At 71.0% G+C, this 48,529-nt stretch carries 41 protein-coding genes (1 of these 41 only partly in view); 16 read left to right on the forward strand and 25 right to left on the reverse strand.

The window, feature by feature from the left end; all coding sequences use genetic code 11:
- Positions 1-604: the 5' end (the start) of a glycosyltransferase gene (locus H9I49_RS21085; protein WP_188032365.1), read on the reverse strand. 1,496 nt of this gene lie to the left of the window's left edge; 604 of the gene's 2,100 nt are visible here — the first part of the coding sequence; its start codon is at positions 602-604; its stop codon lies off the left edge, out of view.
- Between the two features lie 100 nt (positions 605-704).
- Between H9I49_RS21085 and H9I49_RS24625 the strand changes: the two genes are divergently transcribed.
- Positions 705-2,273 (forward strand): class I SAM-dependent methyltransferase, encoded by a 1,569-nt coding sequence (locus tag H9I49_RS24625; RefSeq protein WP_188032366.1) that lies wholly within the window; start codon positions 705-707, stop codon positions 2,271-2,273.
- 59 nt (positions 2,274-2,332) lie between these two features.
- Positions 2,333-3,571, forward strand: a complete 1,239-nt coding sequence (locus H9I49_RS21095) for an AGE family epimerase/isomerase (protein ID WP_188032367.1) — start codon at positions 2,333-2,335, stop codon at positions 3,569-3,571.
- Positions 3,572-3,587: 16 nt separating this feature from the next.
- On the opposite strand, the gene H9I49_RS21100 is transcribed toward H9I49_RS21095, so the two are convergent.
- The 12 genes from H9I49_RS21100 to H9I49_RS21155 form a co-directional block, all read right to left on the reverse strand.
- Complete coding sequence (locus tag H9I49_RS21100) at positions 3,588-4,835, reverse strand: D-arabinono-1,4-lactone oxidase (RefSeq protein ID WP_188032368.1); 1,248 nt, start codon at positions 4,833-4,835, stop codon at positions 3,588-3,590.
- Positions 4,836-4,860: 25 nt separating this feature from the next.
- Positions 4,861-6,285, reverse strand: a complete 1,425-nt coding sequence (gene mmsB / locus H9I49_RS21105; protein WP_188032369.1) for a multiple monosaccharide ABC transporter permease — start codon at positions 6,283-6,285, stop codon at positions 4,861-4,863.
- A gap of 1 nt (position 6,286) precedes the next feature.
- Complete coding sequence (gene mmsA / locus H9I49_RS21110) at positions 6,287-7,822, reverse strand: multiple monosaccharide ABC transporter ATP-binding protein (protein WP_188032370.1); 1,536 nt, start codon at positions 7,820-7,822, stop codon at positions 6,287-6,289.
- 86 nt (positions 7,823-7,908) lie between these two features.
- Complete coding sequence (gene chvE, locus H9I49_RS21115; RefSeq protein ID WP_370587686.1) at positions 7,909-9,003, reverse strand: multiple monosaccharide ABC transporter substrate-binding protein; 1,095 nt, start codon at positions 9,001-9,003, stop codon at positions 7,909-7,911.
- Between the two features lie 265 nt (positions 9,004-9,268).
- Entirely contained in the window at positions 9,269-10,810 is a 1,542-nt protein-coding gene (gene araA, locus H9I49_RS21120; RefSeq protein WP_188032371.1) for an L-arabinose isomerase, read from the reverse strand.
- A 70-nt stretch (positions 10,811-10,880) separates the two neighbouring features.
- Entirely contained in the window at positions 10,881-11,558 is a 678-nt protein-coding gene (locus H9I49_RS21125) for an L-ribulose-5-phosphate 4-epimerase (RefSeq protein ID WP_188032372.1), read from the reverse strand.
- Positions 11,555-13,318 (reverse strand): ribulokinase, encoded by a 1,764-nt coding sequence (araB, locus tag H9I49_RS21130; RefSeq protein WP_188032373.1) that lies wholly within the window; start codon positions 13,316-13,318, stop codon positions 11,555-11,557. The genes H9I49_RS21125 and araB overlap by 4 nt, the downstream gene beginning before the upstream one ends.
- Positions 13,315-14,346 (reverse strand): LacI family DNA-binding transcriptional regulator, encoded by a 1,032-nt coding sequence (locus H9I49_RS21135; protein WP_223129056.1) that lies wholly within the window; start codon positions 14,344-14,346, stop codon positions 13,315-13,317. Before H9I49_RS21135 ends, araB begins: the two co-directional genes overlap by 4 nt.
- Positions 14,343-15,347 carry a galactofuranose ABC transporter, permease protein YjfF gene (gene yjfF / locus H9I49_RS21140; protein ID WP_188032374.1) on the reverse strand — a complete coding sequence of 335 codons (1,005 nt, stop codon included), beginning with the start codon at positions 15,345-15,347 and terminating at the stop codon, positions 14,343-14,345. The genes H9I49_RS21135 and yjfF overlap by 4 nt, the downstream gene beginning before the upstream one ends.
- The gene (locus H9I49_RS21145) at positions 15,344-16,507 is read right to left on the reverse strand and encodes an ABC transporter permease (RefSeq protein WP_188032375.1); all 1,164 of its coding nucleotides are present in this window, start codon (positions 16,505-16,507) and stop codon (positions 15,344-15,346) included. The genes yjfF and H9I49_RS21145 overlap by 4 nt, the downstream gene beginning before the upstream one ends.
- On the reverse strand, positions 16,504-18,078 hold the full coding sequence (locus H9I49_RS21150) for a sugar ABC transporter ATP-binding protein (RefSeq protein WP_188032376.1): 1,575 nt from the start codon (positions 18,076-18,078) through the stop codon (positions 16,504-16,506). Before H9I49_RS21150 ends, H9I49_RS21145 begins: the two co-directional genes overlap by 4 nt.
- Positions 18,079-18,207: 129 nt before the next feature.
- Entirely contained in the window at positions 18,208-19,203 is a 996-nt protein-coding gene (locus H9I49_RS21155) for an ABC transporter substrate-binding protein (RefSeq protein WP_370587687.1), read from the reverse strand.
- A gap of 277 nt (positions 19,204-19,480) precedes the next feature.
- Here H9I49_RS21155 and H9I49_RS21160 point away from each other — a divergent pair, with 277 nt between their 5' ends.
- The 3 genes from H9I49_RS21160 (at position 19,481) to H9I49_RS21170 (ending at position 24,655) form a co-directional block, all read left to right on the forward strand.
- Entirely contained in the window at positions 19,481-22,033 is a 2,553-nt protein-coding gene (locus H9I49_RS21160; protein ID WP_188032377.1) for an alpha-L-arabinofuranosidase C-terminal domain-containing protein, read from the forward strand.
- Positions 22,034-22,042: 9 nt separating this feature from the next.
- Entirely contained in the window at positions 22,043-23,515 is a 1,473-nt protein-coding gene (locus H9I49_RS21165; protein ID WP_188032378.1) for a family 43 glycosylhydrolase, read from the forward strand.
- Positions 23,516-23,653: 138 nt separating this feature from the next.
- A complete protein-coding gene (locus H9I49_RS21170; RefSeq protein WP_188032379.1) occupies positions 23,654-24,655 on the forward strand; it encodes an aldose epimerase family protein in 1,002 nt (333 codons plus the stop codon).
- Between the two features lie 20 nt (positions 24,656-24,675).
- Here the strand turns inward: H9I49_RS21170 and H9I49_RS21175 are convergent, their stop codons facing one another.
- Complete coding sequence (locus H9I49_RS21175) at positions 24,676-25,002, reverse strand: hypothetical protein (RefSeq protein ID WP_188032380.1); 327 nt, start codon at positions 25,000-25,002, stop codon at positions 24,676-24,678.
- Positions 25,003-25,109: 107 nt separating this feature from the next.
- Positions 25,110-25,307: a hypothetical protein gene (locus H9I49_RS21180; RefSeq protein WP_188032381.1), complete on the reverse strand. Its 198-nt coding sequence runs from the start codon at positions 25,305-25,307 to the stop codon at positions 25,110-25,112.
- Between the two features lie 72 nt (positions 25,308-25,379).
- Between H9I49_RS21180 and H9I49_RS21185 the strand changes: the two genes are divergently transcribed.
- Positions 25,380-25,853: a MarR family winged helix-turn-helix transcriptional regulator gene (locus H9I49_RS21185; protein ID WP_188032382.1), complete on the forward strand. Its 474-nt coding sequence runs from the start codon at positions 25,380-25,382 to the stop codon at positions 25,851-25,853.
- A gap of 111 nt (positions 25,854-25,964) precedes the next feature.
- On the opposite strand, the gene H9I49_RS21190 is transcribed toward H9I49_RS21185, so the two are convergent.
- Positions 25,965-26,525 carry an NADPH-dependent FMN reductase gene (locus H9I49_RS21190; RefSeq protein ID WP_188032383.1) on the reverse strand — a complete coding sequence of 187 codons (561 nt, stop codon included), beginning with the start codon at positions 26,523-26,525 and terminating at the stop codon, positions 25,965-25,967.
- A 72-nt stretch (positions 26,526-26,597) separates the two neighbouring features.
- Here H9I49_RS21190 and H9I49_RS21195 point away from each other — a divergent pair, with 72 nt between their 5' ends.
- The 6 genes from H9I49_RS21195 (at position 26,598) to H9I49_RS21220 (ending at position 35,430) form a co-directional block, all read left to right on the forward strand.
- Entirely contained in the window at positions 26,598-27,191 is a 594-nt protein-coding gene (locus H9I49_RS21195; protein WP_188032384.1) for a TetR/AcrR family transcriptional regulator, read from the forward strand.
- A gap of 101 nt (positions 27,192-27,292) precedes the next feature.
- The gene (gene lysX / locus H9I49_RS21200) at positions 27,293-30,643 is read left to right on the forward strand and encodes a bifunctional lysylphosphatidylglycerol synthetase/lysine--tRNA ligase LysX (protein WP_188032385.1); all 3,351 of its coding nucleotides are present in this window, start codon (positions 27,293-27,295) and stop codon (positions 30,641-30,643) included.
- Positions 30,634-31,749, forward strand: a complete 1,116-nt coding sequence (locus H9I49_RS21205; protein WP_188032386.1) for an esterase family protein — start codon at positions 30,634-30,636, stop codon at positions 31,747-31,749. Before lysX ends, H9I49_RS21205 begins: the two co-directional genes overlap by 10 nt.
- Positions 31,742-32,623, forward strand: coding sequence for an SGNH/GDSL hydrolase family protein (locus H9I49_RS21210; RefSeq protein ID WP_188032387.1), 882 nt, complete (start codon positions 31,742-31,744; stop codon positions 32,621-32,623). The genes H9I49_RS21205 and H9I49_RS21210 overlap by 8 nt, the downstream gene beginning before the upstream one ends.
- A 114-nt stretch (positions 32,624-32,737) precedes the next feature.
- On the forward strand, positions 32,738-33,751 hold the full coding sequence (locus H9I49_RS21215) for a TIGR03885 family FMN-dependent LLM class oxidoreductase (protein ID WP_188032418.1): 1,014 nt from the start codon (positions 32,738-32,740) through the stop codon (positions 33,749-33,751).
- Positions 33,748-35,430 (forward strand): alpha-amylase family protein, encoded by a 1,683-nt coding sequence (locus H9I49_RS21220; protein ID WP_188032388.1) that lies wholly within the window; start codon positions 33,748-33,750, stop codon positions 35,428-35,430. The genes H9I49_RS21215 and H9I49_RS21220 overlap by 4 nt, the downstream gene beginning before the upstream one ends.
- Here the strand turns inward: H9I49_RS21220 and H9I49_RS21225 are convergent.
- The 3 genes from H9I49_RS21225 to H9I49_RS21235 form a co-directional block, all read right to left on the reverse strand.
- On the reverse strand, positions 35,382-35,855 hold the full coding sequence (locus H9I49_RS21225; RefSeq protein WP_188032389.1) for a VOC family protein: 474 nt from the start codon (positions 35,853-35,855) through the stop codon (positions 35,382-35,384). The genes H9I49_RS21220 and H9I49_RS21225 overlap by 49 nt on opposite strands.
- Before the next feature lie 55 nt (positions 35,856-35,910).
- Positions 35,911-36,180 carry a Rho termination factor N-terminal domain-containing protein gene (locus H9I49_RS21230; RefSeq protein ID WP_188032390.1) on the reverse strand — a complete coding sequence of 90 codons (270 nt, stop codon included), beginning with the start codon at positions 36,178-36,180 and terminating at the stop codon, positions 35,911-35,913.
- 122 nt (positions 36,181-36,302) lie between these two features.
- Complete coding sequence (locus H9I49_RS21235) at positions 36,303-37,292, reverse strand: SDR family oxidoreductase (protein WP_188032391.1); 990 nt, start codon at positions 37,290-37,292, stop codon at positions 36,303-36,305.
- 70 nt (positions 37,293-37,362) lie between these two features.
- On the opposite strand from H9I49_RS21235, the gene H9I49_RS21240 reads away from it, so the two are divergent.
- Positions 37,363-38,544, forward strand: a complete 1,182-nt coding sequence (locus H9I49_RS21240) for a zinc-dependent alcohol dehydrogenase (RefSeq protein ID WP_188032392.1) — start codon at positions 37,363-37,365, stop codon at positions 38,542-38,544.
- Positions 38,545-38,554: 10 nt separating this feature from the next.
- On the opposite strand, the gene H9I49_RS21245 is transcribed toward H9I49_RS21240, so the two are convergent.
- The 4 genes from H9I49_RS21245 to H9I49_RS21260 all read right to left on the reverse strand — a co-directional run bounded on the left by H9I49_RS21245 (position 38,555) and on the right by H9I49_RS21260 (position 41,407).
- The gene (locus H9I49_RS21245; RefSeq protein WP_370587688.1) at positions 38,555-39,148 is read right to left on the reverse strand and encodes a UdgX family uracil-DNA binding protein; all 594 of its coding nucleotides are present in this window, start codon (positions 39,146-39,148) and stop codon (positions 38,555-38,557) included.
- Positions 39,149-39,213: 65 nt separating this feature from the next.
- On the reverse strand, positions 39,214-40,116 hold the full coding sequence (locus H9I49_RS21250) for an SDR family oxidoreductase (protein WP_188032394.1): 903 nt from the start codon (positions 40,114-40,116) through the stop codon (positions 39,214-39,216).
- Positions 40,117-40,240: 124 nt separating this feature from the next.
- Entirely contained in the window at positions 40,241-40,936 is a 696-nt protein-coding gene (locus H9I49_RS21255; RefSeq protein WP_188032395.1) for a DUF6766 family protein, read from the reverse strand.
- Positions 40,937-41,017: 81 nt separating this feature from the next.
- Complete coding sequence (locus H9I49_RS21260) at positions 41,018-41,407, reverse strand: hypothetical protein (protein ID WP_188032396.1); 390 nt, start codon at positions 41,405-41,407, stop codon at positions 41,018-41,020.
- A gap of 214 nt (positions 41,408-41,621) precedes the next feature.
- Here H9I49_RS21260 and H9I49_RS21265 point away from each other — a divergent pair, with 214 nt between their 5' ends.
- The 3 genes from H9I49_RS21265 to H9I49_RS21275 all read left to right on the forward strand — a co-directional run bounded on the left by H9I49_RS21265 (position 41,622) and on the right by H9I49_RS21275 (position 46,136).
- Positions 41,622-42,434, forward strand: coding sequence for a sigma-70 family RNA polymerase sigma factor (locus H9I49_RS21265; protein ID WP_188032397.1), 813 nt, complete (start codon positions 41,622-41,624; stop codon positions 42,432-42,434).
- A gap of 306 nt (positions 42,435-42,740) precedes the next feature.
- Positions 42,741-44,087: a cation:proton antiporter gene (locus tag H9I49_RS21270; RefSeq protein WP_188032398.1), complete on the forward strand. Its 1,347-nt coding sequence runs from the start codon at positions 42,741-42,743 to the stop codon at positions 44,085-44,087.
- A gap of 381 nt (positions 44,088-44,468) precedes the next feature.
- Complete coding sequence (locus H9I49_RS21275) at positions 44,469-46,136, forward strand: LCP family protein (protein ID WP_188032399.1); 1,668 nt, start codon at positions 44,469-44,471, stop codon at positions 46,134-46,136.
- 37 nt (positions 46,137-46,173) lie between these two features.
- Here the strand turns inward: H9I49_RS21275 and H9I49_RS21280 are convergent, their stop codons facing one another.
- The gene (locus H9I49_RS21280) at positions 46,174-47,013 is read right to left on the reverse strand and encodes an aldo/keto reductase (RefSeq protein ID WP_188032400.1); all 840 of its coding nucleotides are present in this window, start codon (positions 47,011-47,013) and stop codon (positions 46,174-46,176) included.
- Between the two features lie 418 nt (positions 47,014-47,431).
- The coding region (locus H9I49_RS21285; RefSeq protein ID WP_223129057.1) for an HNH endonuclease signature motif containing protein at positions 47,432-48,529 on the reverse strand (1,098 nt) is incomplete at its 5' end.

Below are 48,529 nucleotides of genomic sequence, written 5' to 3' on the forward strand. Positions count from 1 at the left end.
GCCCGGCGAGGAGGAGCCGACCGCAGAGGACGGCGTCCTCGCCGGTCGGCAGGTCGGCGTCGAAGCCCGTACGCCGGACCAGGTCGATCGGCAGCATGGTTGCGGCGAGGCTGCCGAGCGCGGAGGGTGCGCGACCGAGCGCGACCACCTGGCCCTGGCACGCGAGCTGCCGCTCGAGCCTGGGGGCGCTGAAGACTGCGGGCCGCCCGGCCGGCGGCGTGTCGACGTGGGCCGCGACGGCGACCCGTCCGTCACCGCACCGGTCCCGCAGCGCGCGCAGCAGGTTCGGCGAGACGCGGTCGTCGTCGTGGACGAACATCACCCAGTGCCCCAGTGCGGCCGCGAGGCCGACGTTCTTCGCCGCGGCGCGCGTGCAGGCGTCGAGGGCCACGTGCCGCAGCTGGAACCCCGGGTGGCCGGAGCGGACCCGCGCGACGGCAGCGACGGTGCCGTCGTCGGGACCGTGCTGCAGGAGGACGACCTCGTACCGCTCGTGGGCGAGGGTCTGCCGGGCCAGCGACCGGAGGCAGGCGCCGACCCATGCCGACCCGCGGTCGGTCGTGACGATGACGGACACATCGGGCCTGTCGAACGTGCGGTCCACGAGTCTCTCCACGGGTCTGCCGGCGACGGTCACCGGCGCGGGTCACGGGTGCGGGTCGTCCACCCGGACAGCACCGCCCGGATTACTCTAGGGTGCACGCGTGACGGATTCGGACTGGCCGGCCGGCCCGGTGATCGTGGTGTCGGACGACGAAGCACGCGCCGCCGTGCTCGCGGCGCACTTCCCCGACGCGTACCTCACCCGCCCGGGTGCGGACCGCGTCTCGCCACCGGGAGCACCGCGCGCCTCGCGGCTCGTCGTGCTCGCGGGTGCCGATGCCGGACGGGCGCTGACGGAGCTGGCACCCCGCCTCGCCGGCGACGCCACGCTCCTCGTCGAGTCGACCGGTGACTCGGAGCCGCCGATCGCCGGCTGGCACCCGCTGCGTCGCCTGGACGCTGACGGCTTCCGGCTCGTCGAGCTGGGTCGAGGTGACGCCCCGACCGCGGCGGACGCCACCTCCCCCGTGACGACGGACGGCGCCGATGCGTCCACGGCCACGGCCACGGGCCCGGCGGCATCCGGCGACGGAACGCCGCCCGTGACGGCGGCGGGGCAGGCCGCCCAGGCCACCACGTCGGTCCCCGCGCCTGCGGCGGAGGCACCGACGGTTCCCGCCCCGGGATCCACGTCACGACGCAGCCGGTTTCTCGCCCTCGGCGCCGTCGCCGCACTGGCCGCCATCGCAGCAGCGGTCGTCGTGGCACTCGTGACGACGACCGGCTACGTCGGCTTCGCCGTGACCATCCTGGCGCTCGCCGCTCTGGGCGGCGGCGCCGGCCTCGCGTGGCTGCAGAGCCGCAGCGCGCGGCAGGTCCAGCAGGCGCTGCGCCGCCAGCGCGAGAAGGACCGCGCAGCCCGGACCAAGGCCCAGAAGCAGCTCGCCGTGGCGACGTCGTCGATGCAGGAGCGGACGAGGGCCCTGGACGAGCGGCTCGCACTCCTGGAGCAGGAGCTCCACGTCGTGTCGGCCTCGACCCTCGAGACGGCACGCCGGCTCCCCGAAACGCGGACGCCCGAGATGTTCACCGACCCGCACGAGCTCACGGCCATGCACCAGACCCAGGCCGTCGCCAACCTCTTCGCGCTCGTGCCGGTCCGTGGGGTCATCCCCTTCATGGGCGGCTGGGCCGCCTCGCCCGACCTCGTCCTCACGCTCGTCGGCGAGGTCCTGACCCGCCGCCCGGCCCTCGTCGTCGAGTGCGGCAGCGGCGTCTCGACGTTGTGGCTGTCACTCGTCATCGACCACTTCGGTCTCGAGACCCGCGTCGTGTCGCTCGACCACGACCCCGTCTACGCCGAGCAGACCCGCCAGACCCTGCGCGACCACGGCGTCGCCCACGTCGCGGAGGTCCGCGACGCCCCCCTCGCGCCCACGGGTCTGCCCGGGCACGACACTCCGTGGTACGCCCTCGAGTCCATCGAGGACCTCCACGACATCGGCCTGCTCTTCGTCGACGGACCACCCGACGCCACCGGCCCGCTCGTGCGGCTGCCCGCCGTGCCCCTGCTCAAGGACCGGCTCGCTCCGCGCGCGAGCGTCGTGCTCGACGATGTCGTGCGCGCCGCCGAGCAGGAGGTGATGAGCAGGTGGGCCGCGATCCTGCCGGACTTCACGCTCACCCGGCTGTCGCTGCAGAAGGACGCGTCCCGGTTCCGCCGGGGCTGAGGACACCTCGTTTCAGGACACCCGAGACGGTCCCGCCGGACCCTCGACACACTGGGAGCATGCCCGACTTCCCGCTGCCGTCCGCCGACCACCTCACCTGGCTCGCGGAGCAGCGCCGGCGGCTCGCCGCGTTCGTGCGCGACGCCCAGCGTCCCGGTGGCGGCTTCGGCTGGCTGACCGACGACGGGAACCTCGACCCGTCGCGGGGCGTCGAGCTGTGGATCACGGCCCGGATGACGCACGTCGCGGCCCTGGCCGTGCTCGAGGGCGACACGGCGTACGGCGAGGTCGTCGACCACGGCGTGGCGACGTTCGCACCGGGCGGCCTGCTCCACGACCCCCAGCACGGGGGCTGGTACGCGTCGGTCCAGCCCGACGGGTCTCCCGACGTCGCCGACAAGCGCGCCTACGAGCACGCGTTCGTCGTCCTGGCCGCCTCGAGCGCGTCGGCGGCGCGGCGGGCCGGCGCCGACGACCTGCTCGATGCGGCGTTGCAGACCTTCGAGCAACGGTTCTGGAGCGAGTCGGAGGGTCTGGCCGTCGACGTCTGGGACCGCAGCTGGACCGTCCTCGAGGACTACCGCGGCGTCAACGCAAACATGCACTCGCTCGAGGCGCTCCTCGCGGCCTGGGACGTCACCCGAGACCCGCGGTGGCTCGGTCACGCGCTGCGGATCACCGAGCGCGTCGTGCACGGTTTCGCGCGACAGGAGAACTACCGGCTGCCCGAACACTTCGACGCCGGCTGGCGCCCGCGGCACGAGTACAACCGCGACCTGCCGGCCGACCCGTTCCGCCCCTACGGCGTGACCCCCGGGCACCTGCTCGAGTGGTCGCGTCTGGCCCTGCAGCTGCGGCGCGCCCTCGGCGCAGAGGCGCCCGCGTGGCTGCTCGACGACGCGCGGTCGCTCTTCGACGTCGCCGTGCACGAGGGCTGGGACGCCGACGCGCAGGAGGGCTTCGTCTACACCACCGACTTCGAGGGGCGACCCGTCGTGCGAGACCGCCTGCACTGGGTCGTCACCGAGGCCATCGCCGCGGCCCGCACGCTCCACCTCGCCACAGGCGACCCCACGTATGCCGCGTGGTACGACCGCTGGTGGCGGCACGCGCGCGACCACTTCGTCGACGCCGACAACGGCTCGTGGCGGCACGAGCTGACGCCCGACCTGACGCCGTCGAGGACGGTGTGGCGTGGACGCCCGGACGTCTACCACGCCTACCAGGCCTGCCTGTCGGGTGCGCTCGGCGAGATCACGTCGTTCGTCGGGGCGCTGCGGGAGGGCGCGCTGCGCTGACCCCTCGACGCCCCGGTCAGCCGAGGACGCGGTCGAGGAAGGCGTTGCCGAAGGTGCGGTCCGGGTCCACCCGGTCGCGCAGGGCCCGGAAGTCCGACATCCGCGGGTACATCGGCTCCAGGTCGGCGGCCTCCGCGACGAAGCACTTGCCCCAGTGGGGTCTCGCCCCGAGCGGCAGCAGCGCCGCCTCGATGGCCGGCAGGACGGCATACACCCGCTCGACGTCGCGCAGCCACGTGAAGTGCACCCCGAGAACGTCGTGGCCGTATGCGCTGCTCAGCCAGTGCTCGTCGGCCGCGACGGTGCGCAGCTCGCAGACCTGCAGCACCGGGGCCATCCGCTCACCGAGGGCGCGGAGCCGCTCGATGGCGGTCAGCGCGTGCTCGCGTGGCAGGAGGTACTCGCTCTGCAGCTCCTCGCCGCGGCTCGGCGTGAACTCCATCCGGAAGTGCGGCAGCCGATCGAGCCACGGGCCGGGCAGGCCTCCCTGCTGCGTCACCGACTCGGTCGCACCGCCCTCGAGCATGTGCATCGTCGTCGTCGCCGCGAGGGCACCGAACAGCTCGGTGGGCGCGTCGTCGGCGCGGCTCTTGAGCCACACCTGCTCGATCCCGGCGTCGGTCCAGCGGGTGAAGAGGCTCACGCTGTAGGCGCTCTTCGTGATCGTCTCGAGCTCGCCGACCAGCGCGTCCCACGCGAGGCCGGTGTAGACGTCCTGGCGGACCTCGAAGGTGGGCTCGATGTCGAGCGTCACGGCCGTGACGACACCGAGCGCGCCGAGCGCCACGACGCTGCCGTCGAAGTCGGCGTCGCCTCGGCTGGTTTTGCGGATCTCGCCGTCAGAGCCCACGATGTCCAACGACGCGACGGACGTTGCGAGAGAGCCGTTCTCGACACCGGACCCGTGCGTCCCCGTCGCGACGGCGCCGGCGACCGAGATGTGCGGCAGCGACGCGAGGTTGGCCAGCGCCCAGCCCGCAGCCTGCAGCTGGGTCGCCACCTCGCCGTATGCCGCCCGGCCCGTGACGCGCGCCCTGCGGGTGCTTTCGTCGACGTCCACGGCGGTCGGGATGTCGGCGAGGGAGACCAGCACGCCGGCGTCGCTGTCCGTGATGTCGGTGAGGTCGGTGAACGAGTGGCGGGAGCCGAGCGCCCGCACCCGTGCCTCGCGCGCGACGACGTCCTGGAGCTCGTCGACAGACCGAGGCCGCTCGATGCGGGCCCGGTACGTGTGGTTGCCGGCCCAGTTCGTCTCGATGCTCATGAGCAGCAGTCTGGCTCGTGTCGTGTCATCTCGCGTCGGCGTCTTCGGCGCGGTCCGGCGGTGGCAGCTTCTGGACGCCCTCGGGCAGGTCGTCTCGATGCGTCCGGGCGACGTGCACCACACCTGTCGGTGTGACGGTCTCGTCCGCTCGTACGGGGGTGGGGCTGGCGGGTCCGGGGGGTGTGCCGCGTCCGCGGGTGATCCCGTTGATGATCATCCCGATGAAGCTCGGGCGACCCTGGTACTTGGACAGGACGTCGAGGGCGACCGCTCCCAGGAGGACCAGCCCCTTGATGATCTGGACGTAGTTCGAGTCGACGCTGAGGTTGGCCAGCCCGAGGTTGAGCACGCCCATCACGAGCCCGCCGACCATCGAGCCGGTGACCGTGCCGACACCGCCCGCCACCGCGGCTCCGCCGACGAACACGGCGGCGATCGCGTCGAGCTCGAAGCCCACGCCGTCCTTGGGGTTCGCCGCGTTGAGGTAGGCGGTGAAGACCATGCCCGCGATCGCGGCCAGGAAGCCCATGTTGACCATCGCGAAGAGGTCGACGCGGCGGGTGTCGACCCCGGAGAGGCGGGCCGCGTTCGAGTTGCCGCCGACCGCGTAGATGTGGCGGCCGAGCACCGTGCGCTGCGTGATGTAGGTGTAGAGGACCACCAGCGCGCCGAGGATCAGGCCGACGACGGGCACACCCTTGTACGAGGCGAGGAGCAGCCCGAAGACGAGCATGAGGCCACAGATGACGACGAGCTTGAGCACGCTCAGCACCATCCGCGGCACGTCCATGCCGTACCTGCGAAGGTCCGCACGCTTGCGCAGCTCGAGGTAGACGATGACCGCGACGGCCAGGAGGGTCAGCACGAGCGTCGGGTTGTGGTACCCCGTGACGGGGCCCATCTCCGGGATGTACCCGTTGGCGATCTTCTGGAAGCTCTCCGGCACGGGGATCGACTCGGCGTTGAGGATGATGAGGTCCAGGCCACGGAAGAGGAGCATGCCCGCGAGCGTGACGATGAACGCGGGGATGCCGACGTAGGCGACCCAGAAGCCCTGCCAGATGCCGACGAGGATCCCGAGCGCCAGCCCGAGGAGGATCGCCGCAGGCCAGGGCAGGTCGAACTTCGCCATCGCCAGCGCGACCGTCGCCCCGACGAAGGCGCACACCGAGCCGACCGACAGGTCGATGTGACCGGCGATGATCACCATCACCATGCCGATCGCGAGGATGAGGATGTAACCGTTCTGGACGAGCAGCGACGTGACGTTGCGCGGCTGGAGGAAGAGCCCGTCGGTCAGGATCTGGAACATCGCCACGAGCAGCAGCAGGGCGATCATCATGCCGTACTGGCGGATGTTGCCACTGAGCGCGTTGCGGATGTCGCGGACGATGGACGTTCCTTCGCGGGCGCTCTGCCTGCCGGGTGCGGGGGCGGTCTCGATCGCCATCTCAGTCAGCCTTTCGCTGGGTCATGTATCGCATGAGTACTTCCTGGTTCGCCTGTTCCCGCGGGACATCCGCGGTGATGACCCCTGCACTGAGTGTGTAGATGCGGTCGCAGAGCCCGAGCAGCTCGGGCAGCTCGGAGGAGATCACGAGGACGCCGCGCCCGCTGTCGGCGAGGCGGTTGATGATCTCGTAGATCTCGTACTTTGCACCGACGTCGATCCCCCGGGTCGGTTCGTCGAGGATCAGGACGTCGGGCTCGGTGAACATCCACTTTCCGAGGACCACCTTCTGCTGGTTGCCCCCGGAGAGCTTGGCGACCCCGGTCTCGATGGACGGCGTCTTGATGTTCATGCTCTTGCGGTAGCGCTCCGCGGCGAGGACCTCCTGCCGCTCGTCCACCGCGCCCGCGCGGCCCCTGATCGACTTCAGGCCTGCGGCCGTGATCGAGACCCGGATGGAGTCGAGCAGGTTGAGGCCCAGGCTCTTGCGGTCCTCGGTGACGTAGGCCAGTCCGCCGTCGATCGCACGCCTGACCGTGTTCGCCTGCAGCGTCGCGCCCTCCTTGACGAGCTCGCCGCTGATCTTGTGGCCGTAGGACTCGCCGAAGACGCTGCGGGCCAGCTCGGTGCGGCCCGCGCCCATGAGGCCGGCGAGGCCGACGATCTCACCGCGGCGGACCGTGAGGTTGGCACCCTTGACGATGAGGCGTGCCACGTCCTGCGGGTGCGCCACGGTCCAGTCGCGGATCTCGAGCAGCACGTCGCCGACGGTCGACTCGTGTGGCGGGAAACGATGGTCGAGGTCGCGGCCGACCATGCCACGGATGATGCGGTCCTCGTTCACCTCGCCGCGGCGGACATCGAGGGTCTCGATGGTGCGTCCGTCGCGGATGATGGTGATCGAGTCCGACACCTCCTCGATCTCCGCCAGCTTGTGGCTGATCATGATCGACGTGATCCCCTTGGCCTTGAGGCCGAGGAGCAGGTCGAGCAGGTGCCGGGAGTCGGTGTCGTTGAGGGCCGACGTCGGCTCGTCGAGGATGAGCAGCTTGACGTCCTTGGCCAGTGCCTTGGCGATCTCGACGAGCTGCTGCTTGCCGATGCCGATGTTCTTGATCTGCGTGTCCGGGTCCTCGTCCAGCCCCACCCGGGCGAACAGCTCCAGCGCGCGCTGGCGTGCGGCCAGCCAGTCGATCCTGCCGGCGGAGGCCTGCTCGTTGCCGAGGAAGAGGTTCTCGAGGATCGACAGCTCGGGGACGAGTGCCAGCTCCTGGTGGATGATGACGATGCCCGCGGCCTCGCTCTCGCGGATGCCCTTGAACTCGCAGAGCCGCCCGTCGAAGTGGATCTCGCCGGTGTACGTCCCGTGCGGGTACACGCCGGAGAGCACTTTCATCAGGGTCGACTTGCCGGCACCGTTCTCACCGCAGATGGAGTGGATCTCGCCGCGCTGCACCTCGAGGTTGACGTCGGACAACGCCTTCACTCCGGGGAACTCCTTGGTGATGGAGCGCATCGACAGGATCGTCGTGTTCATGGTCACTCGCGTTTCTCTCTCGATCCGAGAAGGCCCGGGTGCGGCGGGTGTGTCACCGCCCGCCGCACCACGGGCCAGGGGCTCGGCTACTTCAGCTGGTCGGCCGTGTAGTACTTCGCCTTGACCAGCACGTCCGTGACGTTGGCCTTGTCGACGGCAACCGGCTCCAGCAGCATGGTCGGAACGTTCTTGATGCCGTTGTTGTACGAGGTCGTGTCGTTGACGGTGACCGTCTTCTTCGTGTCGATCTCCTGGATCATCTTCACCGTGGCCTGGGCGAGGTCGCGGGTGTTCTTGAAGACCGTCGAGTACTGCTCGCCGGCGAGGATCGACTTGACCGACTCGAGCTCCGCGTCCTGCCCCGTGACGACCGGGAGCGTCTTGCCGCCGCTGCCGTAGCCGCTGCCCTTGAGGGCCGCGATGATGCCGCGCGAGAGGCCGTCGTACGGCGAGAGCACGCCGTTGACGTCCTTCGTGGAGTACGCCTTCGTCAGGAGGTTCTCCATCCGCTTCTTCGCCACGGCGGCATCCCAGCGCAACGTCGCGACCGTCTTGAAGTCCGTCTCACCCGAGGCGATGACGAGGTCGCCGGAGTTGATCTTCGGCTTGAGCACCTCCATGGCGCCGTTGAAGAAGAAGGTCGCGTTGTTGTCGTCGGGCGACCCGGCGAAGAGCTCGACGTTCCACGGCTTCGGGGCGCCGCTCGCCTCGAGGCCCTTGAGGAGCGACTCGGCCTGCAGCTTCCCGACCTTCAGGTTGTCGAAGGTCGTGTAGTAGTCGACCGCGTTCGTGTCGCGCAGCAGCCGGTCGTAGGCGATGACCGGGATGCCGGCGTCCTTGGCCTCCTGGAGCGCACCCTTGAGGGCAGTGCCGTCGATCGAGGCCACGACCAGGATCTTGTTGTTCTTGGTCACCATGTCGTTGACCTGGCTGACCTGGGTCGGGATGTCGTCGTTGGCGTACTGGAGGTTGACCTTGTACCCCGCGGACTCGAGCTGCTGCTTGATGTAGTCGCCGTCCTTGATCCACCGCTCGGAGGTCTTCGTCGGCATCGCGACGCCGATCGTGCCCTTCTCGGTGGTACCGCCGGCCGCCACTGTCGGCTCGGTCTGGCGACCGCAGGCGCTCAGGCTGACAGCCAGTGCCCCCACGGCGATCGCCGCAACGGTTCTGCGAATCACGGGTGTGCTCCATTTCTTCGGTTGTCAACCTGCTCCGTTCGGCCGGTTGATCGGGTGGTGCCGGCGTCGTGACCGCCGGCGGTGGGTCGCCGCCCTCGCCCGGGTCATCGACCCTGCGAGGAACGTTCGGGTGCGGCGGCCGACCGTGTCGTCCCCCGGCGGCTGCACTCGTGCGCCCACTGGTCTTGAGTTGTCTGAGCTTGCTGCATGCTCCCGACGGCGCAGGCGGTACGCGGTTGGCGCCCGCGCCGCCGGGGGTCTTGGGTCAGAGGCGTGCGGCGAGGCGGTGGTAGGCCGCGCTCCAGCGCAGCTCCTGGCGCAGGCTCTCGGGTGTCGTGTCGGCGTCGATGACGACGAGCTCGGTCGAGATCATCTCCGCGAGGTCGCGGAACTCCTCGGTGCCGATCGCGGTCGACAGGACCGTGTGGTGTGGGCCGCCGGACAGCAGCCATGACTCGGCCGACGTCGAGAGGTTCGGGCGCGGCTCCCACACGGCGCAGGCGACGGGCAGCCGGGGCAGGTCCTCGTCGGGCTCGACGACGTCGATCTCGTTGAGGGTCAGGCGGAACCGGCCCCCGAGGTCGCTCATGCCGACGACCACGCCCGGCCCGGGGGCGGCCGTGAACTTCAGGCGCACCGGGTCCTCCCGGCCTCCGATGCCCAGCGGGTGGATCTCCAGGCTCGGTTGCCGGCTCGCGATCGTCGGGCACACCTCGAGCATGTGCGCGCCGAGGATCTTCTCCTCGCCCGGCACGAGGTGGTACGTGTAGTCCTCCATGAAGGATGTGCCGCCCGGCACTCCCTGGGCCATCGCCTTCGCGGTGCGCAGCAGCACCGAGGTCTTCCAGTCGCCCTCACCGCCGAAGCCGTAGCCGTCGGCCATCAGCCGCTGCACGGCCAGGCCGGGCAGCTGCCGCAGCCCGCCGAGGTCCTCGAAGTTCGTCGTGAACGCCCTGAAGCCGCCGTCGGTCAGGAACGCCCGCAGGCCTGCCTCGATCCGCGCGCCGTAGCGCAGCGACTCGTGCCGCTCGCCGCCGCGACGCAGCTCGGGCACGACGGCATACGTCTGCTCGTACTCGGCGACCAGCGTGTCGATCTCGGCGTCGGCCACCGCGTCGACGACCTCGACGAGGTCGTTGACGCCGTACGTGTTGACCGACACCCCGAACCGCAGCTGCGCCTCGACCTTGTCGCCCTCGGTGACCGCGACGTCGCGCATGTTGTCGCCGAACCGGGCCAGCCGCAGCGTGCGCAGCTCGGCCACGCCGGCGGCCGCGCGGCCCCAGGCGCCGATCCGCTCGACCACGGCCGGGTTGCTCACGTGCCCGGCGACGACCTTGCGAGCCACCCCGAGGCGTGCGCCGACGAACCCGAACTCCCGGTCACCGTGGGCGGCCTGGTTGAGGTTCATGAAGTCCATGTCGATCGTGGACCACGGCAGCTCGGCCCCGGCCTGCGTGTGCAGGTGCAGCATCGGCTTGCGCAGGGCGTCGAGCCCCGTGATCCACATCTTGGCCGGCGAGAACGTGTGCATCCACGTGATCACCCCGATGCAGCCCGCCGACGCGTTCGCCTCCAGGACCGCCGCGTGGATGGCGGCCGCGTCGGCGAGGATCGGCTTCCATACGACCCGCGCGGGCAGCACGCCACTCGCGTCGATCTCCTTCGCGATCGCCTGCGACTGGTCGGCCACCTGCCGCAACGTCTCCTCGCCGTAGAGGTGCTGGCTGCCGGTGAGGAACCAGACCTCTCGCGCGGCGCCGCCGGCGTGGCCGGCCGTCGTTGCGGTCGTGGTGGTCGCGGTCATGATGGGTCTCCTTCGTGGGATCCGTTGTGGCGCAGTGCAACTGGCTGTTCGGGCTGGGCCCGGATGCCGGTCAGCGCTGGCCGTAGGCGTTCTGGTAGCGGTCGAAGAGCGAGTCGACGTCGGCCTGGTCGATGGGGATGGGGTTGCCGAGCTGGCGCGCGATGTGGACGGTGCGCGCGACGTCCTCGCACATGACGGCCGCCTTGACGGCCGAGCGGGCGTCCTTGCCGATGGTGAAGACCCCGTGGTTGCGCATGAGAACCGCGGCCGACCGGCTCGTCGTCAGGGTGTCGACGATGCCGCGCCCGATCGAGTCGTCGCCGATCAGGGCGAACGGCCCGACGGGGATCTCGCCGCCGAACTCGTCGGCCATCATCGTCAGCGCGCACGGGATCGCCTCGCCACGTGACGCCCAGGCGGTGGCGTACGTCGAATGGGTGTGCACCACACCGCCGATGTGCGGCATGTGCCGGTAGACGTAGGCCTGCGCGTCGGTGTCGGACGACGGCGCGAGGTCGCCCTCGACGACGCGGCCCTGCAGGTCGCAGAGCACCATGTTCTCCGGCGTCAGGTCGTCGTACGAGACGCCGCTGGGCTTGATGACCATGAGGTCGTGGCCGGGCACCCGCGCGGACACGTTGCCGGCCGTCCAGATGACGAGCTGGTAGCGCGTCAGCTCGGCGTGCAGCGCGCACACCTCCTGCCGCAGCTTCGTGATGGTCGCGTTCACATCGATGGCGACGCTCATGCCGCCTCACCGCCTTCGCTGGACTCCTGCTCGGGAGTCGTCGTGTCCGTCGCGTCGACGGAGCCGGACTTGCCTGCAATCGCCTTACGTCGCAGGGCCTTCAGCCGCTTCATGACGTCGTTGGCGCCGCGGCCGAAGTAGTCGTGCAGACACACGTACTCCTCGAACAGCGGGTCGTATGCCGTCGCGCCGGCCTCGTCGGGCACGAAGGCCGCGCGCTCCACCCGCCCCATGCTGGCGGCGGCCGTGGCGACGTCCGGGTAGGCACCCGCCGCCACCGCGGCGTGGATCGCCGAACCGAGAGCCGGGCCCTGCGCGGAGCCGATGACCGAGAGGGGGAGCCGCGTCACGTCGGCATAGATCTGCATGAGGAGGCGGTTCTTCGCGAGACCGCCGGCGATGATGAGCTCGGTCACCGGCACGCCACTGTCGCGGAACGTCTCGAGGATGACGCGCGTGCCGAAGGCCGTCGACTCGAGCAGTGCCCGGTACACGTCCTCGGGGCGCGTGGCGAGGGTCTGCCCGACGACGGCGCCCGACAGCTCGTGGTCGACGAGGACGGAGCGGTTTCCGCTGTGCCAGTCGAGGGCGACGAGCCCGTGCTCCCCGACGGCCTGGGCCGCCGCCTTCTCGGTCAGCAGCTCGTGCGCCGAGAGCCCCCGACGGGAGGCCTCCTCGGCGTAGTCCGCCGGGAACCCGGTGCGCGTGAACCACCCGAAGATGTCGCCGACGCCGGACTGGCCCGCCTCGTAGCCGTAGAGCCCCTCGATGATGCCGCCGTCGACGACACCGCACATGCCCGGGACCTCTCGCAGCACGTCGCTGCTCATGACGTGGCACGTCGAGGTGCCCATGATCGCGACCATCTGCCCGGGCGCGGTCGCCTGCGCGGCCGGAGCGGTCACGTGCGCGTCGACGTTGCCGACGGCGACCGCGATGCCCTCGGGCAGGCCGGTCCACGCCGCCGCCTCGGCGGTCAGCCGTCCCGCGACCGAGCCGAGCTCACCGATCGGGTGGTCGAGCTTGTCGTCGACGAACGACTCGAAGTCGGGGTTGAGCGCTGCCAGGAACTCGCGCGACGGGTACGCCCCGTCCTGGCGGATGCCCTTGTAGCCGGCCGTGCACGCGTTGCGGACGTAGGTGCCGCACAGCTGCCACACGATCCAGTCGGCGGCCTCCACCCACCGCTCCGTGGCGGCATACACCTGGGGGTCCTCCTCGAGGACCTGCAGCGCCTTGGCGAACTCCCACTCGGAGCTGATCAGGCCGCCGTAGCGCGGCAGCCACGACTCGCCACGCTCGGCCGCGAGCGCGTTGATCCGGTCGGCCTGACCCTGGGCGGCGTGGTGGCGCCACAGCTTGACCCAGGCGTGCGGACGGGCGGACCACTCGGGCAGCTCACACAGCGGCACGCCGTCAGCCGTCGTCGGGAGCACGGTGCACGCGGTGAAGTCGGTGGCGATGCCTATGACGTCGGCCGGGTCGATGCCGGCAGCGGCGACCGCCTCGGGCACCGCGTGGCGCAGCACGTCGCGGTAGTCCTGCGGCACCTGCAGCGCCCACTCGGGCGGGAGCGACGGGGTGTCCGAGGACGCTCCGGGCAGCCGGTCGGTTACGACCGCATGGCTGTACTCGTGGACTGCAGAACCGAGCTCGGCGCCGTCGGAGACGCGGACGACGAGGGCCCGCCCCGAGAGAGTCCCGTAGTCGACGCCGACGACGTACTGCGGCGGGTTGCCAACGGTGGCGGTCTCGGTCATGTGGCTTGGCTCCTGGTCTGGCCGGGCGGGGCGCTGCTCGCCCGGACGATGAGTTCGGGGTCGATGAGGCTGGGGACCTGGTCGGTCTCGCCGGAGATGGCGGCGGTGAGCATCGAGATCGCCTCGCGGCCGATCGCGGCGAAGTCCTGTCGGACGGTCGTGAGCGGCGGGATGAGGTACTCGGCCTCGGGCACGTCGTCGAAGCCGACGACGCTCACGTCGCGCGGCACCGACCGACCGGCCTCGTGCAGGGCGCGCAGCACACCGATCGCCATCTGGTCGTTGGCGGCGAACACCGCTGTCACGTCAGGGTTCTCGGCCAGCGCAAGCCCGGCACGGTAACCGCTCCCGGCGCTCCAGTCCCCCGACACCGGCTCCATCGGACGGTGCCCGGCGGCCACCATCTCGGCGCGCCAGCCCTCGGCACGGGCCCGTGACTCGGCCCAGTCGAGCGGTCCGGTCACGTGGGCGATCTCGACGTGGCCGAGGTCCATGAGGTGCCGGGTCGCGAGGCGGGCTCCGGCGACGTTGTCGACGCCGACGGTGCGCCGCGCGCGGGTCAGGTCACCCTCGACGATGACGAAGGGCAGCCGGGCGCTGCGCGAGCGGGCCACCTCGAGCGCTTCGTCGTGGCCGGCGATGACGACGATGCCCTCGACGGCGAGCCGGTCGAGGTGGTCGACGGCGGCGTCGAAGCCCTCGCGGGTCATCTCGGCGAGCGACACGGACGAGGCGAAGAAGCCGGCCTCGCGGGCCGCCGTGTTCACCGTGCGGTGCACGCTGGTCGGCCCGAAGAGCGTCGAGGCCGTCGTGATGATGCCGATCGTCGCCGACCGACCGCGCACGAGGGTGCGCGCCGCGGTGTTGGGCCTGTAGCCGAGCCGCTCGATGGCCTGGAGCACGCGCTCGCGAGTCTCGGGCCGGATGCTCGACGCACCGTTGATGACGCGCGAGACCGTCTGGTGCGAGACGCCGGCCAGCCGGGCGACGTCCTGCATGACGGGCGCACGTGACACGGTGTCGCTCATGGGGTTCTCCTCATGAACAGCCGCTGCATCACGATGAAGAGCAGGAGCAGGGTTCCGATCGCGATCTTTGTCCACCATGAGCTCAGCGTGCCTTGGAACGAGATCAGAGTCTGGATGACACCCAGGACCAGCACACCGAGAAGCGATCCCAGGACGTAGCCGACGCCACCGGAGAGCAACGTGCCGCCGATGACGACCGACGCGATGGCGTCGAGCTCCATGCCGACGGCGTGCAGGCCGTAGCCGGAGAGCATGTAGACGGAGAAGAGCAGCCCAGCCACCGCGGCGCACAGCCCGCTGATGGCGTACGCCGCCACCTTGACCCGGCCGACCGGCAGCCCCATGAGCGTGGCTGAGCTCTCGCTGCCGCCGATGGCGTAGATGGTGCGTCCGAAACGCGTGCGGTGCAGCACCCAGACGGCCGCCGCGACGATCGCGAGGGCGATGACGACGCTCCACGTGATGACGACGCCCCCCGGAAGCTCGATGGTGCCCGTCGCCAGGGCACGGAAGAACGGGTCCTTGATCGAGATCGACTCGACCCCGATGACGAAGCACAGGCCTCGAGCCATGAACATGCCGGCGAGCGTCACGATGAACGGCTGGAGCTCGAAGTGGTGGATGACGAGACCCATGAGGACGCCGAGCCCGGTGCCGATGGCCAGGACGAGCAGGATGACGACGGGGGCAGGCAGGCCGGCGCGCAGGGCCGCCGCAGCCACCATCGTCGAGAGGGCGACGACCGCTCCGACCGACAGGTCGATGCCGCCCGTCAGGATGACGAAGGTCATCCCGACGGCCAGGACGATGAGGAACGCGTTGTCGATGAAGAGGTTGGCGAAGACCTGGCCCGACGTGAAGCCCTCGTAGCGCACGGAGCCGGCTCCGAAGAGGAGCACGAAGAGGACGAAGGTCGCGATGACGGGCAGGACGCGGCCGGGGATGCCGGGCAGGCGCGACAGCGCGGGCACGGTGCGCTTGGTGGGGGTGGTCGTGGTCATGACTGGGCCACCTTCTGCTTCGAGTCGGATGCCGCGTCCCCGGCGGGTTCGTGGGCCGTCGGGGCGGGCGAGTCCTCCTCGGGCGCCAGAGAGCCGGAGGTCGACGGGGATGAGGGCGACGTCGGATCCTGGCTGCGCCGACGGCGTCGGAAGCGCTCGCGGACCTTGGGCGCCTGGAGCAGGCAGACCGCGATGACGACGAGCGCCTTGAAGACGAGCGTCACCTCGGGCGCGATGCCCATCGAGTAGACCGTCGTCGTCAGCGTCTGGATGATGAGCGCGCCGACGAGCGTGCCCGACAGGGAGTACTTGCCACCCGCGAGCGAGGAGCCGCCGATGACGACGGCGAGGATCGCGTCCATCTCGATCCACAGTCCGGCGCTGTTGGCGTCGGCTGCGCTGACGTTGGAGCTGATCATGAGGCCCGCGACGCCGGCGCACAGGGCGGCGAAGACGTAGACGGTCCAGATGATGGTGCGCGAGCGCAGGCCCGCGAGGCGGCTGGCCTCCGGGTTGATGCCGACCGACTCGATGAGCAGCCCCAGCGCGGTGCGACGCGTCACGAGGGCGACGGCGACGAGCGCGGCGAGCGCGATGAGGATCGAGATGGGGAAGAGCAGGAAGCCGGCGCCGATCTCTCGGTAGAAGTCGTTGCGGACCGTGATGATCTGCCCGTCGGTGATGAGCATCGCGATGCCGCGGCCGGCGGTCATGAGCACCAGAGTCGCGATGATCGGTTGGATGCCGAGCAGCGAGACGAGGAAGCCGTTCCACAGGCCGAGGACGAGGCAGAGTGCGAGCGCGAGGCCGATGCCGGTGAGGGCGGCGGCGGGGCTCGTCGGGTCGGAGGACCCGACGATCGTCGTGCAGGTGACCGCACCAGCGATGGCGGCGACCGCACCGACGGACAGGTCGATGCCGCGGGTCGCGATGACGAGCGTCATGCCGAGCGCGATGAGCAGCGTCGGCGCGCCGTTCTTGAGGATGTCGACGAGGCTGCCGTAGAGGTGGCCGTCCTGGAGGCGGATCGAGAGGAACCCCGGGTTGCGTGCGGCGTTGGCCGCGATGAGGGCCACGAGCGCGACGAGGGGCCACAGCAGCCGGCTGCCCCGGACCCGCTCGAGGACGCCAGCGGCGCCGGCGGTCTGGACGGTGCTCATGAGGCCACCTGCTCGGAGTCGGACGTCGCGATGAGGTGCATGATGTCGTCGACCGAGGCGGAGCCGTCGAGCTCGGCGACCTTGCTGCGGTCCTTGAGCACGACGACACGGTGCGCGAGGCGGGCGACCTCCTCGAGCTCGGCCGAGATGTAGACGACGGCCATGCCCTCGGCGGCGAGCTCGGTGACGAGCTTCTGGATCTGGGCCTTGGCGCCGATGTCGATCCCGCGGGTCGGCTCGTCGAGGATCAGCAGCTTGGGCTGCGTCACGAGCCACCGGGCGAGCAGGACCTTCTGCTGGTTGCCGCCCGACAGCTTGCCGACGAGGGCGTCCGGGTTGTTGGGGCGGATGTCGAGTGCGGTCATCCACTTCTCGACGAGCTCGTCCTTGGTGCGCTTGGGGATCGGGCGCGCCCAACCGCGCGCCGCCTGCATGGCGAGCACGAGGTTGTCGCGGATGCTGAGGTCGCCGAGGATGCCCTCGCCCTTGCGGTCCTCGGAGCAGAAGGCGATGCCGGCAGAGATCGCGGAACGCGGCGTGCGCAGGTGCACCTCGCGGCCAGCGACGCGCACCACGCCGGAGTCGGCGCGGTCGGCGCCGAAGAGCAGGCGGGCCAGCTCGGTGCGCCCGCTGCCGAGGAGCCCGGCGAGCCCGACCACCTCGCCTGCGCCGATGCGCAGGTCGAAGGGGGCGATCGACCCACGCCGACCGAGGCCGGTCGCCTCGAGGACCGGTGTGCCGCCCGCCTCGTCCGAGGCGTCGGCGGCGAGCCGCTCGACCTCCTCGAGGACGCCGAGCTCGCGGCCGATCATGGCCGACACGAGCTGGAGCCGGCTGAGGTCCTTGGTCAGGTGCTCGCCGACGAGCCGCCCGTTGCGCAGGACCGTCATGCGGTCCGCGATCTCGTAGACCTGCTCGAGGAAGTGTGAGACGAAGAGGATGGCCACACCCTCGTCGCGAAGGTGGCGCATGATGCGGAAGAGCTCAGCGACCTCGTCCTGGTCGAGGCTCGAGGTCGGCTCGTCGAGGATGAGGACCTGGGCGTCGACGGCGACCGCACGGGCGATGGCGACGAGCTGCTGGATGGCGATGGGGTGCTCGGCGAGGATCGAGCCCGGGTCGATGGTCAGGCCCATGCGCCCGAGCAGCTCCTCGGCGCGCGTGCGCGTGGCCGCCATGTCGATGGAGCCGAAGCGGCGGGGCTCGCGACCGAGCAGGATGTTCTCGGCGACCGACAGGTTGGGGCAGAGGTTGACCTCCTGGTACACCGTGCTGACGCCGGCGGCCTGCGCCTCGGCGGGCCCGGAGAAGGCGACCTGACCGCCCTGCAGCTGCGTGGTCCCGGCGGTCGCGGTGTAGACCCCGGTGAGCACCTTGATGAGGGTCGACTTGCCGGCGCCGTTCTCGCCCATGAGGGCGTGCACCTCGCCGGGGAAGAGGCGGAAGTCGACGTCCTGCAGCGCCTTCACTCCGGGGAACTCCATCGAGATCCCCCGCATGGCGACCACGGGAGCGCCGGTGCTCACGGGCCCGCCCGGCTGGGCGGTCCTCGTGCTCGGCGTGTCGGTCATGGCGTCGTGTCCTTCGCTTCCGATGTGGGGTGGACGGCCCCCGCCACCACACCCGGAGGGTGGCGGGGGCCGTCGTTTATGGTGAGGGCCGCGGCCCGGCGTGTGGGCCGCGGCCCTCAGGGGGAGGGCTCAGTACTTGCGGTCGGGCAGGGCGGCCTTGGCCTGCTCCTGCGTGAAGGTGGTCTCCTCCGTGACGACGCGCTCGGGCACGGTCTCGCCGGCGATGACCTTCTTCGCGAGGTCCATCAGCTGGTCACCGAGCAGCGGGCTGCACTCGACGATGTAGTTGATCTTGCCGTCGGCCAGGGCCTGCATGCCGTCCTTGACGGCATCGATCGTGATGATCTTGATGTCCTTGCCGGGGACCTTCCCGGCGGCCTCGATGGCCTCGATGGCGCCCAGGCCCATGTCGTCGTTGTGGGCGTAGACGACGTCGATGTCAGGGTTGGACTTGAGGAAGGCCTCCATGACCTGCTTGCCGCCGGAGCGGGTGAAGTCGCCGGTCTGCGAGGCGATGACCTTGATCTGGGGAGCGGCCTTGATCGCCTCGGCGAAGCCCTCCTTGCGGTCGATGGCCGGGGCGGCGCCCGTCGTGCCCTGAAGCTCGACGACGTTGACCTGGCTCTCGCCCTTGCTGTTCTCGACGAGCCACTCGCCGGCCTTCTTGCCCTCGGTGACGAAGTCGCTGCCGAGGAAGGTCTTGTAGAGGGTCTTGTCCTCGGAGTCGACCGCACGGTCGGTGAGGATGACGGGGATGTTGGCCCGCTTGGCCTCGAGCAGCACGGTGTCCCAACCGGTCTCGACGACGGGGCTGAAGGCGATGACGTCGACCTTCTGCTGGATGTAGCTGCGGATCGCCTTGATCTGGTTCTCCTGCTTCTGCTGGGCGTCGGAGAACTTCAGCTCGATACCGGCGGTCTTGGCCGCCTCCTGGACGCTCTTCGTGTTGGCGGTGCGCCATCCGCTCTCGGCGCCGACCTGGGAGAAGCCCATGACGATCGCGTCGCCACCCGCGGCGCCGCCGGATGCGGCAGCGCCCGCCCCGGGACCACTGGTGCTTCCACAGGCGGTGAGGGCCGCAAGGGCCACGGCACTGACGGCCACCGGAAGGATCTTGTTCAGCACTGAATTCCTCCAAACTCTGGACGCCGTCACTGGCGCCGTGATGCGGCCGACCTCCTCGTCCGCCGTGGCCGTCGGGCCACTTGAGGCAAGAGTGTGAGCGTTAACATCGCATCGCGTCAAGCCCTGAACGCAATTTTTCTGAGGGGCTTGACGTCGATGTCGCGAATGCTATGTTAGCGCTCACTTTCGCGAGCAGGGCTGCTCCTGACCGGTGCTGCCCCTGCGCGGAGGACACCCGGACCTGAACCACAGCCCCTTTCCCCGAAAGGCCTCACCCATGGCACACGCACGTGTCGTGGCGGGTCTGGCGACCGGCGTCCTCGGCGTCGGACTGCTCGCCGGCCTTCCGACGGCTCATGCCGCGGATGCCCCCGCCACCCCCGCTCCCCTCGACTACTCCATCTCCGTCGACACCGCGGCCACCGGGCCGACCATCGACGACTCGATGTACGGCGTCTTCTACGAGGACATCAACCGTGCAGCGGACGGAGGCCTCTACGCGGAGCTCGTCCAGAACCGTTCGTTCGAGTACTCCAGCGTCGACAACCGCAGCTACACCGGCCTGACGTCGTGGGCGACCTCGGCGACCGGCGGCGGCTCCGGGACCGCGGCCACCGTCAACGACGACGCCCGTCTCGGAGAGCGCAACCGCACGTACCTGCGCCTGTCCCTGACCAACCCCGACGGTGCCACCTTCGGCGTCAGCAACGCCGGCTACAACACGGGCGTGCGGCTCGAGGCCGGCAAGACGTACGACTTCAGCGTGTGGGCCCGCACCGATGCCGCGGCGGGCACGCCGCTCACGGTCACGCTCCGCGACGCGGCCCGCACGACGGCATACGCCTCCCCCGTGACGATCGACGTCCGGGGCGACGCCTGGACGAAGTACTCCGGCACCTTCGTGGCCACCGCGTCGACGACCGCGGGTCGCCTCGCCGTCGAGGCCGGTGGCACCGGCACGCTGCGCCTCGACATGGTCTCACTCTTCCCGCGCGACACGTACAACGGTCGGCCGAACGGCCTGCGCAAGGACCTCGCCGAGAAGATCGCCGCCCTGCACCCCGGATTCGTCCGCTTCCCGGGCGGCTGCCTCGTCAACACGGGCAGCATGTACTCGTACGACGCCGCGAACAGCTACCCGCGGGCTCGCAGCTACCAGTGGAAGGACACGATCGGCCCCGTCGAGGAGCGCGCGACCAACTCGAACTTCTGGGGCTACAACCAGTCCTACGGCCTCGGCTACTACGAGTACTTCCAGTTCTCCGAGGACATCGGCGCCCAGCCCGTGCCCGTCCTGCCTGCCCTCGTCACCGGCTGCGGGCAGAACCGCGCCACCGTCGACGACGCCCTGCTCCAGCGCCACATCCAGGACGCCCTCGACCTCATCGAGTTCGCCAACGGTCCGGTGACGAGCGAGTGGGGCGCCAAGCGCGCGGCCATGGGTCACCCGGCCTCCTTCGGGCTCAAGCGGATCGCGATCGGCAACGAGGAGAACCTGCCTGACGCGTACTTCGCCAACTACGTGAAGTTCGAGGCCGCCATCAAGGCCAAGCACCCCGACATCACGGTCATCTCGAACTCCGGCCCCGACGACACCGGCTCGACGTTCGACCGGCTCTGGGACCTCAACACCTCGCACGGCACCGAGATGCTCGACGAGCACTACTACAACAGTCCCGACTGGTTCCTCCAGAACAACAAGCGCTACGACACGTACGACCGGCAGGGACCCAAGGTCTTCCTCGGTGAGTACGCCTCGCTCGACAACAAGCTGCGCAACTCGCTCGCCGAGGCGGCGTACATGACGGGCCTCGAGCGCAACGCCGACGTCGTCAAGATGGCGTCGTACGCGCCGCTGCTCGCCAACATCGACTACGTGCAGTGGAAGCCGGACATGATCTGGTTCGACAACGCCGGCTCGTGGGGCTCCACGAGCTACGAGGTGCAGAAGCTCTTCATGAACAACGTCGGCGACCAGGTCGTGCCGAGCACGTCGACCGGTGCCGTCGTGACGGCGAAGCCGATCACCGGGGCCATCGGCCTCTCCACCTGGGCGACGGCTGCGAAGTACGACGACGTCACCGTCACGGGCGCCGACGGTGGGCATCTGTTCACCGACGACTTCTCGGGTGACGCGTCGAAGTGGACGCCGCTCGCGAACCGCGGTTCCTGGTCGGTGCAGGACGGCGCCTACGTCCAGTCCGACACCGCGGCCCTCGACACGCTCGTCAAGGCCGGTGACGTCAGCTGGCACGACTACGACCTGCACCTCAAGGCGACGAAGACCGCCGGCGCCGAGGGCTTCCTCATCGGCTTCGGCGTCAAGGACACCGGCAACTACTACTGGTGGAACCTCGGCGGCTGGAACAACACGCAGGGCGCAGTCGAGAAGGCGGTGGCCGGCGCGAAGCAGACGCTCATCGCCAAGCCCAACACCATCGAGACCGGCCGCACGTACGACGTCACCGTCAAGATCCGCGGAGGGCAGGTCGAGCTCTACCTCGACGGGTCCCTGTGGGGCAGCTTCAGGGACGATGCCGTCACGGAGCCCTTCGCCCAGGTCGTCACCCGTGACCTCGCCCGCAAACAGCTCATCGTCAAGGTCGTCAACGCCCAGGACGCGCCGGCGCGCACGACCGTCGACCTCGGCGGCGCGCGCGTCACGGGCAAGGGCGAGATGACCGTCATCTCGGGGGACCCGCAGGCGCAGAACACCCGGACCGCCCAGCCCATCGCGCCGGTCACGACGACCGTCAAGGGCATCGCGCCGACCTTCACCCGCACCTTCGAGCCGAACTCGGTGACGTTCCTCCGAGTCCAGATGAAGTAGGAGCATGACATGTCATTCCCACTCTCGCGACGCACCCTGCTCGGCGGTGGACTCGGCCTTGCAGCAGGCGGACTCGTTCTTCCGGCCCTCACCCGGCCCGCACTCGCAGCGTCCAGCGGGCCGGTCAGCGACGCCCAGGTGTACGGAGCTCCGACCGTGAGCCCGCTCGTGTGGCAGCGGGCCGACCCGTTCGTGACCCTGCCGGTCAACGGCACGTACTACTTCACCGGCTCCGTGCCGGAGTACGACCGGATCATCGTCCGCGGGGCCGACACGATCGCGGGCCTCGGCTCCGCGGCCGAGTCGGTCGTGTGGCGCCGTCCGAGCACCGGTCAGACGGGTGGCCACATCTGGGCACCCGAGCTGCACCGGATCGACGGTCGCTGGTACATCTACTTCGCGGCCGGCGACGCCGGCAACGTCTTCAACATCCGGATGTACGTCATCGAGTCGGCCCTCGCCGACCCGCGTGACCCCTCGGGGTGGAGCGCTCCGCGTCAGATCATCACGCCGTGGTCGTCCTTCGCCCTGGACTCGACGACGTTCGAGCACCTCGGCCGGCGCTACCTCGTGTGGGCCCAGAGCGAGCCCGAGATCGCAGTCAACACGAGCCTCTACATCGCCGAGATGGCCTCGCCGTTCGCGCTCGCCACCGCCCCGGTGCGGATCGCCACCCCGACGAAGTCGTGGGAGACCGAGGGCTTCAAGGTGAACGAGGGCCCCGCCGTGCTCGTGCGCAACGGGCGCGTGTTCATCACCTTCTCGGCAAGCGCGACGGACTCGCGCTACTGCATGGGGCTGCTCACCGCCGACGCCCGGGCGAACCTGCTCGACTGGCGGTCGTGGAGCAAGAGCCCCGACCCGGTCTTCACGACGAACGAGCAGACGAAGCAGTACGGCCCCGGCCACAACAGCTTCACCGTGGCCGAGGACGGCGTCACCGACGTCATGGTCTACCACGCCCGTGACTACAAGGACATCGTCGGCGACCCGCTGTACGACCCGAACCGGCACGCGCGGGCCCAGCGGCTCTACTGGCACCCGGACGGCACGCCCCTCTTCGGGGTGCCGGTCGGGGTGGGCGGGCCCATCGTGCGGCTCTCCCCCGCCGACTCGGCGACGTCGTTCGTCCGGCACTTCGCCTACGACCTGCGGGTCGACGCCGACGTGCGCGAGCTGGCCGACAGCCAGTTCCGTTTCGTCCCGGGCCATTCCGGTGACGGCACGGTCTCCCTGCAGTCGGTCAACTTCCCCGACCGGTTCGTGCGGGTGACGAGCACCGGACTGCGCATCGACCCCGTCGAGGCGGGGAGCAGCAGGTATGCCGCCGAGGCGAGCTTCCGGCGCGAGCCCGGCCTCGCGAGCCCGAAGGGCGTGTCCCTGCAGTCGGTCTCCGCCCCGGGGTCCTACGTTCGCCACGACAAGGGTCGCCTCGTCGTGGGCTCGGCGTCGGGCTCGAAGTCGACGTTCTTCCTCGGCTGAGCGGCCGAACCACCACGCTCGAGCACAACCCCTGGGTGGCCGCGCCGGACCGGCGCGGCCACCCTCGGCCGCCCACCCCGACGACACACCCCGACCGCACACCGACCGCACACCGACCACGCACGGCAGGAGCACCTCATGGCCCGGACCGCACCCACGTCGATCGAGCTCGTCGCGGACGGCATCCGTCTCGAGGTGGTCACCGCGGGTGCGGCCGTGCGGCGGCTCGTCCTGACCGACGAGGAGCACCCTGTCGACGTGGTCCTCGGCTTCGCCGACCGAACGGCATACGGCACGGGCCTGGACTACCTCGGCGCGACGATCGGGCGTTACGGCAACCGCATCGCCGGGGCCCGGTTCGCTCTCGACGGCGCCTCGCACCGGCTCACCCCCAACGAGAACGGCAACACTCTCCACGGCGGCGCCCAGGGCTTCGACCAGCGCGACTGGACCGTCGTCGAGCAGGACGACCGGCACGTGCGGCTCGCGCTGCGCAGCCCCGACGGCGACCAGGGCTTCCCGGGCGCGCTCGACGTCACGGTGACCTTCTCGGTGGGACCGAAGCTCGTCCGCATCGACTACGCGGCGACGACCGACCGCGACACCGTGGTCAGCCTGACCAACCACGCCTACTTCAACCTCGACGGTGACGCCTCGGGCCAGGTCGACGACCACGAGCTGACCCTGTCGGCGGACGCCTTCACCGTGGCCGGAGCCCAGCTGCTGCCCACCGGCGAGCTGCGCGACGTGACTGGCACGCCGTTCGACTTCCGCCGCCCGACCCGGATCGGAGACGCGCTGGCCGCCGACGACGACCAGCTCGCCCTCGGTGGCGGCATCGACCACAACCTCGTCGTCCGCGGCTCCGGCCTGCGCCACGTGGCGACGCTGCGCGGTACGTCGGGCCGCACCCTCGTCGTCGAGAGCGACCAGCCCGGTGTGCAGGTCTACACCGGGGCACACTTCGACGGCACGGTCGTCGGGACGTCCGGCACGGCATACGGCGCCCGTGCCGGCGTCGCGTTGGAGACCCAGGGTTTCCCCGACGCCCCCAACCAGGCGGGCTTCCCGTCGACGGTGCTGCGCGCCGGTGACACCTACGCGAGCACGACCACCTGGCGCCTCGGCCGCGAGGGCTGAGGACCCGGGCGCCCTGGCACCTAGTGGCGTCGGCGGTGGCGGCGCTCCTCGTGCAGCTCGGGATGGATGTCCTCGGGCAGCTCCTCGGGCTCGGCACCCTCACCCGGACGTGCGACACCCCACCCGTCGGGTGTGATGGTGTCGACCGGCGGGTTGCCGACGAGGTGCGAGCGCTCGGCACCTTCGGGGTGGTCCCGACGGGCGCGCTCGGTGTCGTCGCGGTGCGAGTTGAGTGAGTCCATGGTGTCACCCCCGCGGCGTGAGCTTCTCGGCTCGACCATGATGAAGCCGACGACGAGGATGACGACGACGCCCAACAGGACGAACAGTCCTACTCGATCACCCATGGCACCTCCCGGGTCAGATCCGATGTCTCGAACGTACTCCGGTCGGGCGGGGAGCGGCAGCAAACGAGCACGGGACTCCCGTGCGCCAGACCCCGGGACGCGGGTCCTCAGTCGCGGTCGGCCGCGCGCTGGCGGGTGGCGCGGGCCCGAGCCACGCGGGCCTCCCTCTCGCGCACGAGGCGCGCCTTGGGGTCGTTGCTCTCGCCGAGCTGGGCAGGCCCGAAGAGCGTCAGCCCGAGCATCCGCAGTCGATACCCGATCCGGTAGCCGATGGACAGGCCCTCGCTGGACCGCTGGCTCGACATGATGTGCCTCCATTTGATTAGTACACTAACTGTTAGTGTACATGCATCTGTTGGAACCGAGAGCGAGGCGAGATGACCCAGAGCAGTGCGACCACCCGGACCGGCGCCGCACCCGACGACCTGCTCAAGCTCGACCGGCAGGTCTGCTTCGCCCTCGCCGTGGCCGCCCGCAACGTCATCGGCCTCTACCGACCCGTCCTCGAGCCGTTGGGCCTGACGCACCCGCAGTACCTCGTCATGCTGGCGCTCTGGGAGGACTCGCCCCTGACGGTCCGCACGCTCGCCCGGCTCATCAGCCTCGAGCCGGCGACCCTCTCCCCCCTGCTCAAGCGACTCGAGGCCGCCGGGCTCGTGACCCGCGAGCGCCACCCCGACGACGACCGGGCCCTCGCCATCACACTGACCGAACGCGGGCGCCGGCTGCGGGAGAAGGCGCTCGAGGTGCCGCCGCAGGTCGTCGAGCGCCTCGGGATGGGGCTCGAGGAGCTCGAGGCCCTGCGCGCAGCGCTGACCCGCGTCATCGCGGCCACCACACCGTCGGACTGACCGAACGCACCACGAGCCTCACGTGCCGCAGGGCCCGGACCGATCGGTCCGGGCCCTGCGTCGGTGTTCGTCGCGCGAGTCGGTGCTCGTCGCGCGGTCGGTGGGTGGTGGTCAGGCGGCGTCGACGACGGCGTGGTCGACGAGAGCGCGCAGCGCGTCCTGGAGGCGGCCGAAGACCTGCGGGTCGCCGAGGACGTCGGTGTCGATCGTCGTCTGCGACACCGCGATGCCGTCGAGCACGACGGCACCGGCGACGCCGGCGGAGCGGCGCGCGTCCTCATGGGCCCACTTGCCGCCATAGGGCGTCGGTGTGGCGCCGACGACCGCGAACGGCTTGCCGGAGATGGCGCCCTGGCCGTAGGGCCGCGAGAGCCAGTCGATGGCGTTGTTGAGCACGGCAGGCATCGTGCCGTTGTACTCCGGGGTGATCGCGAGGACGCGGTCAGCGCCGGAGACGGCAGCCCGCAGGTCGGCGGCGGGCGCAGGCACGTCGGCGCCGTCGATGTCCTCGTTGTAGAACGGGAGAGCACCGAGGCCGTCGATGATCTGGACCTCGACACCCTCGGGCGCCTGGTCGCGCAGGGACTCGGCGATGCGGCGGTTGACGGAGTCGGTGCGCAGGCTCCCGACGAGAACGGCGACGCGGGTGTGCGGGCTGGCAGCAGTAGTCATGCACAGCCAAACGGACCGTGGTCCGCTTATATTCCCGGGCGCCCGAGCCGGCCCCGACCTAGGATCACGAAGGTGTCCACCGAGCGCAGGCTGTTCGACCTGCACGCGCGCCCGGAGCGGCGTGACGCGGCGCGCAACCGTGAGCTGCTGCTCGACGCCGCCCACCGGCTCGTCGACAGCTGCGGTGTCCCAGCGGTGACGATGGACGCCGTCGCGGCCGAGGCCGGCGTCGGCAAGGGCACAGTGTTCCGCCGCTACGGCAGCCGCGCGGGACTGATGGCCGCCCTGCTCGACGACAGCGAGGCACGCTGGCAGGCCAAGGTCATCTCGGGCCCGCCTCCGCTGGGACCCGGCGCTCCGCCGCTCGAGCGGCTCCTGGCGTTCGGCGAGTCGCGGCTCGCCCAGAGCCTGCGCAACGCCGACCTCCTGGTCGCTGCGGCAGGCACGCACGGTCGCTCGCTGCCCGCTGTCGCGTTCTGGGCCGCCCACGTACGCCATCTGCTGGCAGAGATCGGTGTGACGGGAGACCTGCCCCTCCTCGCGATGGCCCTGCTCGCGCCGCTCGAGGTGACGGTCCTGCTCCCGCAGCTCGAGGCCGGCATCGAGCGCGAGCGCATCCTCGCGACGTGGACCGACGTCGTCGAGCGGGTCGTCCGCGCCGGCTGAGCCCGACAGCGGGCGCCTGTGCGTGCGCTGGACGCCCGCTGGGAGGCATTTTCCAGCGGGCGCCCAGAGGCTGTTCAGTGTCAAGGGGGATCGTCTCGCCCATGGGCACCCGTATCGCAGGGGCGCCGGTCCCGCAGCGTCCAGCTCGGCTGCTGACCGGCGTCTACGCGCTCGCCACGTTCGTGGCCCTGGTCCTCACGGTGCTGGCCCGCCGGCGGCCACACCCCCTCCTCGGCGAGGAGGTGTTCGGGCTCCTCAACGTGCCGGTCGCGCCGACGGTCGTGTCGGTGGTGGTGCTGGCGCTCGCGACCCGGGCACTGCTCGGGCGCAAGCGGATCGGGCTGTGGTTCGTCGCGGCTTTCCAAGTGCTCGGCATCTATGTCGGCCTCGTGGCACTCGCGCCGGGGCTGCGACTGCCGTTCACGCGGATGTGGGAGAGCCGCGGTGACCTGGGCCGCGGGCTCGACGTCGTGGCGATGGGCGTCGCCGCGGTCGCGCTCTGGCGGCTGTGGCGCATCCGGCACGACTTCACCGGTCGGCTCCAGCGCGGCTCGTGGTGGCTGGCGCTCGGTGCCCTGCTCACCGGGGCCGGCGCCACCCTCGGTCTCGCGTGGCTGCTGCTCGGCGCCGTCGGCGCCCCCGCGTCACAGGTGGAGACGTTGGTCGGGACCGTGCTGGAGGCGTTCGGCGGGGTCGGCCGCCGGGCGCTCGTGCGAGTTCCGGAGTGGGTCGTCGAGGTCGTCGCGGCGTCCGCGGGCCTGACCATCATCGCGGCGGTCCTGCTCTTCCTCGCGTCCTCCCGTCCGCGCAGCCGCTGGTCACCCGACCGCGAGGTCGCCCTGCGCCGGCTGCTCGCCCGGCACGGCGCCGACGACTCGCTCGGCTACTTCGCGACGCGGCGAGACAAGGCGTCTGTCTTCTCCCCCGACGGCCGTGCCGCGGTCACCTACCGTGTCGTCGCCGGTGTCTCGCTGGCGTCCTCCGACCCCGTCGGCCACCCCGACAGCTGGCAAGGGGCGATCGAGGCGTGGCGCGCAGAGGCGCGCGAGTTCGGTTGGGTCCCAGCGGTGCTCGGCGCGAGCGAGCGGGGAGCGAGGGCATATGCCGCCGCCGGACGCATGCGGGTACTCCTCCTCGGCGACGAGGCCGTCCTCGACCCCGCGCGGTTCGACGTGCGGCGTACGTCCATGTCACCCGTCCGCCACGCCGTGAGGCGCGCCGCGCGCGCCGGGGTCGTCGTGCGGGTGCGGCGCCAGCACGAGATCGGTCCGGGTGAGCTGGCCGAGATCGCCGACCGTGCCGAGGCGTGGCGGGCCGGCGAGACCGAGCGGGGGTTCTCGATGGCGCTCGGGCGCGCCGCAGACCCGGCCGACGGCGACGTCCTGCACGTCACGGCCCATGCTGTCCACGGCGCCCAGCCAGGAGGTGGCGGCGACCTCGTCGGCGTGCTCTCCCTCGTCCCGTGGGGTCGCTCGGGTGCGTCCCTCGACGTCATGCGCCGGTCCCCCGACGCCCCGAACGGGGTCACCGAGCTGATGGTGACCGAGCTCATGCAGAGGTGCGCGCAGCTCGGCCTGCGCCGCATCTCGCTGAACTTCTGCATGTTCCGGGCCGTCTTCGAGGACGCGGAGCGGATCGGGTCGGGCTCCCTCACCCGGGTCGGCGCGTCCGTCCTCGGGCTCCTCGACCGGTTCTGGCAGCTCGAGCGGCTCTACCGGTCCAACGAGAGGTACGCGCCGGCGTGGCAGCCGCGCTTCCTCTGCTACGACGACGCCGTGTCGCTGCCCCAGGTCGCCTTCGCCGCCGGCGCCGTCGAGGGCTTCCTCCCCTGGCCCTCTCGGAGCCCCGCCGGCATCGACCTCGACGCCGACCACCTGGCCCAGATCGCAAGTGCCACAGACGAACCCGTCGACCCGGAATCCTGCAGCCCGCGCAGGACCGAACAGGTCCGCCACCGCATCGCCACCCTGGACCGGATGCGGGCAGCCGGGTTCGAGGCCTATCCCGCCGGCGCGACGACGGTACTGACCACGCCGATCGGCGACCTCCCTGGGGCCGGGGCCACCGCCGAGCGGCTCTCCGTCGTCGGGCGCGTCCGCGACCTGCGTGACCACGGCGGCGTTGCCTTCGTGACACTCGTCGAGGGGGCCGACGCGATCCAGGTCGTCCTCGAGGCGGCCCGTATGGGCCGGCCGTGCCTCGACGCCTTCACGTCGTTCGCCGACGTCGGCGACCTCGTGCGCGTGGACGGCGCGACCGGCGTGTCCCGCTCCGGCACCCCGAGCCTGCTCGCGACGACGTGGCGCATGGAGGCGAAGGCGCTGCACCCACTGCCGTTCCGGTCCTTCGAGGACCCCACGGCGCGTGCACGGCAGCGCACGACAGACCTGCTCGTCCACCCGCGTGACGTCGCACTCCTGCGTCGGCGCTCCGCCGTCGTCGCCTCGATCCGGCGCACACTGGGCGACGCGGGCTTCCTCGAGGTCGAGACGCCGATGCTCCACACCGTCCATGGCGGCGCGAGCGCGCGGCCGTTCCGGACGTTCAGCAACGCGTACGGCATCGACCTGTCACTGCGGATCGCGCCGGAGCTGCACCTCAAACGGCTCCTCGTCGCCGGCCTCGGGCCGGTCTTCGAGCTCGGCCGCAACTTCCGCAACGAGGGCGCCGACGCGACGCACAACCCCGAGTTCACCTCGCTCGAGGTCTACCAGCCGCACGCCGACTACACGACGATGCGAGACCTCACCGAGCGACTGGTCAAGGCGGCCGCACGAAGCGTCCACGGCCGGGAGGTCATCCCGCTGCCGAACGCCGACACCGTGCGCGCCGGGACGGACGGAGTGGCCCTCGTCGACGTCAGCGGCGAGTGGCCCGTCGTGAAGGTCCTCGACGCGGTGTCGGCGGCCGTCGGTCGCCGCATCACGCTCGACACCGACATGGACGTGCTCCTGGGTCTGGCCGGCGAGCACGGCATCGCACTGAGGCCCGAGATGCGGGCGGGCGCCGTCATCGAGGAGCTCTACGCCGAGCTTGTCGAGCCGGCCACCCTGCACCCCACCTTCTACACCGACTTCCCTGTCGAGACCTCCCCGCTGACCCGGTCGCACCGCACCGAGGCGGGTCTCGTCGAGCGCTGGGACCTCGTGGTCGCGGGCATGGAGGTGGGCACCGCCTACAGCGAGCTCACGGACCCGGTCGACCAGCGGGCCCGGCTCACCGAGCAGTCGCTCAGGGCCGCCGCCGGAGACCTCGAGGCGATGGAGGTCGACGAGGACTTCCTGCACGCGCTCGAGCTCGGGATGCCACCCAGCGGTGGCCTCGGCATCGGGGTCGACCGGCTCGTGATGCTGCTGACCAACACCCCCATCCGCGCGGTGCTGACCTTCCCCTTCGTGCGGCCGCTCCCCGAATGCGGCGCCGACCGGGAGGTGGGCGTGGCATGGAGCTGACCGACACGAGCCTGCTCGTCGTCCTCGCCGTCCTCGCCGTCACCGTCTTCGTGCTCGTCGTCGCAGGACTCCCCCGGCGGGGCACGACCGTCGTGCGCGCCGTCGTCCGAGGTGGTCAGGTGATCGTGCTCAACCTGCTCGTCGTCGCCCTCTGCGGGGCGGCGCTCAACGACGAGTACCTCTTCTACTCGAGCTGGGGCGACCTCGCCGGCTCGGGCTCCGCCTCCGTGCAGGTGCACCACGGCGCCGGCTCGCCCGAGGTCGTCTCGGCCGACGTGCACGGGCCCGGCCTGCGCGGCATCCTGACGCCGAAGGTCCTGCCCCCGCTCCCACAACCGCACTCGCGGCTGCAGACGTACACGGTCGTCGACCGCCGGGCGGCCGCCGAGGGACAGGTGTACGTCTACCTTCCCGTCGGCTACGACCCGCGCTCGCCACGCACCTACCCGGTCATCCTGGGCCTGCACGGCTTCCCGAGCGGACCGAAGGGCTTCCTTCGGCTCAACTTCCTCCGCAGCATCGACGCGCTGACCGCCGAGCACCGCCTCGCGCCCTCGGTCGTCGTCGTCCCACGCATCGACACACCGGCCAGCCTCGACACGGAATGCGTCAACGGTGCCCCCGGGGAGCCACAGACGGATACCTGGCTCTCGCACGACATCCCGTCGTGGGTGGTCCGGCACTTCCGCGTCCAGCGCACGCGGACGGCCTGGGCCGCCCTCGGCTACTCCTACGGCGCCTGGTGCGCAGCGTCCCTGTCGATGCGCCACCCGGACGTCCTCGGCGCCGCGGTCGTCCTGCTCGGCTACTTCCGCCCGGACTTCAGCCCGGACTACGACCCGCTCACGAGGGCCACGGAGGACGGCTACGACCTCGTCACGCTGTCGCGCACCGACCCACCGCCCGTCGCGATGTGGGTGCTCACCTCGCGCGAGGACCCGCTGTCCTACCCGACGACCTCGAAGTTCCTCAGCGTCGCCCGAGCGCCGCTCGACGTCACCGCGACCGTCCTCGCCCACGGGGGCCACCGCGACTCCGTCTTCACGCCTTTCGTCCCCGCATCGTTGCTGTGGCTTGCCCGGACGATGCCGCCCTTCCGTGGCTGACGCTCGCCCGCACCACGGCGCCGCGCTGCTCGTCGGGGTCATCGCCTACGTCGCGCTGGCGGTGACAGGGCTGCTGGTCGCACCCGGGACGTCACCCACCGGGCGTCCGGCCGAGCACGGCGGAACGGCATACGGCAGCACGCCGCCGACCACTGCACGCTCGCGGCCGCCGGGACCACTCACCCTCGTCGGGCTCGGTGACTCGGTGCCTGCCGCGACGACGTGCGACTGCAACGGCTTCGTCGAGCAGCTCGGCACCAGGCTCACGGCACTCACGGGCCGCCACTGGGAGGTGCACAACGACGCCAACGGCGGGTGGACGACCGCCGACGTGGAGGACGACCTGCAGGCCGCCTCGACGCGCGACGACCTCGCGCGGGCCGACCTCGTCGTCGTCGAGGTCGGTGCCAACGACTTCGACCTCGACCGCGTCGACGACCCCGCGTGCCTTCCCGCCTCCTCCTCCGGATGCTGGTCGGCGACGCTGCAGCGTCTGCGCGACGGGCTGACCCGCATCATCGACCACATCAGGCACCTCGACGCGCGGCCGGACCTCCGGGTCGCCGTCCTCGGCTACTGGAACGTCACGGTCGACGGGTCGGTCGGCACCGCGCTCGGCGAGGACTTCGTCCTGGGCAGCGACGCCCTGACGCGCCTCGTCAACGGCTCGGTCGCGGCGGTGGCCTCGTCGACCGGCGCGCTCTACGTCGACGCGTACACGCCGCTCAAGGGCGTCGACGGCACGCGCGACCCCACGGGCGACCTCCTGGACGACGGTGACCACCCCAACGCGAAAGGCCACAGGCTCCTCACGACGGCCGTCGTCGACAGCCTCGAGGACGCCGGGGCCGTCCTGGCCTGGCGCCGCGTCTGACCGCATCGACGGGACTCCGATCCCATACCCCTTCTCGCGGGTCTTCAACTCCCGCAGGCGAGCCGGACCGACGACCGTTGACGGGAACGGCCTCGTACGGTTGCGTGGGTGGGCATGACGGTCATCGGCTTCCACTGCTCCCACGAGCAGATCGACCCCGCCCGGCTGCTGCGCGACGTACAGGCGGCGGAGGCCGCCGGGTTCACGGCGGGCATGTCCTCCGACCACCTGTCCCCGTGGAGCAGCCGTCAGGGCGAGTCGGGGTACGCCTGGAGCTGGCTCGGCGCGGCCCTGGCCACGACGTCGCTGCCCTTCGGTGTCGTCACGGCTCCCGGCCAGCGCTACCACCCTGCGGTCACGGCCCAGTCGATCGCGACGCTGGGACAGATGTTCCCCGGCCGGTTCTGGGCGGCGCTCGGTTCCGGTGAGGCGTCGAACGAGCGGGTGACCGGGGCGGTCTGGCCGCGCAAGGAGGTGCGCGACGCGCGACTCGTCGAGTGCGTCGACGTCATCCGGCGCCTCCTCGCCGGCGAAGAGGTCAGCCACGACGGCCTCGTCACCGTCAACCGTGCGCGGCTGTGGACGCTCGCCGACCCGGTGCCGGACCTCGTCGGGCCTGCCGTCACGCCCGCGACCGCCGGCCGCCACGCGTCGTGGGCGGACGGCCTGATCACGGTCAACCAGCCGCACGAGACCCTGCGGCAGGTGCTCTCGGCCTACCGCGACGCCGGCGGACGCGGACCCGCACGGCTGCAGATCCACCTCAGCTGGGCGAGTACCGAGGAGGAGGCGCTCCACGTGGCCCACGACCAGTGGCGCAGCAACGTGCTCGGTCCTCCCGTCGCCTGGGACACCGAGAGCGTCGAGGCCTTCGACCTCATCGGCGAGTCCGTCACGCCCGGGCAGGTGCGCGAGGCGGTGCTCGTCTCCTCCGACCTGGGCCGCCACGCACAGTGGCTTCAGGAGTACGTCGAGATGGGGTGGGACGAGCTCTACCTGCACTTCGTCGGGCAGCACCAGGCACCGTTCATCGACGCGTTCGGCACGCGCGTGCTGCCGCAGCTCGCCCCGAGCTCCCCTGCGCCGCAGGGCGGCTCGACCCCGCGCCCACAGGAGGTCCGATCATGAGGATGAGCGACACCGGCGACATCTGGTGGAAGAACGCGGTCGTCTACTGCGCCGACGTGGAGACGTTCCACGACTCGAACGGCGACGGCATCGGCGACCTGCGCGGGATGACCGACCGGATCGAATACCTCGCCGACCTCGGCGTGACCTGCCTCTGGCTCATGCCGTTCTACCCGACGGCTCGCAAGGACGACGGCTACGACATCACCGACTTCTACGGCGTGGACCCGAAGCTCGGCACCCTCGGCGACTTCGTCGAGCTCGTCCGGACGGCTCGCGCCCACGGGATCCGGGTCATCATCGACTTCGTCATGAACCACACGTCGGACAAGCATCCGTGGTTCAAGTCCGCACGCCGCAGCCGCGAGGACCCCTACCGCGACTACTACGTGTGGAGCCGCACCCGGCCGAAGTCGAGCAAGAAGGACGTTGTCTTCCCGGACCAGGAGGACAGCATCTGGGACCGCGACGAGAAGACCGGCGACTACTACCTCCACCACTTCTACAAGCACCAACCCGACCTCAATGTCGCCAATCCGGCTGTGCAGGAAGAGATCTCCCGCACGCTTGGCTTCTGGCTCGAGCTCGGCGTATCCGGCTTCAGGGTCGATGCCGTGCCGTTCCTCTTCGCGCGCGACGGCGTGCCCGGCGTCCAGGACGCCGACGCGTTCAACCCCGACCGCTACCTCGGCGACGTGCGGTCCTTCGTCACCCGACGGCTCGGCGACGCCGTGCTGCTCGGCGAGGTGAACCTGCCGTACGAGGAGCAGCGCCGTTTCTTCGGCGGCGACGACGGCGACGGGCTCACCATGCAGTTCGACTTCATCGGCATGCAGCGGCTCTACCTGTCACTCGCGCGCGGTGACGCCGGACCGCTCGCCGAGGCCCTGCGTGAACGACCGGCCCTCGATGTCACGAGCCAGTGGGCGAGCTTCGTGCGCAATCACGACGAGCTCACCCTCGACAAGCTGTCGGTGCCCGAACGCCGCGAGGTCTTCGACGCGTTCGGGCCCGAGCCGGGCATGCAGCTCTACGACCGGGGCCTGCGACGCCGACTGCCGACGATGCTCGGCGGTGACGAGCGACGCATCCGCCTCGTCTACTCCCTCATGTTCTCGCTGCCCGGCACGCCGGTCCTCTTCTACGGCGAGGAGATCGGGATGGGCGAGAACCTCGACGTCCCCGGCCGGCTGGCCGTGCGCACCCCGATGCAGTGGGCTCCAGGCCCGTACGGCGGGTTCACCTCCGGGACCCCGCGCCGGCTCACGCGACCCATGCCGGACGGGCTGTGGGGCCCTGACCGGGTCAACGTCGCCGACCAGCGGCGCGACCCCGACTCGCTCTGGTGGTTCATCCGTGGGCTCGTGCGGCGGTACCGGCAGCTCCCTGAGAGCGGCTGGGCGACGGTCGAGGTGCTCGACCACCCGGCCGCATCGGTGCTCGCCCACGTGAGCCGCAGTGACGAGTGGATGATGCTCGCCGTCCACAACCTCGGGCCGGATGGGGCGGTCGTGCCGCTGACCGTCCCCGACCCGCCCGACGGCGCGCGGCTCGTCGACGTCCTGGGCGAACGCCGTGAGACGCCGCTCGACAGCTCCGGAGCCATCGAGGTCGAGATCGGCCCCTACGGCTACCGCTGGCTCCTCGTGGCCCGCCCCGGGGAGGACCCGCTCGTGTGACGCCGGGGCCGTGATCCGCCCTCGGACCTCGTGTCGAAGTCGATGCGAGGGTCGGCGAGAGGCGACCTGCCGTAGACGAGGCAGAACGGGTGGCCGACGGGGTCCAGGAAGACGCGGTAGCCAGTCTCGGGCGACCCGGGCGCCCGTCGCGCCCCGAGCGCAAGGACGCGCGCCTCCGCGACGTCGACGTCGTCGACGCGGATGTCGAGGTGCACCTGCTGGGGGTGCTCGGGGTCCGGCCACTCCGGGGGGACCCACGTGGCGGCGCGCTGGAAGGCGAGCTCACGCATACCGGCAGCGCGGCCCAGCACGACCCAGTCCGGCGCGTCCTCGAGGACGCGCATCCCGAGGAAGCGAGCGTAGAACGCCGCGAGCGTGCGGGGATCGGGACAGTCGATGACCGGCTTCTCGAGCTGGGCTCTCATGTCTGCCGACCCTCGAGCGGCGCCCTGCCCCGTCGGGACGCCTCTCCGTCTGGCATCAGTGGTTGCGCAGAGCCGAGATGAGCTGCGACTTGTTCATCGACGAACGGCCCTCGATGCCGATCTCCCGCGCCCGCTTCATCAGCTGGTCCTTCGTCATGTCCTCGTAGTCGCCGGCCTTCCCACCCTTGCGGCCGACCGAGGAGCGCGAGGTGGCGGCGGCCGCGTTCGCGATGCGGGCGGCCTTCTCCTTGCTCGCCCCCTCGTCGCGCAACGACTCGTAGAGGTGCTTGTCCTTGACCGATGGTCCCGGGTTGCGGCGTGGCATGGGTTCCTCCTAGTCAGACGGGCTCCAATCGGCACATACCCACCTCCGCGACGGCGTCACCGGCCATCACCCGGTGTCACCCGGCCTCACGCGGCGACACGCGGTCCCCGCCGTCACCCGTGTCACTCGTTGGTGCGCGAGGCGGCCCGGTCACCCAACCTCGTGAGCCGGTCGACGATGCGTGAGCCCAGCTGTCGACGCGCGGTCCGACCCTCGACGAGAGCCGCCCCGCCGCGAGCGGGGCTGCCCGGCAGCAGCCGACCCGCGACGCCCATGAGGCGCGTCGTCGTCCCCGGCGCCAGGCCACGGACACGGATCCCCGCCCACGCGAGCGGGGTGAGCACGACCATCGGCCGGCCGGAGAGGATCCCGTGCACGATCCGACGCGCGGCTCGCTCGGCGTCCATGGAGAGCAACGGCATCGACGCCGCCGGCGCGAACCACGCGTACTCCTTGCCCGCCTCGCCACCGAACTGCGCGTGGACGTGCCCACCCGTCCGCATGAGGCCCGGTACGACGGTCGTGGCCGTCACGCCCGTGCCGCTCAGACCAGCGGCCAGCCCGTCGGAGAACCCGACAGCGGCGAACTTGGCTGTGGCATAAGGCAGCAGGTGTGGCGGTGAGACCATCCCCCCGATCGACGTGATGGTCCCGATGCGGCCGCGTCCACGCCGCCGCATCGCCGGCAGCACGGTCATCGCGGCGTGGATCGGACCCCAGGCCATCGTGTCGACGGCTTCCTCGAAGTGTTGGAGCGTGAGGGACTCGAGCGGCGCGACCTGGATGATCCCGGCGACCGTGACCATGACCTCGATCGGCCCGAGGTCGCGCTCGACCATGCCGACGAGGGCTCCGACCTCATGGCGGTCCCGGACGTCGCACACCTCGACCGTCACGGTGCCGTAGTCAGCGAGGAGGCCGCGAGCCGACGCGAGCTCGTCGGCGTCCCTGGCACCGACGACGACGCGATGCCCCCGACGGAGCAGCTCGCGAGAGATGAGCAGACCCAGTCCTCGCGAGCCGCCGAGGACGACCGCCACCGGTGCGGTGTCGGCACTGCCGGTGGCCCGGACGCCGCCCGCGGGCGGCTCTGTGTCGTGCGCGTCGACCATGGTGCTCCTCGTCGTCGAGTCGTCTGGCGGACATGGGTGGATCCATGAGCCGATGGGTAGGTGCTGCAGCATGAAGGCACTGACCTGGCACGGCATCGAGGACGTCCGCATCTCCGACGTACCCGACCCGAAGATCGCCAACCCGACCGATGCCGTCGTGCGGGTGACGTCGACGGCGATCTGCGGCTCCGACCTGCACCTCTACGGCGTGCTGGCGCCCTACCTCGAACCGGGCGACATCCTCGGCCACGAGTTCATGGGCATCGTCGAGCAGGTGGGTCCGGAGGTGGCCACGCTCGCCGAGGGCGACCGGGTGGTCGTCCCGTTCAACATCTCCTGCGGCAGGTGCTGGATGTGCCAGCGCGGGCTGTTCGCGCAGTGCGAGACGACGCAGAACACCCATGCGGGCAAGGGAGCCAGCCTCTTCGGCTACACGAGCCTCTACGGGGCCGTGCCAGGCGGGCAGGCGGAGTACGTCCGCGTGCCACACGCCGACTTCGGGCCCATACAGATCCCGCACGACAGGCCCGACGAGCGCTTCCTCTACCTCTCCGACATCCTCCCGACGGCGTGGCAGGCGGTGGACTACGCCGACGTGAACGGCAACGACACGCTCGCGGTGCTGGGCCTCGGCCCCGTGGGCCAGCTGGCCGTGCGCTCAGCCCTGCACCGCGGAGTCGGACGCGTCATCGGCGTGGACCTCGTCCCCGACCGCATCGAGCTCGCGCGCCGCCACGGGGCCGAGGTGCTCGACGCCTCGGACACCGACGTCGTCGAGGCCCTGCGCGACCTCACGGAGGGACGCGGGCCCGACGCCGTCATCGACGCCGTCGGCATGGAGGCCCATGGGAACGCCGTGTCGGAGAAGGTGATCAGCGCGACCAGCCGGCTGCCCAAGCCGCTCGCCCGAGGAGCGATAGAGCACGTCGGCATCGACCGCCTCGCGGCCCTGCACACCGCCATCGCAGCCGTGCGCCGCGGGGGCACGCTGTCGATCAGCGGCGTCTACGGCGGCATGGCCGACCCGATGCCGATGATGGAGCTCTTCGACAAGGGACTGACGATCCGCGTGGGCCAGTGCCACGTGCGGCGCTGGAGCGACGAGCTGCTCGACATCGTCAGCGCCGACGCGGACGTGCTCGGGCTCGAGGGGCTCGCGACCCACCGGGCACCCCTCGCGGACGCCCCGGACCTCTACCGCCTCTTCCAGGAGAAGGGGGACCAGTGCCTCAAGGTCGTGCTCAGCCCGTGACGCGCCCGGCTCAGGCGAGCTGCTCCCGGGCGACCGCGAGATCGGCGACAAGGGCCTCGAGGTCTACGTCGCGCTGCCGTGAGCGGAGCACCGACGACGGGTGGGCGGTCGCGACCACGAACTCAGGCGTTCGCTCCACCGGCCACCCGTCAGTCGGCCACTCCAGCCGCCGGCCGCGCTCAGCGCCCACGCGGAACGACGGCCCGTAGAGCGCCTGACCCGCGGTGGCGCCGAGCACGACGACACCGCGCGGCGCGATCAGCTCCAGCTCGCCGAGCAGCCACGGCTCGCAGGCCGCGACGTGCCAGCGCGAGGGTGACTTGTGGATGCGCTTGGAGTCGCGGCGCTCGTGGCGGAAGTGCTTGACGACGTTGGTCCGGTAGACCCGGTCGCGTGCCAGGCCCGCCGCGTCGAGAGCCTGGTCGAGCAGCCTGCCCGCGGGGCCGACGAACGGCCTTCCCGCGACGTCCTCGCGGTCACCCGGTTGCTCGCCGAGCAGCAGCAGCTCGGCCCCGAGCGGCCCCTCGCCCATCACGGCCTGAGTGGCGTCGCGGAAGAGCCCGCAGCCGCGGCAGGCCTGCGCGGCGTCGTCCAGCTCGGCCACGCTCCTCGGGTGCTCGGGCACCCACTCAACAGCCCCCGGCCCGTCCCGACCCGTCGCAGCCATGGTCAGAAGACCGCTCCACCGCCCGTGACACCCAGGACGGTGCCGGACACGTAGCTCGCGTCGGAGGGCGAGGCGAGGAAGACGAAGGCGGGTGCGACCTCTCCGGGCTGTCCGGCGCGGCCCAGGGGGGTGTCCGAGCCGAACGTCTCGATCTTCTCCGCCTCTCGCGTGGCCGGCTGCAGCGGCGTCCAGATCGGGCCGGGCGCAACAGCGTTGACACGAATCCCCTTGGGCCCGAGCGCTGCCGCCAGGTTGACCGTGAGATTGTTGAGTGCCGCCTTCGTGGCGGCGTAGTCGAGCAGCGCCGGCGAGGGGTCGTAGGCCTGGATCGAGGTCGTGTTGATGATCGACGACCCCGGGCCCAGGTGTGGAAGGGCCGCCTGGCAGAGCCAGATCACCGCGTGCAGGTTCGTACGCATGACGCGTTCGACGTGCTCGGGCTGCAGGCCCTCGAGGCCCTCGGGGCCGCGGTCCCAGTGGTAGCCGGCGTTGTTGACGAGGATGTCGAGCCCGCCGAGCTCCCGCACGGCGTCGGCGACGACCTGCATACACTCCTGGCGGCCGACGATGTCCGCCGGCAGGAGCACGCCGCGACGCCCGGCCTTCGTCACCCACGCGAGGGTGTCCTCGGCGTCCGACTGCTCCGCGGGCAGGTAGTTGATGGCGACGTCAGCCCCCTCACGCGCGTACGCGATGGCGATGGCACGACCGATGCCGGAGTCTCCACCGGTGATCAGGGCGCGCTTGCCCTCGAGGCGGCCATGACCCACGTAGGTCTGCTCACCGTGGTCGGGCACGGGGTTCATCTCGCTCGTCAGCCCCGGCGGTTCCTGCTGCTGCGCCGGGAAGCCGCCCTTGTCGTCGTGACGCACGAGCTCTTCGGCGCGGTCGGCGATCTCGGACATCGTTCGTGCCTTTCGGATCGGGTGGTTGTCTGTGCCTGTGGTGCACCTACCCGATGACCGCGCGGCGCACGCATGTCGGGACCATCGCCACCGCGGGCGGTTGGCCGCGCCCGGTCGTCCGGCTTCAGTCGTCGGACGTCGTCACGTCGTGTGGCATGCCGACCGGCTTCGACTCCGGCGAGCCACGCTCCCGCAGGTAGATCGCGAAGACGGCCATCGAGCCGATGGCGAGCATCTCGGACTGCCAGTTCTGCAGGGTGCGGGACCAGAAGTCCGGGCTGACGAGGTAGTCCCCGAAGCCGACCGGGTCGAGCAGGTCGCGCATGCGCTCCTCGCTGTCGGCGACTCGGCCGGTGACGGCCTGGGCGAGCCACGAGAGCACGAAGACCGTGCCCATGACGAGGACGAGCGAGTGCGAGTAGACCCTGCGACGCCACCCGCCGACCTTCGCCCACCGCGGCGAGTCCGGGCGGGCGAACCGTCCGAGCAGCTGCTGCTCGTTCGTCTCGCGTCCCTCCTCTCCCGGCTTCTTGGACTCCGACGACCCACGCTGCACGAGCCACACCGTGAGCAGGATGTAGAGGACGAACTGGAGGTACTCGGACTGCCAGTTCTCCACGAGGTCGACCGAGAACGACGACGACGTGACATAGGTGGCGAGCGAGATCTCCTGGAGCGCAGCCGTTCTGGCGGACTCGTTGTAGCCGGCGAGGCCCCAGACGGCCTGCCCGGCGACGAAGAGCACCAGGAGCAGGCCGAAGACGATGGTGAGGCTGTTGTGGCGCCACGCCGCGCGCGCACCGCGCTCGTGCGCAGTCATCGGCCGGCCAGCCCGACGACGAGTGCCAGCAGGAGCCCGGTGGCGATCACCACTGCATACAGCGTGAACATCACCTTCATGTCAGTCTCCCTCCACCGTGCAGTGGTACGGCACGGCGGCGTCGGTGGACTGCCGCTCGCACCCGGCCGCCGTGACGCGCCAGCCCGCGTCGAACCGGGCGAGGAAGACGACCTGGTCTCCGAGGACCACCTGGGCGGAGCGACCCGCGACCGTGGCGCCGCTGACGTCGCCCCCCACGGGTGGCTGGGAGTCGTCGAGGCCCTTGCTGCACTCACCGTCGCCGTCCTCCGCGAGGTGCTCGAACGTCCGGGGGGCGAGGAGCTCGCACGCCCGTTCGGGGTCCGAGCGGACCAGCGTGAGGAACGAGCGGGCGGCATCGACCGCTGCCGGCTCCTCGGTCGAGGCGCACCCGCCCAGGACCACGGCCAAGGGGACGAGCAGGCTTGTCACGACACGAAGGTGCGGCATGTCGTGGATGTACCCAGACGCCACCACGACCGAACAGCCGCAAACGAACGCGTCGACCGATGCGACGTGGATCCGAGTCACAGCACGGCCACAGCCAACCATTGCAAGTTCTGCGATGCCGTGGCACTTTGGTGAGGTCAGAGCGGTCCAATCACAGCGCCGACTCCGTCATCCGCATCGAACACGGAGATGAGTCATGGCGCAGTACCCGATCCACCCTCGCCTCTCCTTCGCCGAGCGTGACGCCGAGACGACCGAGCTGTTCGGTCGCCTTGCTACGGCCACCCCGGAGGAGTCGGAGCAGATCGTCGAGCAGATCGTCCACCTCTACCTCGACCTCTGCTCGACCATGGCCGGCCGCTACGACGGGCGCGGCATCGAACACGACGACCTCGTCCAGGTCGCGCGTCTCGCGCTCGTCAAGGCCGTCAGACGCTACGAGCCGGGGCACGCCCCGTCGTTCGCCGCCTATGCGGTGCCGACGATCAGTGGCGAGCTCAAGCGGTGGTTCCGGGACCGTGGCTGGGTCGTGCGACCGCCACGCCGGCTCCAGGAGCTGCGGGCGGACGTACAGTCCGTTCGCGAGAGGCTCGAGCAGGAGCTCGGCGCGACGCCGTCCGACGTCGACCTCGCCGAGGCCACGGGTGCGTCTGTCGATGACATTCGCGAGGCCGCTTCCGCCGCAACAGGTTTCAGGCCGTTGTCGCTCGACTGCGGCCCCGCCGACGACGAGCGGCCCGGGCTGTCCGCCTACCTCGCCTGCCCCGACGGCGAGATGGAGACGGCCGACGACCGGGTGTGCCTGGCCGAGGCGTTGGTCGAGCTCGACGACGACGAACGTGAGCTTCTCCTCCTTCGCTACGTCGACGGGCTGACCCAGCGCGAGATCGGCGAGGCACGCGGGGTGAGCCAGATGCAGGTGTCCCGCACGCTGCGCAGGATCACGGTACGGCTCCACGACTACCTGGCGGAGCCGACAGAGCCGGAGGACATCAGCACCGCCTCCTGAGCCACCAACGGCGCGGCGGCGTCAGTGCGGTGAGCCTTGCCGTCGCTCGGCAACCGGAGTCCAATGGGATGACCGAGCCTGACGTCCCGGGGTGTTTGGTTCGCAGGTCTGCCGGTCAAAACAGGCGCCGGCAGGCCGCGGGGCGGAGCCCCTTTCGCGATGCCGCTCACGGCTGCCGGGGACCACCACGCAGCCGCGCGTCCATCACTCGTCGATGGTCGCGTCGCGGTGCCGGGTAGGTGCACTGAAGCAGCCACTCGAGGAGACCGCCATGAGCTCGCCCTGTCGACCACCCTGTCGACCACCATGTCGACCAACCTGATCTATCTCATCGCCGGAGCGGCGATGCTTCTCGCTCTCGTCCTGCCCACGGTCCTCGACCGGCATGCCGCGTCGGCCGCGATGGTGCTCCTCGTCCTCGGCATGGCGATCGGCCTGCTCCCCCTTCCGGACGGGATGCGCCTCGACCCCGTCGCGATCCGCCCCCAGGTCGAACGCGTCACCGAGTTCACCGTGCTCGTGGCACTCATGGGTGTGGGCCTGGCCATCGACCGCTCCTTCGAATGGCGCAGCCGCACGGCGTGGGCGTCGTGGTCGCCCACGTGGCGCCTGCTTGCTGTCGCCATGCCGCTGACGATCGTGTCGGTGGCCCTGCTCGGGTGGGCGCTGGGAGTCGCGCCCGCGGCGGCACTCCTGCTCGGCGCCGCACTGTCTCCGACGGATCCGGTGCTCGCGAGCGATGTCCAGGTGGAGGGGCCGAAGGTCGAGGACGCCACCGACGTCGACGAGGACGAGGAGGGAGCGGCCCTCGGCGAGCCGGTCGACGAGAAGGACGACGTGCGCTTCGCCCTGACGTCGGAGGCGGGTCTCAACGACGGTCTCGCCCTGCCCTTCGTCACGGCGGCCGTCCTGCTCGCCTCCGCCGGCGGCGTCTCGGAGTGGGGGCTGCGCTGGGTCGCGTGGGACCTCGTCGCCAAGGTCGTCGTCGGCGTCGTCGTCGGCGTGGCCGTCGGCTGGGGCCTGGCCCGCATCGCCTTCCGTTCGCCGCGGCGCTCGCTCCGGCTCGCCGAGCAGGGGGAGGCGCTTCTCGCGATCGCCGCCCTGGTCCTCACGTACGGCGTGAGCCAGCTCTGCGGCGGCTACGGGTTCGTCTCGGTGTTCGTGTGCGCCCTGACCCTGCGTGCCGCCGAGCGCAACCACCGCTACCACGTTTCGATGCACGAGGTCGTGCAGCGTCTGGAACGCCTGCTGACGCTGCTCATCCTCCTCGTGCTCGGCATGGCGGTGACCAAGGGGGTGCTCGGTGAGCTGGACTGGCGCGGTGTCGCCATCGCCCTCGCGCTGGTCTTCGTCGTGCGTCCCCTCGCCGGGTGGGTGAGCCTCAGTCTCCGGCCCCGTCGGGCCGGGCTGCCGGGCGGCCTGGGGCGTCGGGAGATGCTCGCGACCGCGTTCTTCGGGGTGCGCGGGGTCGGCTCGCTCTACTACCTCGCCCTCGCTGCCGGTGAGTACAGCTTCTCGGACGAACGCTGGCTGTGGTCGACGGTGGCCTTCACGATCCTGCTGTCGGTCACGGTCCACGGCACGCTCGCGACCCCGGTCATGCGCTCCCTGGACCGTCGTCGCGAGCGGGCAGGCGTCGCCGAGTCGGTGTGACGACGGCCGGCTGTCGCGCCGGGCGACGGCCTGTAACGGACGCTGCGTCCTTGCGATGGTGTGGGTGAGGCGGCACCCGATCCCCCGAGCGGGTGCCGTCTCCCTGTGCCCGGCGCCCCACCCGGTCCGCGGCGAGGTCTCGGTCCCCGTCGTGCTGGCGCCTCGGCGCCACCGGGAGGGCGACGTCACCGCCGCCCCTGACTGGTTGAAGAGCGACGATGGCGCCAGTCCTCCTCTACCCACCCTGCTGGCACAACAACGCCAGGGCGAGCGCGGACCGAGCCCCGGGCGAGCCCGACACGCGAGGTACTTCCCGGCGCCGCCCGCTTTGGGCACAATGTCGCACGGCGACCTGCATCCGCGCAGGCAGGGAGGAGCACGATGCAGGCCGACGGTGCCGAGGCGCTCGACCTGCCTGCGATCGCACCGCCGGATCCCTTGTGGTTCCCCGCGCTCGACCCGGCCCGCACCTCGACATCCCCGTCGACACCCGCCTCGGAGCCGGGCAGTGCGCCCGAGACCCGTCTGCGCAGCCAGCTGCGCCGCGAGCTCGGGGCCGGGTTCCGCAAGGCGGTCGGCCTCACCGCGCTCGGCACGGTCCTGCCGGGGGCGGGCCTGACGCAGACCCGCAGCCGGTTCCTCGGCTGGGTGGTCCTCGGGGTCACACTCGTCGTCGCGGCGGCCGGCGCGTACGCGGTGCTGACGACCGGCGTGACGGCCGCGGCCCTGTCCGTCGTCGCCCGCCCGGAGCTGCTGAAGGCGGCTGTGGTCGCCATCGTCGCCTGGGGCGCGATCTGGTGCGTGTCGATCGTCCTGACGGCTGTTCAGGCCCGGCCCCGGACCCTCGATCGCGCTCGCACCCGCACGCTCGCGGCGTTCACGACGCTGATGGTGCTGCTCGTCGGTGGCGGCTCGTACAAGGCGGCCGAGTACGCCTTCATCACCCAGGACACCGTCACCGAGGTCTTCTCGGCGCCGCCGCCGACACCCGGCCAGGGTGCGCAGGTCGCGCAAGGTGAGGACCCGTGGGCGAAGCAGGCCCGCGTCAACCTCCTGCTGCTCGGCTCGGACGCCGGGTCCAACCGCATCGGCACCCGCACCGACTCGATGATCGTCGCGAGCATCGACACGAGGTCGGGACGCACGACGCTCATCTCGATGCCCCGCAACCTCCTGTACGCCCCGCTGGCCGAGGAGAGCCCGCTCCTCGACCGCTACCCGTCCGGGCACTTCGGCCAGCCCGAGTCCACGTGCTCACAGAACAGCCCGGGCGTGACGGGCCAGTGCATGCTGACGAACCTCTACAACGAGGCCGAGACGTACGCCGAGTCGCACCCGGAGGCGTACCCGCAGGGCGTCGTGCCCGGCCGGGAGGAGATCCGTGGCGCCGTCGAGCAGATCGTCGGTCTCGACATCGACCATGTGGTCGTCATCGACCTCAAGGGCTTCTCGCTGCTCATCGACGCGATGGGTGGGCTCGAGATCAACGTCAAGAACGCCGGCACCGGGCAGCCGCTGCCGATCGGCGGGAAGGTCGGCCCGGACCACCAGATCTACGGCGTCAAGGAGTACTTCAAGCCGGGACTCCAGCACCTCGACGGGTGGCACTCACTCTGGTACGCCCGCTCGCGTGCCGCCGACAGCGACACCTACCGCCAGGCGCGGCAGCGCTGCGTGGTCGAGGCGATCGTCGAGCAGGTCAACCCGGCCGAGATGGTCGGACAGTACCCGCAACTGGCGCGGATCGCCCGCGACAACATCTTCACCGACATACCCGCGCAGAGCCTGCCCGCGTTCGTCGAGCTCGTCGAGCGTGCACAGCGGTCGGCGGTCAACAGCGTCACGCTCACCGCCGAGGACGGCGTCGAGTCGTGGGACCCCGACTACGCGAAGATCCGCAAGCTCGTGAAGAAGGGCATCGCGAAGCCCAAGCCGAAGCCGACGCCCTCAGCGACGACGACGCCCGGTGAGGACCCGACCTCCGGGGCGACGACGCCGAAGCCCACATCCACACCGAGCCCCACGACGACGCCGTACTCGCAGTGCTGAGGGCGAGGGCTGACCCCCGACGTGGCCGGTCAGGCGCTCACATCTCCTCGTGGGTGTCGGGGTCGCCCCCGAAGAGCCGGCCGTCCTCGCGCGCGAGGCCCGAGATTGCGGCGACCTCGTCGTCGGTCAGCTCGAAACCGAAGATGTCGAGGTTGGCGCGCTGGCGCTCGGGGTCGGCGGACTTCGGCAGCGGGAGCACCCCCAGCTGCACGTGCCAGCGCAGGATCGCCTGCGCCGGCGTCACGCCGTGCGCCTGCGCCGCTGCCGCGACGGGGTCGGCACCGAAGGGGGCGTTGCGCTTGCCGAGCGGGCTCCACGCCTCGGTGCGGATGCCGAGCTCGGCGTGCGCCTCACGCAGGCGCTCCTGCGGGAAGAGCGGGTGGAGCTCGATCTGGTTGACGACGGGGACGACGCCCGTCGCGTCGATGACGTCGGCGAGGTGCTTCTCGGTGAAGTTGCTGACACCGACGGAACGCACCAGGCCGCGCTCACGGCATTCGACGAGGGCCGTGTATGCCTCGACGTAGAGGCCGACGCTCGGGTTGGGCCAGTGGATGAGGGCGACATCGACCTGCTCGATGCCGAGCCTCTCGAGCGAGCCCTCGACCGAGGCGACCGCTTGGTCGAACGCGTGGTCGCGGCCCGGGACCTTCGTCTGGATGCGCAGCTCGTGGCGCGCGACCCCCGAGCGGCGGATCGCCTCGCCGACCTCGGACTCGTTGCCGTAGTTGACCGCAGTGTCGAGCAGCCGGTAGCCGTTCTCGATGGCGGAGACCATCGCCCGGATGCCGTCCTCCCCCGTCAGCGGGTAGGTGCCGAACCCGATGGCGGGCATCGTCGTACCGTCGTGGAGCGTGTGCGCCGGAACCGTCGTCATGGGCCCAACCTACGCACCCGGGTTCAACGCTGGCGAGGTCTGATCCATACCACCGCACGTACGACCGTCACGGGCCGATGATCGTCGGAGCCGTCGTGGGCCCTCACGCGGCCGCGGGCACTCTCCGGCTCGTTCCACGCGACTGAGCCGCGTAGCAGTCAGCGGCGTCAGCGGGTCGGCTGCAGGTCGCGCGCCACCACGTCGATCTCGACCGGGAGCAGCTTCTCGCCCTCGATGTCGATGTCGTGCATCGTGGCCCACGTCGGCATCGACCCCCTGCTCGCTGACGTCGACGACGAGACACTGCGGGCGCAGCTGCTCGACCTCGGACCGTCGATGCTGGTCGCCTCCCAGCGCGATGCGAGGCCCTTGGGCTGACCGGCTGGCAGCCAAGTGCTGGCGCACGACGGCACCGCGCTCAGAATGGGGGTGGGTCGTCGGGCGGCGCGTGGGACGAGTCTTCGGCCGACGCGCCAGACCGTTCGTCGAGTGCTTCTCGAGGTGGCTCGTCGGGCGGTGAGGCCGGTGGGCTGGAGCCGGGATCGCGTAGCGCTTCGCGCCAGTCCCTCGGGTAGGTGATGTACTCCCGGCCGGCGAGGCTGGTCCACCGCAGCCCGTCAACCTCGACCCGCTCGACCGTCCACGCCCCCGCGGTCTTGCCGTTGTGGCACACCCGGCTCAGCGACTCGAAGTTCGAGACACGCGTCTCACCCCGCGGCCACGGCACCACGTGGTCCAGGTCGCACCGCTCCGCCGGCACCTGACACCCCGGCGCCCGACACACCCCGTCCACCGCGCGCACCTGCGCGACCATCGCCGCCGTCGGCCGATAACAGTCGGTCGAGAGCTCCAACGCCCGGCCGGAGTCGACCTCGACCGCGAGCCGCTGCCACACCGACCCGGCCGCGGTCATGATCCACCGCGCGTGCCCCGCCGTGACCCAGCCATGGCCCGGGATCTCACACGCGGCATCGGACACCCCGGCCGCGACCTCGAACGGCACCACGATCCGAACCACCGCCGCCGGCGCCTGCCCCAGCAGCCGCGCATACACCGGCGGCACACCGGACGTCCCGGGACCGGCGGTCACAGTGCCCGGCGGTGACGCACCAGGTCGTGAGTCGCCCTCCGCCGGGAGCGTGTCGGGCGGGACGGTGCCGTACAGGGCCAGGTCACACAACACATCACTACGCAGCTGCTCCAACGAGCGCCCGTCCCCCGCCGCCCGCGCGGCCCGCGCCAACGCATCCGCCCGGTCCAGCACCCCGACCACCCGCTCCGCCGACGCGACCACCGTGAAGACGCCCATGCCGTCCTCGACGAGCCGGCCATACGCCGTACGCCGACGCGCCGCGGAACGCCGCCGCTCGTCCAGACCTCGCGCGTCCACCGACCGCACACACCGCCGCAGCCGCGTCGCGAACAACCGCTGCGAAGCCACCGACCCATCCGGCGCCGGCGCCAGCACCGCCGCCTCCAGCCCCGGCAGCACCGCCTCGTCCAGCAGCCGCGTCTC

The organism is Terrabacter sp. MAHUQ-38 (genome assembly GCF_014518425.1).
Classification (GTDB): Bacteria; Actinomycetota; Actinomycetes; order Actinomycetales; family Dermatophilaceae; genus Terrabacter.

Bases quoted from the DNA above. Each gene is read 5' to 3' on its own strand.
- H9I49_RS21235 (WP_188032391.1), bottom strand. From the start codon at position 37,292: ATGGTCGACGCGCACGACACAGAGCCGCCCGCGGGCGGCGTCCGGGCC.
- H9I49_RS21225 (WP_188032389.1), bottom strand. From the start codon at position 35,855: ATGAGAGCCCAGCTCGAGAAGCCGGTCATCGACTGTCCCGATCCCCGC.
- H9I49_RS21215 (WP_188032418.1), top strand. From the start codon at position 32,738: ATGACGGTCATCGGCTTCCACTGCTCCCACGAGCAGATCGACCCCGCC.
- H9I49_RS21160 (WP_188032377.1), top strand. From the start codon at position 19,481: ATGGCACACGCACGTGTCGTGGCGGGTCTGGCGACCGGCGTCCTCGGC.
- H9I49_RS21280 (WP_188032400.1), bottom strand. From the start codon at position 47,013: ATGACGACGGTTCCGGCGCACACGCTCCACGACGGTACGACGATGCCC.
- H9I49_RS21125 (WP_188032372.1), bottom strand. From the start codon at position 11,558: ATGAGCGTCGCCATCGATGTGAACGCGACCATCACGAAGCTGCGGCAG.
- H9I49_RS21170 (WP_188032379.1), top strand. From the start codon at position 23,654: ATGGCCCGGACCGCACCCACGTCGATCGAGCTCGTCGCGGACGGCATC.
- H9I49_RS21250 (WP_188032394.1), bottom strand. From the start codon at position 40,116: ATGTCCGAGATCGCCGACCGCGCCGAAGAGCTCGTGCGTCACGACGAC.
- H9I49_RS21175 (WP_188032380.1), bottom strand. From the start codon at position 25,002: ATGGGTGATCGAGTAGGACTGTTCGTCCTGTTGGGCGTCGTCGTCATC.
- H9I49_RS21265 (WP_188032397.1), top strand. From the start codon at position 41,622: ATGGCGCAGTACCCGATCCACCCTCGCCTCTCCTTCGCCGAGCGTGAC.
- H9I49_RS21205 (WP_188032386.1), top strand. From the start codon at position 30,634: ATGGAGCTGACCGACACGAGCCTGCTCGTCGTCCTCGCCGTCCTCGCC.
- araA (WP_188032371.1), bottom strand. From the start codon at position 10,810: ATGACCGCGACCACCACGACCGCAACGACGGCCGGCCACGCCGGCGGC.
- H9I49_RS21220 (WP_188032388.1), top strand. From the start codon at position 33,748: ATGAGGATGAGCGACACCGGCGACATCTGGTGGAAGAACGCGGTCGTC.
- H9I49_RS21275 (WP_188032399.1), top strand. From the start codon at position 44,469: ATGCAGGCCGACGGTGCCGAGGCGCTCGACCTGCCTGCGATCGCACCG.
- mmsA (WP_188032370.1), bottom strand. From the start codon at position 7,822: ATGAACACGACGATCCTGTCGATGCGCTCCATCACCAAGGAGTTCCCC.
- H9I49_RS21135 (WP_223129056.1), bottom strand. From the start codon at position 14,346: ATGAGCGACACCGTGTCACGTGCGCCCGTCATGCAGGACGTCGCCCGG.
- H9I49_RS21100 (WP_188032368.1), bottom strand. From the start codon at position 4,835: ATGAGCATCGAGACGAACTGGGCCGGCAACCACACGTACCGGGCCCGC.
- H9I49_RS21185 (WP_188032382.1), top strand. From the start codon at position 25,380: ATGACCCAGAGCAGTGCGACCACCCGGACCGGCGCCGCACCCGACGAC.
- H9I49_RS21190 (WP_188032383.1), bottom strand. From the start codon at position 26,525: ATGACTACTGCTGCCAGCCCGCACACCCGCGTCGCCGTTCTCGTCGGG.
- H9I49_RS21180 (WP_188032381.1), bottom strand. From the start codon at position 25,307: ATGTCGAGCCAGCGGTCCAGCGAGGGCCTGTCCATCGGCTACCGGATC.
- H9I49_RS21145 (WP_188032375.1), bottom strand. From the start codon at position 16,507: ATGAGCACCGTCCAGACCGCCGGCGCCGCTGGCGTCCTCGAGCGGGTC.
- mmsB (WP_188032369.1), bottom strand. From the start codon at position 6,285: ATGGCGATCGAGACCGCCCCCGCACCCGGCAGGCAGAGCGCCCGCGAA.
- H9I49_RS21230 (WP_188032390.1), bottom strand. From the start codon at position 36,180: ATGCCACGCCGCAACCCGGGACCATCGGTCAAGGACAAGCACCTCTAC.
- H9I49_RS21150 (WP_188032376.1), bottom strand. From the start codon at position 18,078: ATGACCGACACGCCGAGCACGAGGACCGCCCAGCCGGGCGGGCCCGTG.
- H9I49_RS21270 (WP_188032398.1), top strand. From the start codon at position 42,741: ATGTCGACCAACCTGATCTATCTCATCGCCGGAGCGGCGATGCTTCTC.
- H9I49_RS21165 (WP_188032378.1), top strand. From the start codon at position 22,043: ATGTCATTCCCACTCTCGCGACGCACCCTGCTCGGCGGTGGACTCGGC.
- H9I49_RS21255 (WP_188032395.1), bottom strand. From the start codon at position 40,936: ATGACTGCGCACGAGCGCGGTGCGCGCGCGGCGTGGCGCCACAACAGC.
- yjfF (WP_188032374.1), bottom strand. From the start codon at position 15,347: ATGACCACGACCACCCCCACCAAGCGCACCGTGCCCGCGCTGTCGCGC.
- H9I49_RS21095 (WP_188032367.1), top strand. From the start codon at position 2,333: ATGCCCGACTTCCCGCTGCCGTCCGCCGACCACCTCACCTGGCTCGCG.
- H9I49_RS21240 (WP_188032392.1), top strand. From the start codon at position 37,363: ATGAAGGCACTGACCTGGCACGGCATCGAGGACGTCCGCATCTCCGAC.
- lysX (WP_188032385.1), top strand. From the start codon at position 27,293: ATGGGCACCCGTATCGCAGGGGCGCCGGTCCCGCAGCGTCCAGCTCGG.
- araB (WP_188032373.1), bottom strand. From the start codon at position 13,318: ATGACCGAGACCGCCACCGTTGGCAACCCGCCGCAGTACGTCGTCGGC.